Origin of the sequence: Chryseobacterium contaminans (genome assembly GCF_001684955.1) — a bacterium.
Lineage (GTDB): Bacteria > Bacteroidota > Bacteroidia > Flavobacteriales > Weeksellaceae > Chryseobacterium > Chryseobacterium contaminans.
The window spans coordinates 1-44,384 of sequence record NZ_MAYF01000146.1 but is presented as its reverse complement, the minus strand read 5'-3'; the positions used below and the strand labels follow the sequence as shown (position 1 = coordinate 44,384).

At 36.1% G+C, this 44,384-nt stretch carries 39 protein-coding genes; 18 read left to right on the top strand and 21 right to left on the bottom strand.

Going from position 1 to position 44,384, the window contains the following annotated elements; all coding sequences use genetic code 11:
* Positions 1-187 precede the first annotated feature (187 nt).
* The 3 genes from BBH99_RS10060 (at position 188) to BBH99_RS10050 (ending at position 1,803) form a co-directional block, all read left to right on the top strand.
* Positions 188-685, top strand: coding sequence for a DUF421 domain-containing protein (locus tag BBH99_RS10060; RefSeq protein ID WP_066695152.1), 498 nt, complete (start codon positions 188-190; stop codon positions 683-685).
* 189 nt (positions 686-874) lie between these two features.
* Positions 875-1,165 (top strand): hypothetical protein, encoded by a 291-nt coding sequence (locus BBH99_RS10055; protein ID WP_123873109.1) that lies wholly within the window; start codon positions 875-877, stop codon positions 1,163-1,165.
* Positions 1,166-1,212: 47 nt separating this feature from the next.
* The gene (locus tag BBH99_RS10050; protein WP_066695148.1) at positions 1,213-1,803 is read left to right on the top strand and encodes a YciE/YciF ferroxidase family protein; all 591 of its coding nucleotides are present in this window, start codon (positions 1,213-1,215) and stop codon (positions 1,801-1,803) included.
* Between the two features lie 661 nt (positions 1,804-2,464).
* Here BBH99_RS10050 and BBH99_RS10045 read toward each other — a convergent pair.
* From BBH99_RS10045 to BBH99_RS10025, 4 genes are all read right to left on the bottom strand, one after another.
* On the bottom strand, positions 2,465-2,887 hold the full coding sequence (locus tag BBH99_RS10045) for a low affinity iron permease family protein (protein ID WP_066695144.1): 423 nt from the start codon (positions 2,885-2,887) through the stop codon (positions 2,465-2,467).
* Positions 2,888-3,203: 316 nt separating this feature from the next.
* A complete protein-coding gene (locus BBH99_RS10040) occupies positions 3,204-3,803 on the bottom strand; it encodes an alpha-ketoglutarate-dependent dioxygenase AlkB family protein (protein WP_066695142.1) in 600 nt (199 codons plus the stop codon).
* A gap of 455 nt (positions 3,804-4,258) precedes the next feature.
* On the bottom strand, positions 4,259-4,855 hold the full coding sequence (locus tag BBH99_RS10030) for a Crp/Fnr family transcriptional regulator (protein ID WP_066695139.1): 597 nt from the start codon (positions 4,853-4,855) through the stop codon (positions 4,259-4,261).
* A 670-nt stretch (positions 4,856-5,525) separates the two neighbouring features.
* The gene (locus BBH99_RS10025) at positions 5,526-9,134 is read right to left on the bottom strand and encodes an RCC1 domain-containing protein (protein ID WP_066695138.1); all 3,609 of its coding nucleotides are present in this window, start codon (positions 9,132-9,134) and stop codon (positions 5,526-5,528) included.
* 781 nt (positions 9,135-9,915) lie between these two features.
* Here BBH99_RS10025 and BBH99_RS10020 point away from each other — a divergent pair.
* Complete coding sequence (locus BBH99_RS10020) at positions 9,916-11,133, top strand: hypothetical protein (protein WP_066695131.1); 1,218 nt, start codon at positions 9,916-9,918, stop codon at positions 11,131-11,133.
* 213 nt (positions 11,134-11,346) lie between these two features.
* Here BBH99_RS10020 and BBH99_RS10015 read toward each other — a convergent pair whose 3' ends face one another.
* From BBH99_RS10015 to BBH99_RS09990, 5 genes are all read right to left on the bottom strand, one after another.
* On the bottom strand, positions 11,347-11,865 hold the full coding sequence (locus tag BBH99_RS10015) for a DUF2911 domain-containing protein (protein WP_066695127.1): 519 nt from the start codon (positions 11,863-11,865) through the stop codon (positions 11,347-11,349).
* A gap of 44 nt (positions 11,866-11,909) precedes the next feature.
* Positions 11,910-13,589, bottom strand: coding sequence for a sodium:solute symporter (locus tag BBH99_RS10010; protein WP_066695126.1), 1,680 nt, complete (start codon positions 13,587-13,589; stop codon positions 11,910-11,912).
* A gap of 100 nt (positions 13,590-13,689) precedes the next feature.
* The gene (locus BBH99_RS10005; RefSeq protein WP_066695125.1) at positions 13,690-16,194 is read right to left on the bottom strand and encodes a PIG-L family deacetylase; all 2,505 of its coding nucleotides are present in this window, start codon (positions 16,192-16,194) and stop codon (positions 13,690-13,692) included.
* A 340-nt stretch (positions 16,195-16,534) separates the two neighbouring features.
* A complete protein-coding gene (locus tag BBH99_RS10000; protein ID WP_228390782.1) occupies positions 16,535-17,152 on the bottom strand; it encodes a hypothetical protein in 618 nt (205 codons plus the stop codon).
* Between the two features lie 407 nt (positions 17,153-17,559).
* Positions 17,560-18,102: a hypothetical protein gene (locus BBH99_RS09990; protein WP_165601909.1), complete on the bottom strand. Its 543-nt coding sequence runs from the start codon at positions 18,100-18,102 to the stop codon at positions 17,560-17,562.
* 156 nt (positions 18,103-18,258) lie between these two features.
* Here BBH99_RS09990 and BBH99_RS09985 point away from each other — a divergent pair, with 156 nt between their 5' ends.
* The 5 genes from BBH99_RS09985 (at position 18,259) to BBH99_RS09970 (ending at position 21,481) form a co-directional block, all read left to right on the top strand.
* On the top strand, positions 18,259-18,492 hold the full coding sequence (locus tag BBH99_RS09985; protein WP_066695117.1) for a helix-turn-helix domain-containing protein: 234 nt from the start codon (positions 18,259-18,261) through the stop codon (positions 18,490-18,492).
* 176 nt (positions 18,493-18,668) lie between these two features.
* Positions 18,669-18,800 carry a hypothetical protein gene (locus BBH99_RS22925; RefSeq protein WP_262487197.1) on the top strand — a complete coding sequence of 44 codons (132 nt, stop codon included), beginning with the start codon at positions 18,669-18,671 and terminating at the stop codon, positions 18,798-18,800.
* Between the two features lie 158 nt (positions 18,801-18,958).
* The gene (locus BBH99_RS09980) at positions 18,959-19,294 is read left to right on the top strand and encodes a hypothetical protein (RefSeq protein WP_066695115.1); all 336 of its coding nucleotides are present in this window, start codon (positions 18,959-18,961) and stop codon (positions 19,292-19,294) included.
* A 73-nt stretch (positions 19,295-19,367) separates the two neighbouring features.
* Complete coding sequence (locus tag BBH99_RS09975) at positions 19,368-19,859, top strand: hypothetical protein (protein WP_066695113.1); 492 nt, start codon at positions 19,368-19,370, stop codon at positions 19,857-19,859.
* A gap of 86 nt (positions 19,860-19,945) precedes the next feature.
* On the top strand, positions 19,946-21,481 hold the full coding sequence (locus tag BBH99_RS09970; protein ID WP_066695111.1) for a hypothetical protein: 1,536 nt from the start codon (positions 19,946-19,948) through the stop codon (positions 21,479-21,481).
* Positions 21,482-21,904: 423 nt separating this feature from the next.
* Here BBH99_RS09970 and BBH99_RS09965 read toward each other — a convergent pair whose 3' ends face one another.
* The gene (locus BBH99_RS09965) at positions 21,905-22,489 is read right to left on the bottom strand and encodes a Crp/Fnr family transcriptional regulator (protein WP_066695109.1); all 585 of its coding nucleotides are present in this window, start codon (positions 22,487-22,489) and stop codon (positions 21,905-21,907) included.
* Positions 22,490-22,767: 278 nt separating this feature from the next.
* Here BBH99_RS09965 and BBH99_RS09960 point away from each other — a divergent pair, with 278 nt between their 5' ends.
* On the top strand, positions 22,768-23,589 hold the full coding sequence (locus BBH99_RS09960) for an alpha/beta fold hydrolase (protein ID WP_066695107.1): 822 nt from the start codon (positions 22,768-22,770) through the stop codon (positions 23,587-23,589).
* Positions 23,590-23,663: 74 nt separating this feature from the next.
* On the opposite strand, the gene BBH99_RS09955 is transcribed toward BBH99_RS09960, so the two are convergent.
* The 6 genes from BBH99_RS09955 to BBH99_RS09930 all read right to left on the bottom strand — a co-directional run bounded on the left by BBH99_RS09955 (position 23,664) and on the right by BBH99_RS09930 (position 29,739).
* Entirely contained in the window at positions 23,664-24,578 is a 915-nt protein-coding gene (locus BBH99_RS09955; RefSeq protein ID WP_123873104.1) for a hypothetical protein, read from the bottom strand.
* Positions 24,579-24,607: 29 nt separating this feature from the next.
* Positions 24,608-25,615: an OmpA family protein gene (locus BBH99_RS09950; RefSeq protein WP_066695103.1), complete on the bottom strand. Its 1,008-nt coding sequence runs from the start codon at positions 25,613-25,615 to the stop codon at positions 24,608-24,610.
* 365 nt (positions 25,616-25,980) lie between these two features.
* Positions 25,981-26,565 carry a DEAD/DEAH box helicase gene (locus BBH99_RS09945; RefSeq protein WP_394333774.1) on the bottom strand — a complete coding sequence of 195 codons (585 nt, stop codon included), beginning with the start codon at positions 26,563-26,565 and terminating at the stop codon, positions 25,981-25,983.
* 489 nt (positions 26,566-27,054) lie between these two features.
* Positions 27,055-27,960, bottom strand: a complete 906-nt coding sequence (locus tag BBH99_RS09940) for a hypothetical protein (RefSeq protein WP_228390781.1) — start codon at positions 27,958-27,960, stop codon at positions 27,055-27,057.
* Positions 27,961-27,971: 11 nt separating this feature from the next.
* Complete coding sequence (locus BBH99_RS09935) at positions 27,972-28,820, bottom strand: complement C1q domain-containing protein (protein WP_066695154.1); 849 nt, start codon at positions 28,818-28,820, stop codon at positions 27,972-27,974.
* A gap of 13 nt (positions 28,821-28,833) precedes the next feature.
* Positions 28,834-29,739, bottom strand: a complete 906-nt coding sequence (locus BBH99_RS09930; RefSeq protein WP_066695099.1) for a hypothetical protein — start codon at positions 29,737-29,739, stop codon at positions 28,834-28,836.
* A 485-nt stretch (positions 29,740-30,224) separates the two neighbouring features.
* Here BBH99_RS09930 and BBH99_RS09925 point away from each other — a divergent pair, with 485 nt between their 5' ends.
* The 6 genes from BBH99_RS09925 to BBH99_RS09900 all read left to right on the top strand — a co-directional run bounded on the left by BBH99_RS09925 (position 30,225) and on the right by BBH99_RS09900 (position 36,697).
* Complete coding sequence (locus BBH99_RS09925) at positions 30,225-30,758, top strand: hypothetical protein (protein ID WP_066695098.1); 534 nt, start codon at positions 30,225-30,227, stop codon at positions 30,756-30,758.
* A gap of 26 nt (positions 30,759-30,784) precedes the next feature.
* Positions 30,785-31,573, top strand: coding sequence for a PhzF family phenazine biosynthesis protein (locus BBH99_RS09920; protein ID WP_066695097.1), 789 nt, complete (start codon positions 30,785-30,787; stop codon positions 31,571-31,573).
* A gap of 235 nt (positions 31,574-31,808) precedes the next feature.
* The gene (locus BBH99_RS09915; protein ID WP_066695094.1) at positions 31,809-32,402 is read left to right on the top strand and encodes a TetR/AcrR family transcriptional regulator; all 594 of its coding nucleotides are present in this window, start codon (positions 31,809-31,811) and stop codon (positions 32,400-32,402) included.
* 93 nt (positions 32,403-32,495) lie between these two features.
* The gene (locus BBH99_RS09910) at positions 32,496-33,239 is read left to right on the top strand and encodes an HD domain-containing protein (RefSeq protein ID WP_066695093.1); all 744 of its coding nucleotides are present in this window, start codon (positions 32,496-32,498) and stop codon (positions 33,237-33,239) included.
* A 256-nt stretch (positions 33,240-33,495) separates the two neighbouring features.
* Positions 33,496-35,892, top strand: a complete 2,397-nt coding sequence (locus BBH99_RS09905) for a hypothetical protein (RefSeq protein WP_066695092.1) — start codon at positions 33,496-33,498, stop codon at positions 35,890-35,892.
* Between the two features lie 334 nt (positions 35,893-36,226).
* Positions 36,227-36,697: a hypothetical protein gene (locus BBH99_RS09900; RefSeq protein ID WP_066695090.1), complete on the top strand. Its 471-nt coding sequence runs from the start codon at positions 36,227-36,229 to the stop codon at positions 36,695-36,697.
* A gap of 613 nt (positions 36,698-37,310) precedes the next feature.
* On the opposite strand, the gene BBH99_RS09895 is transcribed toward BBH99_RS09900, so the two are convergent.
* Complete coding sequence (locus BBH99_RS09895; RefSeq protein WP_123873102.1) at positions 37,311-38,561, bottom strand: hypothetical protein; 1,251 nt, start codon at positions 38,559-38,561, stop codon at positions 37,311-37,313.
* A gap of 217 nt (positions 38,562-38,778) precedes the next feature.
* Between BBH99_RS09895 and BBH99_RS09890 the strand changes: the two genes are divergently transcribed.
* A complete protein-coding gene (locus tag BBH99_RS09890) occupies positions 38,779-39,255 on the top strand; it encodes a GNAT family N-acetyltransferase (protein ID WP_066695088.1) in 477 nt (158 codons plus the stop codon).
* A gap of 481 nt (positions 39,256-39,736) precedes the next feature.
* Here the strand turns inward: BBH99_RS09890 and BBH99_RS22380 are convergent, their stop codons facing one another.
* Complete coding sequence (locus BBH99_RS22380) at positions 39,737-39,907, bottom strand: hypothetical protein (protein WP_165601908.1); 171 nt, start codon at positions 39,905-39,907, stop codon at positions 39,737-39,739.
* A gap of 45 nt (positions 39,908-39,952) precedes the next feature.
* Between BBH99_RS22380 and BBH99_RS09880 the strand changes: the two genes are divergently transcribed.
* Positions 39,953-40,441 (top strand): hypothetical protein, encoded by a 489-nt coding sequence (locus BBH99_RS09880; RefSeq protein WP_066695084.1) that lies wholly within the window; start codon positions 39,953-39,955, stop codon positions 40,439-40,441.
* Positions 40,442-40,619: 178 nt separating this feature from the next.
* Here BBH99_RS09880 and BBH99_RS09875 read toward each other — a convergent pair whose 3' ends face one another.
* From BBH99_RS09875 to BBH99_RS09865, 3 genes are all read right to left on the bottom strand, one after another.
* Positions 40,620-41,030: a 5-fold beta-flower protein gene (locus tag BBH99_RS09875; RefSeq protein WP_066695082.1), complete on the bottom strand. Its 411-nt coding sequence runs from the start codon at positions 41,028-41,030 to the stop codon at positions 40,620-40,622.
* Between the two features lie 51 nt (positions 41,031-41,081).
* Positions 41,082-41,543 carry a hypothetical protein gene (locus BBH99_RS09870; RefSeq protein ID WP_066695077.1) on the bottom strand — a complete coding sequence of 154 codons (462 nt, stop codon included), beginning with the start codon at positions 41,541-41,543 and terminating at the stop codon, positions 41,082-41,084.
* Between the two features lie 146 nt (positions 41,544-41,689).
* A partial coding sequence (locus BBH99_RS09865; RefSeq protein ID WP_066695075.1) for a T9SS type A sorting domain-containing protein occupies positions 41,690-44,384 on the bottom strand: 2,695 nt, incomplete at its 5' end.

The following is a 44,384-nucleotide window of genomic DNA, read 5'->3' as shown; positions in this document are numbered from 1 at the left end:
CAAATCTTCTTACCAAAAGTTTGAGAACCTGGAGGAAATGTATTAAATTCTCACTAACTACAATCATTCCGGACATTGAAATTAATGTCCGGAATTGTTATTATGTATACTGTACAAAAGATATTTCGGGGAAACATTTGAAATTTCCTGCGGTATTATTTTTGTTGTCTCTACTAAAAGTTCAATTATGCATATTCTGGAAAACATTTGGGGTGTGGGAACTTCGTTAAACAGTATTCAGATGGGAGTTCGCGGGATTACGGTCTTTCTCTCAGCATTGATATTAATCCGTATTTCAGGCCGCCGGTCATTTGGCATAGGTTCTCCATCAGACAATATCATTGTGATATTACTGGGTGCTGTTTTAAGCCGTGCTGTAGTGGGAGCTTCTCCATTCATACCGGTGCTCAGCACATGTCTTATCATCGTACTTCTCCATCGTATCATAAGCTGGCTGAAAAGTAAGCATAAGTCTTTTAATCAAATAGTGGACGGAAAAAAGATCCTGGTTTTCAAAGAGGGCAAATTTCTACAGCCCAATATGGACAAAGCCCTTATCTGTAAAGAAGATGTTCTGCAGGGCATCAGAAAATCAGCTTTAACTGATGATTTAAACATAATTAAGTATGTTTATATTGAATATACCGGAGAAATTACTGTGGTAAAAAACAATGACATTCCATAAAGCAAGTTTCAATGCCAACTTCCATGTTTTAAACAGTTTCACCTTCAAACCGAATTACTTTTTACCTCATCAGAATTTTTAAACTTCTTTGCAGGGCATTATGACTGCACTCATATAATTTCAGGAAAGGAACTGTTAATTTTGAAAGTCTACAGCAAATGCAACACTAACTCACAATTCAAACAACCTATGAAAAATCTATTTTTATCTTTCATAGCCATTAGCTTTATTGCTTTGGCCTGTAAGAAGAATGAAACGGAAAGAAATACTACAGAATCCGTCAATGTACAAAACAGTCCGCCTGATACGGCATCTTCAACATCTCAGAATCCGAAAGACAGCACAGCAAAACAGGATAGCATCAACACAAAAACCCACATAGGCGGAAGAAAAACAAGCAATAACAATACGGGCAATGCCAGTGGTAATATCAACGCTGCTGTATCAGACAGTTTACAGCCCGCAAGGCAAAAAAGATAAGAGAATTACTTAGATTCTATTTAACCAACCACAACATATTATTTATTATGGAAACAAAGAACGCATCCAGGAAAAGAACTGCTACAGCCAAAGCAAAATCAGAAAGAAGACCATCCATTAAAAAAACTGCCAAGACAGCAGCAAAAAAGGATGCAGCCAAAGACCTTCAGGACCTTTTTGAAGATTCATTAAAAGATATTTACTGGGCAGAAAAAGCACTTGTAAAAGCACTTCCTTTAATGATGAAAAATGCCACGGATAAAAAGCTTATCAATGCTATAGAAAAGCATCTTACTGAAACAAAAGTTCACGTTGAAAGACTTGAAGATTGTTTTAAGGCATTAGGAAAAAAAGCACAAGCCAAAAAGTGTGATGCCATGCAAGGGATTCTTGAGGAGGGAAAAAGTATCATTAAAGAAACCAAACCCGGAGCGGTAAGGGATGCCGGCATTATTGCAGCGGCTCAAAAAGTGGAACATTACGAAATAGCGACCTATGGAACATTAGCAGCCTTTGCAAAGGTACTGAAAGAGAAAAAGTGTCTCAAAAATTTCATAGATACCTTGGGTGAAGAAAAAAAATGCGACCAGCTACTGTCTAAGATTGCAGATACGGCACTTAACAGTAAGGCTGAATAATATTATAAAGGGGACTCATCAGTAGTTCCCTTTGCTCATTGCCTTTTATCCACATGAAGATTATTTATTTGAGGTATTATTCAAACCGATATCAATCTTACAATTCCAAATAAGGATATAGAACTTGAAAATAAATCTTTAAAGATTGAAAGTTATGGTTATTTCTAAGTCAAAGATTTTTCCGCTATTTCAACTGCTTTATTATTTTGCAACCTCCTTATGGCCATTAGTTCATATAAAAAGCTTCTTGATTATTACCGGCGATAAAACTGACATTTGGTTGGTAAAAACCGTTAGTATTCTGCTTTTACCTTATTGTCTGCTCTTATTTTATTTTATATTGAACCCAAAAAGAAATACGATTATTGCTCTTGCATGATCACTGTGTTGTATGGGATTTATAGGAATAGATTTATATTATTATTTCAATAATATTATAAAATATGTTTATCTTATTGATGCTTCAGTTCAAATTATATTTTTAATGTACTGGCTCTATTATATCATTAAAGGAAATATATATCAGTTTTCAAAGTGAGGCTGGTATATTGCTCTTTTGATAAATAGTTTCTCCAGCTTCTGTTTATCAGCTTTCCAATACTTCGTTTCTATTTCAGAAGCCATCACTTCATAAATAATAATTTTATTATTTGCTACCTTATCAATGCATTGCATTTGATTTATTCTCCTGAATTTCATTCGAATGATGCCCATTTTGTTGTTTTTTAAGGAAATACTCGGATTTCTCATACGATTTGTGCAATTTATCCAGCTCCGCCTCAGTAAGATCTTCGATGTCAACCAAACGGTCATTGGCTTTTTCATGGGAAGAAATAAGCTCATTGAGTTTAATCTGAATAGCCTTAGAATCCTTGTTCTGAGCTTTCTGTATCAAAAATACCATGAGGAAAGTTACAATGGTTGTTCCGGTATTGATGACAAGCTGCCACGTTTCGGAAAAATTGAAAAGCGGACCTGTAACTGCCCAAATGATTACAAATGCACAGGCAATAAGAAAAGCCGATGGGCTTCCTGTAAAACAGACAACACGGTCTGAAAAACGTTCAAAAAAATTCTTGTTCATAGTATAATGGTTTATCTGCTTCTAATCAGTTAATAACTGTTTCACTACCCAATTTACCCATAATACGCTGTTAATTTTATGATTGAAATCAAGTCTGTCAATGAAAGAACCGCTTCTTTCCTAGTTAAAATTCATTCGATATATAAGAGAAGAGTACACAGAATTTTATAGTTGTAATTATTCTCCATTATGATTGCACTCATAGAAAATCAAGAGATATCAGCATATCTTTACCTACGAATCTTATTTCATTTGTTTATCTACTTAATAAACCTCCAGATGGAGGTTTATTTATGTTCAGCAGACCAATATTCTATTAAACAATTAATCTGAAGGTGAGATTTATCCTTGGCTTCATAGTATGTGTTGATTTAGCAATTCTATGCTCCCATTCCTCCTGTAATTTACCTTTCATGAAAAGTAATGATCCATGACTAAGAGAGATGGAGTATTTTTTTGAATGATTAAGTACATTCCGGAAATCAAAATTCCTTAACTGCCCAAGGCTTAAAGAAGCAATCACTGGCCTGTTTCCTAATTCGCTTTCCCGATCACGGTGCCAGGCGACAGAATCATTATGATCTCTATATAGATTAAGAAGAACTGAATTAAAGCGATATCCGAACTGTTTTTCTATACGGTTTCTCAGTTCTGACAGTTCAGGAGACCATGGGTTTGCATCTATAGTCTTATTCCCAAGTTTATATGCTTTATGATCCCCATACCAAGCCGTTAATCTCGGTGTGAGAACAGTTTTATCATACATCACCTGACTGGTCTGCTGCCATGGTGTTTTCTCCATCAGCAAATTCAAAAGGTGATCTGCTTCACCACGGGATAAATATTCTTCATGAAATTCCACTAATTCTTCAGGAAAATCATATCCTTCATTTGGAAATAAACTGAGCTGATCCATATTGGTTTTTAATGGTAGTACTTTCTATCAATTATGACTGAAATCATAATTCACATCCATGTATAAATCATAAATTCGACATCTAGCTAATTGAAAACATCATACTTGCATCCAGATAAGCTTTCTCATTCATGGGAAAGCTTATCTTATTTATTGCTCATGTGTAAGGCAAGTTTCAGCTTTCGTCTTTGGTGTTCTTTACTAAGCTTATGCCTGAAAAAAAGAATAATAAACCGATAATTCCTACCACAATAAGGGTCATATTGGCGACCCCTTTATTAATAAGGCCATTCCCGACATAGATTAAACCTGCGATGCCCAAAATGGTCAAAACCGTACCAAATATTCGTTTTATGTTCATAATAAAAATATTACAAGGGTTAAATAATTGCGATCACTCTTCTTATAGATGTATGAAGTGATTTCGTCTTTATCTTTACAATGCTTAATAATGCTTAATAAAGAATCTGCCTTCTCTCAAGTTTCAGTACTTTTTCTTTTTCCATCTTCTTTACGGTACGGATAACAGTTTCGACTCTGAGACCGGTAAGGTTGGCAATCTGCTGCCTTGTTAACGGAATCTGGTAGGAATAAGGAGCCTTACATAATGAACTCTCCTTATAATAATCCATTAATGACTTGATTTTGGACACAGGTTCAGTTGCTGAATTGTTGAACAGCATCACATATTTATAGAAAAGCCTGTCAGAAAGGCAATTAAAGAGACGGAACATGACCTCCCGGTTTTCCGAGATCATCGAAAGAAAATTGGTTTTCGACATTTTCAGTATCTTGCAGTCTGTCTTAGCTATGGCATTCATAGGATACTTATTATTCCCAAACAACAGAGATTCTCCTATACTTTGTCCTTCAGAAAGAATATTCAGGGTAAATTCCTTACCATCTTCATGATAATTGTTCAGTTCCACTGTACCACGCGCAATCTGGAAATAAAAATGTGGAGTATCACCCATTTGGTAGATTACTTCCTTTGCGGGATAGTCTTCATAAACAGCTCCATTTTCGAGCAAAAGATTCTCATCGATGATCATATTTTTATTTTTTTGATATGGTTTCGCAATGAAAATTCTTAGTAAAAAATTGGTTCAATATCGACAGCAAAGTCTAGGCCAGCAAAGACATCCGTGGTATCTAAAAAGAAGAAAGTTGGTAATACGATCAGCTAATCTATTTTACCATCGAGGAAGCAAAGCTCTTATATAAACAGCTAAAAACATCTAAATGTTTTGATTTTTAAAAATATTCTGTTATCAATATCCCTAAAATAATGTGATGTACATGAAAAGTATTCAAACAAAAACAAATCACCAATAACAACATAAATATCAAACACATACACCCAAAATATTTTCCAAATCTGCAAAAAATTGGTTCGATGTTCCCACCAGCGTCACTTAAGGAGACAACTATTTGATAGTTGTCTCTCTTTTTATCTACAAATATCTACCTATCAAATATCTACCTATCAAATTTTTACAATCTAATTTTTTGTGTTCGACATTTCTAAACGTAAAATACTTAATCTGTTTGAAATAAACAGTATGAAAGAGCAATTGCTTGTTACACTTAGAAATTCTTCAATGTAATATGTACTAGATATAACTTTATAATTTAAATAAAAACAGCGTACACATATAAATGTGCACGCTGAATTTTATTCAATTTTAGTCAATCTACTTTAGTAGAAATTATTTGTATTATCTATTTCTTAATAAATTTAACTGATTTTACTATATTGCCAGCCTCAACCACTTTAATCATGTAAACTCCTGATTGTAAGTCAGAAAAATTCAAAATCCCTTTAAAATCATTAATTTCCTGAGTTAATATAAGCTGACCTGAAATAGTAAAAACCGTTACGGAGATAATTTTTTTATCTGATGAAACAGTCAAGTAATCTTGTACAGGATTTGGGTATACCTTCAGATTACTTGAGACTGGTGATATTTCCTGAGATTGTAAACTTCCAGTGACACAAGAGATTGGAAGTAAGATTGTTCTTCCAGCATCGGTAGTACCGTTACCTAATTGCCCTTCCAAATTCCACCCTGTTACAGATAAAATTCCATCATTTGATATAGTATATGTATTATAATCGCTTAGCGATACGCTCTGCCTATCAGTAGATGTTCCTATCTGCACAGGATTTCTTCTACGTATTAACGTTCCATCTCCTAACGTTCCATCTCCGTTTGCTCCCCAAGTCCACAATGTACCATCATTTTTAATGGCTGCTGATGAAAAACTTGCTGTTTCAACAAGTTTCCAGTCTGTGGCTGTCCCCACCGGATAAGGGCTGGCACTTGAACCTAATCCTGTTCCCAATGATGAACCTGAAGTTCCCTCTGTTCCTAATTGTGAATGAATATTGCTTCCCCATCCATAAAGGGTTCCATCTGTTTTTATTGCCAATGAATGGCTACCTTTGGCAGCAATACTTTTCCAAGTTGTCCCTGTGAGTATCTGTACAGGAGTAGTTCTATTCGTCGTAGAACCAATTCCTAACTGCCCACTGTAATTTTCACCCCAAGCCCAAATCGTTCCATCTGTTTTTAAAGCTAAAACATGATTATCTCCTGCGGTGACAGTTTTCCAATTTGTTAGGGTTCCAATCTGTGTAGGAACATTCTTATCATAAGTAGTTCCATTTCCAAACTGGCCATAGGTATTATGACCCCAAGCCCATAATGTTCCATTGGCCTTTACAGCTATAGTAAAATATGAGCCTACGGCAACACTTACCCAGTCTGTAGCCATTCCTATTTTTACCGGGATTGTCGTGTCAACAGTATTACCAGTTCCAAGTTGTCCAAAATTGTTACGTCCCCAGACCCAAAGTGTTCCATCTGTTTTAATCGCTGCAACATGTTGATCTCCGGCAGACATTTTCCAGATGTTTGAAATTCCAACTTGCACTGGAGCTGTTCTATTTACTGTAGTTCCGTCTCCCAATTGCCCAAATTCATTTTTACCCCAAGACCATGTTGTACCATCCGACTTCATAGCTATTGCATAGGTAGAACCGCCAGCAACGATACTCCAGCAACCGGAATCGGCAAGTGTAGTAAATGTTCCTCCATAAACCCAACGGCTTTGGCTGGAACCACAATGAGATGCCACCCAATAGTAGTAAGTAGTATTCGGTGCTAAGTTTGTTAAATTAACCGTATTTGATAAAGTAGTACCATTTATACCTCCAACAATCTGATTTGTACTGTAAGCATACATATAACCGTTAGCAGGTGCCGTTGTAGTCCCTGCCCAATTAATGGTTGCAGTTGTAGAAGTGATATTTGCAACAGAAAGTTGAGTTGGAACATTACAACTTGACGGACAAACAATAGCAGTGAAAGTATTTTTTTGAACAAGTGTATTGTCTCCTAATTGGCCACTACTGTTCAGCCCTGAAGTTCTTAAAGAACCTTCAAAATTTACTTCAAGACTGTGATAACTTCCAGCGGACACCAATAAACTGTTTGTAGAAGTACCTACTTGAGTAGGAATATTTACCGTATTGCCGCTTGTACCGTTACCGAGCTGTCCATAATTATTGTATCCCCATGACCAAAGAGTTCCGTTTGTTTTAATTCCTAATGCGTGACTTGATCCCGCACTAACGATATTCCAATTTGTAGCTGTTCCAATTTGTACTGGTGAATTACTATTACTCAAAGTTCCATTTCCTAATTGCCCTGATTGATTCGATCCCCAACCCCATAGAGTACCATTAGATTTTACAGCTAGTGTGTAGTAAGATCCTGCAGAAATTTTAAGCCAGTTTGTATCTGTTCCCACCTGCTTTGGCGAAACATCATATATCGTTTTGACATTTGTTCCATTACCCAACTGCCCAGATGTATTGCCGCCCCACGTCCAAAGAGTTCCATCAGCTTTTATACCTACAGAGTGCTCGCTACCAGCAGCAATTTTTACCCAATTTGTTGCTGTTCCTACTTTAAAGGGAATAGCTCTTAGAATATATGACCCATCTCCCAGCTGTCCATAATCATTATTTCCCCAAGTCCAAAGAGTACCATCTGTTCTAAGTGCTAATGAGTGATCGGATCCTGCACTCACGTCTTTCCAGGTAGTAGCCGTACCGATTTGTATCGGAACAATCCTGTTGGCGTTAGTATAATCTCCTAATTTACTACTTGAGTTACTTCCCCAAGCCCAAAGGGTTCCATTGTTTTTAATAGCCAATACATGACTACTTCCCGCGCTCACGGTCTTCCAATTGCTTTCTGTACCTATTTGAACTGCAGCATTTCTTGCAATTACTCCCCCATCTCCTAACTGGCTGTTGTTATCATTTCCCCAAGCCCATAAAGTTCCGTCTGTTTTTATTCCTACAGAATAAGAAGATCCGGTACTGATAACGTCCCAGCAACCTCCCATGTTTTGTGGCGTTGCTTTTACTAATCCATTTTGAGAATAACCTATCCAAACAGTACTTTTATTTTGGGTTTTAAGTGTAGTTAAAATATTACTTGGAAGGTTTGAGTTTGCAGCAGTATAAATTATACAATCGCTAAAATTCTGCAATCCACTTCCTCCCAGTGCAATCCACTCTCTACCATCGTTGTCAACATCAAGAGCATTTAAAGTGCTTCCTCCGAGACAAGAATTACTTTGAGTGTAATTACCAAGTAAAGTTCCAGAATTTGTATACGTCAACAAACCATCAATACCTTCAGCATATACTTTCGTACCTGAGCAATTTAATAGTTTTTTCACATTCTGCCCAATAAATGTAAAGTCAGTTCCATTGAATTTATACAATGTATTGTTATTTGTAACCCAGACTCCGTTGTTGCTATCAACCTTTAAAGAATTTATGTTTGGAAGTGAAGAATAGGTAGTCCAAGTAGTACCGTTAAATTTAGTAAGTCCTCCTGATGTGATCACCCATAAAGTATTGGTACCATCTACTGCGATACCCTTAATTGCATTATTGGGTAGTCCTGAGTTTGAGGCAGTATAATTACTCCAGGTGGTTCCGTTCAATACAATAATCCCGTTGTTTTGCGATGCCATCCATTTTCTTTGTAAACCATCGATTTCTATTTCCAGGATAGCATTGGACATAATCCCTGAATTGCTTGTGTTGTAATTTGTAAATGCAGTTCCGTTGAATGTTGAAACACCATTGTTTGTTGATAACCATAACACGCCGTTATTATCAATTTCAATGTCCCTGACATTATTGCTGCCTATTCCTGAATTTGAGGTATTATAAACCTCAGATGAGTATTGCCCAAAGGCAGTTACAGAAAGGAAAATAAGCAACATTAAGTAAATTTTTCTCATGTTGAATTTATTTTAAAAAGTTTTAAATGTTTAATTGATAGCAACTGCTAAAAATTGTAAGTAGATGCTTTCTTAGAGTAAAAAAGCAAAATTTTATTGCAGAAAAAGAAAGAATTATTTCAATGCAGTTGTTTTAATTTAATAAAATTTAATAAGTATTTCATGGGTATTAGTTTAGTACTGTGAATGAATAATGGTTATATTATGAAAATAGTTTTTTTACTGTCTGCAAAAATATGCTTTTTGCTCAAACTATCAAAGACTTAAAGTAATCTATTAAAACAAAATGAATTTTGTAATTCTTGTTTAATCTGTCCCAAACGTACCAAATCATCTATAAAAGTGTTGAAGATACGCTCGTCTTAGTCACAAAAACCAAATGTCGCCAACCTCCAGGATTATATCACAGAAATCCAACTCATGTATTTTAGACTTGGAACAATTTATTATATTCACTTATAATCATTTATATTTCATTATAATATAAACAGTTATCTATTCAGGATATTAGAACAGATTTGAAATAAGATAATGAGTGTAAACATCTATATTTAAAAAAAATCAACTTATTTTAAAGAAAAATAAAATTTGATAAAATTTGACATAAACAATTTAAGTAAAATACAAACGATTGTTTTTCAATACATTAAAAGCGAATTAAAAACCATTCAACTTTAATAGAATATTACGAATTAATTAATTTTTTCCAATTATAAAGGCGTTTTTTTTATTTCTTCATTCAAAAAAAGTTATATTTGGCTTACCAAAATAACACCTTAACATGAAAACAAAATTTACACTATTCAGTGCTATTTTTATTACTGGATTCTCTTGTGCCCAAGTAGGCTTTAATACAACTTTACCTAAAACCACAATGGATGTATCTGCTAAAAGAGATGATTCAGGAGTGATTACGGATAACACACAAACATTCGGATTACAGGCTCCGAGGCTTACAAGAGCTGAGCTTACAGCCAATACTGCCACGTATGGCAGCGATCAGAGAGGAGCATTAATTTATATTACGGATGTTACAGGTGGAGATGCCACGGGACAGCGTATCCTTGTTAATGCTATAGGCTATTACTATTTTGACGGATCAGTATGGCAGAGACTTACACAAGCAACCAATGCCGTCTCTCCGGCGGTTTCTGCATTACAATGTACCACAGCCTATTTAAATCCTTCTACTTATACTCCCGGTACTCCTTTCAACGGAAACCTGAGAGTTACCTATAACCAGGGAAACGGAGGCTCATATAATGCAGGAGCTCCTTTTACAGTGAACGGATTAACCTTCCAGCTTAGACCCGGAACTTTAGAGTTTGGTGATGGAGAATTGGTATTTTCAGTAACCGGAACTCCCACCACTGCTAATGATATGACTCTTGCTCTGAACAGCTCTGCAATTCCTTTCTTAACAGCCGCACAAAGCTGTACCGCTACAGTGGGAAATACCAGCCGCGCAGATATTTCACCTGTCGCTGCGATGGGATATCCTACCCTAACAACCGATTCTAACGGAAAACAAGCCTATACTTTTCCTCTTACTACCCCAGATGGCAAGTATTCCATCAGGGTAATATTTGATACCACAAGTGGCACCACTGCTGCAGTTCCTAATGTACAATTATATAATAATACAGGCTCTACCGTTAATCTGTATTGGAATTATAATACCGAATATGGCGGTTATATTGGCGCAGCGGTAACAACAAACAATATTACTTCAGGAGTATGGGGCGGTATGGGAGATGCTTCAGCAACATGGTATCCTCAAGGCACAGGAGCTGTAGGAAACGCTTACTGGGGGAACGTAGGGATTATAGATGGAGCCAGTGGCGGGCCTGAACACAGAAGATATACCTGGATAGACAGTAATCCTTCTTCAAAAACGGCTTATACCGCAACCATTATGGCAGGAGCACCTACTTCAGGCAGTGCCCAGCCTAACCTTTCTAAAATATACATCAAGATAGAGCAAGTAAAAGCACAATAATATAATGCCTCTTTTTAGAGTACTCCCAAAAGTTTAGAAAAAATTAAATAATCTTATCATTATAAAAAAGCAATCAGTCTTGGCGGAACCAATGGTAATGCCGAAAAAATGATAGAGAAAATTGAGAAAGAAATAAAAAAGTAAAATTTTCAAATCAAAATTCTACAAAAAAAATCCCGGATTAGCCGGGATTTTGGTTTTTTATATTCAAGCTTATTTTATTTCTACAGGCACTGAGATTTTATCCCAATCCATTGTGAATCCACTATTGTTTATTTTATATACCAAAGTTTCCTGTGTTGCCGGTAAAGCTTTTGTTTTTACATCAACACGTAAAGCATCTTTAGCTTGTTCGTATTTATAAGCTCCCCATTGTTTTGGTTCTTTATTAAAAATCGCAGTCCAGGTTCCGGATTCTTTAGGAATTAAGAAAAAGCTGTATTTACCTGCAGCTAGTTTTTTGCCCTGAACCGTAATATCTTTATCTGTTTCAAAAGTTGTTGCTTCATTGGCTCCTGCACGCCAAACTTTGTCGTAAGCTTCCAAACCACCCCAGATGGTACGCCCTTTAACAGACGGACTGCTATAGTTTATTGTAATGGTTGCATCTTTAATTTTTCCCGTTGCAGTAGCCGGAGGGCTGGCAGGCTTTTTAGTTTCCTGTGCAAAAGCGTTCATGGAGATTGTCATTGTCGCAACAAGAACGGTTGCAGATTTAATGATGGTTTTCATACTATTTTTATTTGTTTGTTTTTTATTATTGTTTGTTTACGAATTTACTTCTTTCTACTTATAAAACAGCCGATTGCCGAAAATATTATTACCACCGCTGCTCCAATTACGTTAAGCCAAAGGAAAGAAACGATATCAAACTGATAAACGGCAATAACCACAATTTCTGATAAAATGGCAGCCGTAAATACGTTTGAACCTGTGATTTTTTTATAGTAAAATGCGACCAGAAAAATCCCCAATATCGGCCCGTAGAAAAGAGAACCCAATACATTAACAGCTTCAATAAGAGAACCCATTTGAGTGGCAAACATGGCTACACCAATCGAGAAAATTCCCCAGGCTAAAGTATGCAGACGGCTATATTTCAATTCGGTTTTCTCATCAGGAATATCTTTTTTAAATATCAGATGAACATCTTTTAATGAGCAGGCGGCAAGGGAATTCAATGCTGCCGAAATTGAGCCCCAACTGGCCAGGAAAATGACGGCAAACAGCAAACCGATCATCCCTACAGGCAGGGTATTTTTTACGAAATACAGGAAGATGTAATTGGTATCCGTTTTCTCAGCATTATAATTTGAACTATTGATTGCTTCCTCTACCCTTCCGTGCAGTGCTTTTACTTCAGTTTGTGTATTTTTAAAATCCTGAATTGTTTTATTAAGTTGGGGAGAATTATTCTCTTTCAACTTTAAAATTTCTTTGGATTCTGCATTAAATTTTATTTGTAAATCCTGATGTTCTTTTTCAAAAACGGCAGCCTGTTCGGGTTTTGTTTCCTTTAAATACTGATAAGAACGTTCGTTAAAATAAATAGGAGCCGGTTTTAGAGAGAAGAAAGCAAAAAGCAAAGCTCCAATCAGCAGAATGGCAAACTGCATCGGAATTTTAACCAGTCCGTTCAACAGCAGACCCATTTTTGCATTGGTATTGTCTTTTGCCGTAATATACCGCCCAACCTGGCTCTGGTCCGTACCAAAGTAAGAAAGCGCCAGGAAAAAGCCACCAATTAAGCCGCTCCAAATATTGTATTTATCTTTCCAATCGAATTCTGTGGTGATTACATTGAGCTTTCCTGATTTCCCCGCCAGATACAGCGCATCATTAAAACCAATTCCATTCGGCATATTCTGAATAAGTAAGTACCCTGCAAAAGCCATGGTTCCCAGAATAATGAGAAACTGTAACTTCTGGGTGTGCGCAATCGCCTTTGCACCACCAACATAGGTATAAATCAGCAGAATACCACCTGTTAAAACATTGGTTAAATAAATATTCCAATTTAAAACGCTTGATAAAATGATACTCGGAGCGTAAATGCTGATTCCCGTTGATAAACCTCTGGAAAAAAGAAAAAGCAGTGAAGTGAGAACCCTTGTTTTTTTATCAAAACGGTTTTCTAAATACTCATAAGCCGTATAAACATTTAAGCGTTGAAAAATCGGGATGAAAGTAATACAGATCACAATCATCGCTAAGGGCAAGCCAAAATAATACTGAACGAAACGCATCCCGTCTGTATAAGCCTGACCCGGCGCTGACAAAAATGTAATGGCACTTGCCTGTGTAGCCATAATCCCTATCAGCACAATATACCAGGGCATTTTATTATCTGCTTTCAGGTAGGATTCATTGCTTTTTTGGCCACGACCAATGAATACGCCGTAAACCACCACTGCAACAAGTGTAACAATAAGAACTGTCCAATCTATAGTACTCATGCCCAGAATTTAGTGAACCAATAATAAAATGCGATCTGCAATACCAATGCAACAGCTAATAGTATGTACCAGATATTCCAATTTTTAAGTTGTTTGCTCATCAGTTTTTTTGTGCAGATAAAAAGTTAAAAAATAAACGTGCCGCACCCACATTTCCCGCAGGAAGCTGTCTGAAAAACGCCAATGGGGTGTAAATAAAATTACCCTTTCCATATTGGGCATATAAAGTTGATCCTTTCAATGGCTCTTCCCCTGTATCGTGCATTTCAAAAATCGGTTCATACGCAGCATCCCATTGAGCAGGAAAATAGGCTCCACGCTCCTGTACCCAGCCTTTAAAATCATCCGCAGTAATTTTATTTGGGAAGTTCAGTAGTTTATGATTGGGATTTAAAAATGTAACCGCTGCATTTTCTTCGGTAACACGCTTATTTGCAATACTGAAATTATACATTCCCAATTGGTCAACGGTTGTATCCTGGTTCGTGTTATACTGCATCACCAGATTACCTCCGGCTTTTACATAAGACCATAAGAAAGGCATCCAGCGCCCAAGCTTTTTCTCTGTATTGTTTGCACGAACACCCAATACGATGGCATCATATTGTGACAGCTTATTTGGGCTACCGTTTCCAGCAGACTCATCTATATTGCCATAAAAATCTTCGTCTTTCAAAACATCAACCTGAATACCAGCAATGCGTAGGAAATCAGGAATGAAATCGCCTGCACCTTCTACATACCCAACTTTTTTAATCTTCGCCTGAATATCGCCTTTCATAACGGTTGCTGTGGCAGGTGTAAAATATTGCAAGGAAGGTAAATGCGGATATTGAATTAATAGTTGCTTTTTATTATAAGTAACTCCATCTGCGACAACATTAGCATCCAATTGCAAACGGGATGAATTGATTGTGGCAAGTTTAGTTTTTGGAATCACATAATCAATGGTAAAGTCTTTTCCCTTAACCGAATTTAAAGTAGTTCCCCCTAGTCGTTCTCCGTTATACATCAGGTTGAGAATACCTTTATTGTACGGTTTATTAGAATTAACCTTAACATTTAAACTCAAATGTAAATCTTCATTTTCTTTAGCTACATAAAGGGGTTGTGTAAATTTCAGTTCCAATGCAGGAACAATGCGCAACGCTTCAACGACATCGCCACGCACCGGATCTAATTTTTTGAAAGATAAAGGAAGTTTAACCTGAAAATTTTCTGAATCGATTTTTAAACCAACCCAAACATTCAGTGGTGATTCTGCTTCTGGCAACCCAACTAAAGTATCATTTGGAACAGAGAAAGTTGCCGAATTCACAGGAGGTTTTGCCAACCAGTAAGGTTCTGTGAGTGCTGCATCCGCAGGAATCTGAATGTCATGCTGAATGGTAATCAAAGAATCTTTGGATAGTTTTCTGTTGAAGCTTTCTGATTGATTTAACCATTTTACATTTTCTAAAACAACAGGGTTTGCAGCTCTTGAAATCAGATTTAACCTGAAATTATAATGATCCCCGGCAACAGCTTCAGCCTGATTGGTAACCACCTCACCCATAAATCCGGCACAGCTTAAAATGATATGATCAAGAGATTTAATTTTATCCTTTTTCAGATCTGCATCTTTTAGCACCATGACCTTTTTTCGCAAAGCAAGCAAAGCAGGTAAACTAAGATCAGGATTATTGAAATTGAATGCAGAAATAATTTGATCTAATGACTGGTCAATATCACCGTTTCCTTGTGAAGTCCAGGTTTTAGTTACTCCGTCAAAAAGCGTTGTTTTTGCAGGTTCGCCAATAACGTGGGCAAAATATTCAGTTCTGATGCCGGCTATAGACTGTGTTCCTGCACCCTGGCTTTTATGTAAACTTCTGCTTAACCCTGCCAATTCTCCGTAACCCATTCCCAGTTGTGCATCATATTGCCCAACGGTAACTTTCAGTTGATTTTCATCGGTTGTATTGACTCCACCAAAGCGGAAAGTATTCCACAACACGCGTTTTGGCTGCCATACATTCACATATTTCAGTTGATCCGGGAAAGCGGTTTTATCCCCTGCCAGCTCAAAAGCTTTTTCTGCAACCACTGCTGAAGCCGCATGCTGTCCGTGACCTGCCGCAGCAGTAGGAGGAAAACGACAAATGATAACATCCGGACGGAATTTACGGATTACCCAGACTACATCCGCTGTAATGCTGTTTGCATTCCATTGTTTAAAAGTATCTGTAGTGTTTTTAGAGAATCCGAAATCAATCGCACGGGTAAAAAACTGTTGGGCACCGTCTAGCTTTCTAGCCTCTAAAAGCTCATGCGTTCTGATTAAACCCAATGCAGCCCCCTGCTCTGTACCTAATAAATTCTGGCCACCATCTCCTCTGGTTAAAGACAGATAGCCCGTTTCTACATTTTGGTCATTGATTAACCATGACAGCAATCCCGTATTTTCATCATCGGGATGGGCCGCAAGGTATAAAACTTTAGGCAACTGTTTAAGGGTTTTGATTTCTCGGTAAATTTCAGATGATTTGGAGGGCCGGACCTGCTGGGCCGAACAAAAAACCGTATACAATCCAAGGATGCATACAGTGCTTACTTTTTTGAACATTTAATTTTACTTTGCAGAACAAATATAAGTAAATCATCTTTCTTTCAACAGTAAAAGAAGTAAACTGTGAATTTCATAGAAAAACTGCTTATTTTTTATTAAACCACAAAAGGCACAAAGATTTTATTTTTTAAACACTTTAGTACACTTTAGAAAGTTTAAGGAAAATACTGCATAGTTAAGTTCACAAAGATGAAAATCTTTGATTTTCAACAAACTTTAGTGTACTTCTTATACACAAAGTATATAACTTAAGTGTTTATAAAGCTTTTGTGACTTTTGTAGTTAAGTTTAAACAGACTTTATGGATGAATCAGCGTTCAAAGAAAATGAAAACGCCTTACGTTTTTCGCGCTATATTCTGTGTAAGATAGATGTAATTGAACATACAAAATGTTGCAATTGCCCCGAAAGTATGCCATAAAAAGTGAGTCCCAAAACTGAACCATCCCCATTTATCAACGATACGGCAAGTGAGCGCAAGAACAAAAGACAATAAAGCAAAGCCTACCCATTTGCCGGCCTTCCATTGAGTATAGACCAAATAACTTAACACCGAAAAAAGCACAAATGAAGCCATGATGCCATAATTGACGTTGATAAAGAGAGAGGTGTTATCTATCAAAACCCAATTTCTTAAACCCAACATGAGTATTATGTATGCGAGAACCATCGAAACAGCATAGTACCATCTGATGCTCTGCGCTAAAAAATAAAATCCGGCAGACAAACAGAGCAGCATAATAGGCATCCAATCCATCATGATAAATACCGGCCATTGTCTGAATGAATGGTAAACAGTTCCCCCGATGGCACCAATATATAATAAGACTAAGCAGTAGGTTAAAAAAGGATATTCTTTAAAATTACCTTTCATTTTAACGGTCCAAAAAATAGCTATGGCTAAAAATAACAGAGCAGTGATTGCATTTAATGGCTCAGGGAAAAACTGAGTCATATCTGTTTCTTTATATAACATGCCTCCATCCGGAGGTATTGAGTGTATTGGCATTATCTTTTTTATACTTCTTCTAAATATAGAAAAAATTATGGCATGATATTCCCGGATGTGTGCGATTGTATTTTACAAAAATGTTAATTCTACGCTCACTACTCAATACATCATGTTTTAAATTACTTTTTTGATTAAAAAGATGAATGCAAAGATCTATTATGAATGAGGGCAGAAAACCTAACAGGTCTCAAAAGACTTGTTAGGTTTAAAAAAATCCGCGTCATCTGCATAATCCGCGAGAGAAAAATATATGGAAACCAATCATATGAGCAAATTTGTCAGGTATTATTTTTAATTAACGCAAAGGCTTTTATTTTGATACTGCTGATTTCAGGAGGCCGAAAGCAGAATCAACTTTGTTGACTCGATGAAGCGGGTGTTTTAGAAGTACATTTAACCACCAACGAAGTTGCAGTGTTTTGCTCACTTTGCTCAATCTTCTTTTCTCTCCTTCTTTGAAGAATAAGGTGTGCGGCATCCAGCATTTTAACCGTATGGATGTAAGGCATCACAATATTCCTTTCAGGTAGATTTTCATAGACGCCCATTGAGAAATAAACGATGCCGGACATAAAATAATCAAATTCTTTGAGGGTGTATTCCCTGAATGCTTTTTTAAAAACCAGCAGTGGATTCCGGTATTCCTTCTCCGAAAGCAGGCCAAGCACCCATGGGGAAATCTTTTCCTGCTGGGTATCGATAGCCCATTTCCTGTCCTTCAGCATGATGAGATAGCCTGCCCGGATGAACGACCGCATCGATTGATGAAACTGGAAAATGACTGCCGGATCTTCATTGATCCAGCTATTTCTCTTTACTGCATAATTCATAATGTTGCTGAGCCTTTCTTTGGAAACATCCAGCTCATTGAACTGAAAGAAAGTTTCTATCAACTGTAACCCAGAGCACTTCTTACCTGCCCGAAACCGGAATCGAAATCTGTTTTTATCTTTTTCATGGGTTTGTATTTTTTTATAAATGTAAGAAAAGAAATTCAATTACGGCCGATCGACCGTAATTTTTTATTATTTAATTATTTCATTTGTTCTATGACAGATATAAACGAAAAAATTTGTTCATACATTACAAAAAAATGGTTGATACCTTGGCTTCAAGAAGGCAAGTCTCAAAATTCTTTTGCCAAAAATCATGGAGTGGAAGAAAGTACCATTAGAAAAATTAAAAGTGAAGAAGCCTACAGAATACCAGTTGAAACACTTTTCAAAATATGCGAAGCAAGAAAAATTAGTTTATCTGATTTCTTTAAACTTATAAATGAATAATCCTGACGAGAGTTGGGATTATTTTTTGACAAAATTTTCGAAATCATTTAGAAATTCCGTGAAAATACTGATTGAAAATTTTTAGAGGGTTTTTATTTTTGGTTTACGGAAAGCCGTAAGACAATATAAATATTCATTTATAAATTTGACTTAGTTAACAATAAAACTTTAATATTATGGCACTTAAACCAGGACCAAAAAGGATAGCAGAATCCACTGGCAAACCAGATAAACGCCAGCGTGATAATAAGGAGACACCAGGAAATACACCTTCTTTAAAACCACCTAAGAAACAGCAAGGTAAATAAATTATATCTTGTACCAAATCCCAGCTTTTGTTGGGATTTTTTATTACAAGAAATTATTCTTCTAATTTTTAAACATATATTATTACGCAAAAAGAATGCGCAGTCTTTTACTTACTTTGCAACTAAACTTTTAATGCAAATAATAAAATAACTTAATAATGGATATAAAACAAGACATTTACTCAATTGATTTTGCCAAAACCAAAGTTATTTGGTTCGCAGATACTCCATTAATTGTTCCTGAAACTTTCACTTTCGAGCAGGAAAAATATGTAAAAGCTGCTTTAAGAACTCTATTTTATGGGAATACCTCTGTGGATAATATTCTAAAAAGTAGTTATTTTAAAAATAACGTTGAAATTATGCTTGCAAATAAAAGAGGTTATGAAAATAGTGAACTTAAAGAGTATGATGATTTGAGAAATATGTTCTTTCAATTTCAAGAAAAAATTTATCTTAAATATAAACAAGTATTAGATAATATAGATTTTTGAAAAGAAAGGTACTGCTTATTTTCATTGTGGCTTAATTTATAAAAAACTTGATAGTAATTTTAGTGCATTAAGAATGTTGATAAAATATGATTATATTTACGAATGTTATGCAATAACCCGACAGATAACAGAACAAATTGCATTTGCATACGATACACAATTCAGAAATGAAATTGAAGATTTCCAATCACCTACAAAATCAATTTCCAAGTTAAAAGAGTTCTATCCAAGTACTGGTATTCTTTATGGAGAGCTTAGTTCAAAAACACACATTGACTCTTCACAATTTCCAAATCATTACTATGTAAATCTTAAAAATAAAGAAGACTCTGGAGTTATTCTTAGGTCTAGAGAAAAAACATTTTTAATATGTCATCGAGCTTTAATTATGCTTGATTTGTATGCATGTGTTTTCGAACATATATTCTATAACGATATTGAAAATTTTTCATGTATAAAAAAAAACAAAACTCTTTTGAAAAAGAGAGAAACAAGAAATTACATCAATTTCTTTGGAAAAAATTATAGCAGGCTAATCAAAAAGTTTTTCCCAAAAGACGACTAACTTTGGAGCAAGTCTAAAATTTACTAACTCAAAGCCATCTGTTAAAATAACAACCTATTATATAATTAAAACTCTACAAATTAAAAATGATTGATAAAAATTTATTCACACATAAAATTCTGGAAAAAAAGAAAAAAGCAATATTGGATAATTTCCCTGAATTAAAGGTATGTAAACATGATAATTTTTATTCATTAAGCGAATATATTTATGAATCTCCAAGCAAATTTTATGATAAAAAAATTTATAGAGAATTAAATTTTTTCTTAGATAACTTAATTGATGATCCAAATGATTTTTTAGCCTTTTTAAAAATATTAAATGATCTTACTTTTGAATTTAATCATGCAGTCAAGACAATGAATGAATTGAATTTAAAAGATATTCATGAAAATTTATTACCGGATAATGATGCAGAATTAATGTATTTTTTCAGTGAAAAAATCGTTTATGAATATTTAAAAATAACTGATGTTGTCTTATTAGGGTTTTTAAAACCTATCGCTTATTATCTTAGAATAAAAAATAATAAAGGAATTGATAATCTTGATATATATAATTGTATTGATACTCTAAGAAAATATAACATATTCAATGACCTAACAAATAAATACAACAATACAATTCGTAATGCGATTGCTCATGGGGGAGTTACTTTTGAATCTTCTACAATCAAATTTAAGGATAAGAAAGACACTAAATCATTTTATGCTTCGCAATTTATTAAAGAATTCGATGATCTTATTAATTGTACAAATGCATTGATTTTAGCATATAAAAAAATCCTTTTCCAATATTTAGATGTTTTACTAAATCATAATATAGCTATACCAGCATCCATTATGGAAATTGAACTAAGACATAAAGCAAATCATCAAGATTGGAATATAATTCATAGCTATGACAGCGAAATACCTAAAGGTAAACAATACAATCTATTAGTTGAAACAAATTTAAATAGCAGAAAATTCATGAATTTTTCTGCAGTATATACAGCAATCACGCTAGAAAATTTACTCCCAAAAAAGTATGATAATTTTTTCATTCAAATTAAAACTAAATATCAACTATCATGTTGGCAAGTCATTGATTTAGAAAAACTAAGAGAACATTTTGCAGGAAAAAAAGTAATAATTACTGATGGAACATATTTTTTTGAAGAAAAATATTTAGCAGAAAAAAAAGATTCTATAAAAATTTATAAAACAGTTCTATTTCAAAAAAATATAGATAGGAATAAGGTAATTGATGTAAGATACATTAAACATCACAGTAAAAAAAATTATAATGTAATTGAAAATGCCGGAGTATTTTTAAATATTACAGATGACCAGATTGAAAATTTTATTCGAAATAAAATACGGGAAATTGTATCTCTTGTAAAATCAGAAAAAAGAAAAAAATACTCAAACAATTTTAAAGAATATTTTTTTCCTGACAAATATTTACAAATACATATATATCAAGGTGATTTAAGAAAAAGATCATTTCATTATGGTAGACAAAATAAGAACTTAATAGCAACTCTTCATATTAATAAAACAAAACGAATTAAGAACATCGTTCCTGCATGGGGAATCAAAGAGGAAAATAAGGATTGTCTTATAGTTTGGAACAAATAGATGCCTCTATGTATAATCTTACTTATTTAAGAGGTCAAAAACTTAAGGTAAATATATTTTATTTTGTTCTTTTCATAAAATAAAATATATTTGTAAGCGTAAACAAGTCATGTGATTTAAGAGTTATTAACATTAATAATTAAATCCACTATTATGACACATTGTTTACGTTGCGCTGGTTGGAAACCAGTGTTTGTGAGAGCCTATACAAGAATGCGCTTAGGCCGTTTAGAAAATGTTATCCAACACTGCAGGTCTAGACCTGGTCAGCACTATTTTAAGCAAGGTTTTTAACCTTGCTTTTCAATTTTATATATTTTTTAAGTAAAACAGCCTAAACTCCTCTATTATTGTAGGAGTTTCCTGCTAAAAAAATTCCGGATAAGAAAAATATCCGACATTTTATAATATTCAACTATTAATCTATTTTGCCTTATTCGCTAATCGTTTCCTGATGGTACTTACAAACTCCTTTGAAACGCCAAGATACGATGCAATATAATACTGCGCCACACGCTGCGGAATGGTAGGATACACCCGGATAAATTCCAGATAACGGTCTGTAGCAGGTTGAGAAATGGTGTTAACCAGTCGGTTTTGAAGCGTCACCACATACCGCTGCATCATCAGCCGGAATGCTCTTTCAAACTTCGGAACCTTCTGCATTAGTTCCTCTTTGGTTTCCGGATTCAACATATAAATTTCGGTGTCTTCCAGGGCTTCAATAAAAAGCTTCGAGGGCGTTCTATTATTAAAAGAATCAATATCGGTAATCCACCAATCTTCAACCGCAAACAGAAGGGTTACTTCAAAACCGTTTTCATCCAGATAATAGGTTCTTACACATCCTTCTTTTATAAACCCTTCAAACTGGCAAACCTCTCCTGCGCGCAGAAGATGTGTTTTCTTCGGGAACTTCTGAAGCGTTAGCAAACCTTCATATATATTTTCTTCTTCCGGAGTCAGGATCACAAACCGTGAGATGTTTTTGATAATATTTTGAAACATACATTTATTTTATGGCCGCAAATTAGAAAAAAGCGTGTAAACTTCATTGTTCAGAAACTATTTGACAATTCCAAAATGCTAAGATTTAATGATGGTCTGAAGAAAAAATTGAGACCATAAAGCAGATGAAACGGCCCAAACAAAAAAAATGTTGTCAATAGGTACGAAATTAAACTAGATTAATTTCAGTGAAAGCAAACTGTACTACATTTGCTAAAGAATCAAGACAACAACAAATTATAAAATAAAAAATTCATTAACATTAAAAATTCAAAACTATGAGCACACTTACATTAAAAGACGGAACAGAGATTTTTTATAAAGACCAGGGAGCAGGACCTGTATTAATGTTTCACCACGGATGGCCATTATCATCAGATGATTGGGATGCACAGGTGATCTTTTTCTTACAGAGAGGCTACCGGGTAATTTCCCATGACAGAAGAGGCCACGGCCGTTCAAGCCAAAATATCTACAATCATACCATCGAGCAATATGCTTCTGACGCCGCAGAACTTGTAGAATTCCTTGATTTGAAAGATGTGGTACACATAGGACACTCTACAGGAGGTGGTGAAGTGATCCGATATGTACATAAATATGCCAACGGCAGAGCAAAAAAAGCAGTTTTAATAAGTGCTGTTCCACCGGTAATGGTAAAAAGTGAAAACAATCCTGACGGGGTTCCAATGGAAGTTTTTGATGGGATCAGAGAACAGACTTTGAATAACAGAAACCAGTTTTATTTTGATCTCACTTTCCCGTTCTACGGATACAACAGAGAAGGTGCCAATGTAAAAGACGGCGTACAAAGAAACTGGTGGAGACAAGGAATGATGGGTGGTATTGTAGCTCATTATGACGGAATCAAAGCATTTTCTGAAACAGATTTCACTGAAGACCTGAAAGCGGTGGATATTCCGGTTTTGGTGCTTCACGGGGAAGATGACCAGATTGTACCTATCGAAAATTCTGCTATAAAATCTGCAAAACTATTGAAAAACGGAAAATTGATTACGTATCCCGGTTTTCCTCACGGAATGCCCACTACGGAACACGAAACAATTAATAAAGATCTTTTAGAGTTTATTGAAGCTTAATAACGAACAATATAAAAAAGAGATGAATCAAACCGATTCACCTCTTTTTTTATATTACATCTAATATCGCAGCTTTATGCCTTCATATGCTTTAATATCCAGTTTAAACATTCTTTAGAATCCATGATACTCCATGAATGAGGATGTCTTGTACCGTCCGGACGAATTCCCCGATCATTGGTGATGACAAGATCAGCATTTTTGTGACCTTTAAATCGCAAAAGGTTAATCATAGCCGTAATATCTGCCACATTAAGATCATAAATATCCCTTCCTCTGTTTTCCATCTGCCATATAATTCCCGGTTCTGTATATATCAGAATAGGGATATTCAGAAGGTATTTTGCATTCCCCCCATCTTTTTCACGATAAGAAAACATAGATTCTCTTAGATAATTGGCTCTGTTTTTATCCGGTGTGCCAATGGCAGCAACCATTTCAGCAGTTAAATATTTAGCTTCATTAGTTCCAATATCAGAATAGTCTCTTTCTATCTCTCTCTGCAACCTGTAATACATATTCTCGTAATCTAACGGTGCATCAAGAGCGAATACAGAATTGGGGATAAAATAGGTATTTTTGTCCCTAACAGCTCTTTCAGCATAGGTAAAAGCCAGCATACCTCCACCAGAAAGTCCTCCAATTGATATTTTATCTTTAGGAACTTTATGTTTTTCTACTGTATCTTTTACCATTCTATCTAAAAACTTCTGTTCAATATGAAATCCAAAATCCCCATCTTCCCAAGTTGGGAGCAATACAATAAGATTTTTTTCCAATGCAAGATTATCCAGATTAATCTGATTCATTACTTTTTCGCCATTTTCGCCTCCACCGGGTAAAATAACAAGTATTCCTTCTGCTTTATCCTTCGGAACTAATTTCAAATAGTGGTTCCGGGTATCTTTAAAAGTGATCTTTTCAGAAGCCTGTGCAAAAAGGTTAGCACAAACCATTCCCAATAAAAGGGTAAAACATCTGACTATCATTGTTATATAATTTTATTACAGCGTTAACATTATTTTTTCACCAGCTCTACTCTACGGTTTTGCGCCTTCCCTTCTTCAGAACTATTATCTGCAATCGGGTTTTTGCTGCCGAAGCCCTCTGCTGAAAGTCTTGTTTTATCGATACCTGAAGCGGTGATCGCATTCAATACTGCTGTAGCACGGTCTTTTGAGAGTTGAATATTATGGGCGTCATTTCCGCTGTTATCTGTATATCCGTTAATGGCAAGTTTTAGACTGCTGTCGGTTTTCAGGACTGTTGTGATTTCATCTACAGCTGTTTTGCCATCGGGTTTTAAGGTCGCTTTGTCTGTATCAAAATTAATATGCAATACAGCCTTACCTTTTGTATCTAGTTCTTTTTTTATTTCATCAGATTTTAATATCGAAATTGTCTGCTCAAACGGGGCTTTCTGTAAAATCTGTATGGCTCCGGTCGCTGTATTTCCATAGAGCTGAATATAAATATCATCGCCATTTGGTCTTCTTATAGCATATACTTTTACGGGTTCGTTCCAATAATCTATGGAGCCTTCTTCTCCAAAGTATTTGGCATCTTCTTTTATTCTGTCAAGCTCCTGCTGGGAAACTTTACCATCAAATATTTTTACGCCACCCACTTTTGTAATAGCATCATCATAGCTTTTCAAAAAATAGGGCAACGACCAGTCTTCTGTATTGCTTTTCTCATTAACTACGTATGTTTTCCACACTTTTCCTTCTATCGGTGTCATTACGCCTTTAAGGGGAAAAAACAGCATATCATAACTTCTCTGTACAGGTTTGTTTTGAGATTCCAGTCCTTTAGGAAAACTGAAGAAAGGTAACTCACCCAATTCTGCATTGGAAACCGGTATGGAACTGATATCAAATTGAGCGGTTTCTCCCGGAGATTTTTCCGTAGCTGCGGTATTTTCTACTGTGGCAGTATCCTGTGCAGCATCTGTTTTCTGTTCAGCCTTTTTGTTACAGGCAGCAAGTAAAGCGCCTATTGACAGAATAATCAGCGTTTTTTTCATTTCAATAAATTTAGGTTTTGGTGTATACAATTCTTTTAAATCATAGAGAAATAATACAGCATGAGTCTTTCTCCATCAACATCCGGGTATCTTTTTACACCGTACTGTTTTTGCAACACTAACTTACAAATAAAATACGAATATAACCCATTGGCTCTTAGTATTTTTTAATTAAAAAGATCATGTACTACAACCTCTTTTCTGATGCAAAGCTTTCATTTTTGAGACTACAGATTGTAAGAGAACAAAGATAAAACCAACAAAGCAGATTCGCCGAAGCGTATGGTTTTCTGTCCCTAAAAAGTCTAAACTGCTTCAACAGGAATCTGATACCTTAACGGGCATTTCTTCCCTAAAAAAACCTCTTACAAAAAAGTAAGGGGCCAATGAACATTATGGAAATAAAAAATAGTGTATTTATAGTAATGAATTAAGGTTAAAACCTTTTTAACATCATTTACAAATCCTAAATCAAGCATTCTGTCTGCTTCGTCTAAAACCAATATTTCAATCTTAGAAAGATCTATATGTCTTTGATTTACCAGATCCAGTAACCTTCCGGGAGTTGCCACAAGAATGTCAACTCTTTTTCTCAGGGCAGCAAGCTGGTCACCTATTGAAACACCTCCAAAAATAGAAAGTTGGGATAAAGGCAGGTATTTGCTGTATACCCCTAAATTTTCTTCTATCTGTATTGCCAATTCGCGGGTTGAAGTGAGAATTAAAGTGCGTATTTCCTGATGTTCAGGGTTATGTCTTTTCAGTAATTGCAGTATAGGCATAGCAAAGGCAGCCGTTTTACCGGTCTCCGTTTGTGCACATCCTATAATATCTCTTCCTGCAAGAATATGGGGAATTGCAGTACGCTGTATTTCCGTAGGTCTGGAATATCCTGATTCTGTTACAGCACGAACAATTGGATTGATTAAATTTAAGTTTTTAAAGCTCATTATAAATTCCGGTCATCCGGCAGTTGGTAAGCAAATCTGTTTATCAGAATTTGAGTTGGTGTAAGGATAAACAAATAAAGAATACTTTTCCGGTTTATCATTTTGCTTGCTTTATCACATTACCATTTCATATTGTTTAGTGACCAGCAATAACATATCGCTCCTATTGATAGTAAGACTTTTATAACCTTCAATTATTCACCCATCAAGATTATAATTGGTAGCTGAAAAAGCAAAACTGGAAAAGAAAATTGTGATTTTAAACTATTACAGAATAGCAAAGGCAGTGACCTGTTTTATAAATGTTTTGCAAACCTACAATAAAAAAAACAAATAAAACTATATTTAATGAATTGATTATCAAAAACTTATTTATACCTTCCGCACGTTAGCCGAATTTCTTTCAGAATATAAAGTAACGGCTGGAAATATTTTCCAGCCGTTTGTTTATCCTTTTGCAAAAATGGTATATAATTAAAGATTGGTTTTCTACTGCTCTACAATGGTTAATGAATTGTATACTCCGCTGCCTGAAACATCAAACTGACTTACCGTACCATCAAATGCTACCGTAATCCAGGTGAATGGTCTTAATTTATCTCCTTTATTCAAATAAACGCTTACAGTACAGGCAGATCCTACAGGTACTGCGTTAGGGCTTGCCCCGGTATCGGATGCGTATCCGTTGTTCGTTTTTATCCTTTGGGTAATTGTTCCGGCAGGATTTCTCACTTCCCATATAGCTTCCGTCTGATTATTTCCGCCGGTATTTACCTGGCTTGATTGTAATGCAAAAGTAAAGGTTGCAAAATATACTCCGGTTCTGGGAGCAATGAACTCCCCTGTAGATGGATTGAAATTATCGGTAGGGACACCAGAATCGGAATCCAGTTTTTCAGTCCAATTGGTTAAATATGAGGATCGTCTTTGTACAATTCCGGACTTGGTTCCTATTTCTGAGGGTGTTCCACTTTCAAACACATAAGTATCCTGAGTCACCTTATTTGCCATAACTACGATGCGGGGTTTACCTTTTGGGAAAAAACTTACCCAATTTGTGCCATCAGAAAACTCCAGATATCCTTTTACCCCAATGGCTGGACTTGCCACATAACGTAAAGCACCGGCACCAGCCTGTACCGCTGTTTTATCTGTGTTCCCTATTGCAACCGTTCCATTGATTCCACTACGTAAATCTATTGCTACTTTCGGATTGGCTACCAGGACTCCTATCTTACCTGAATTATCAATTATCACTTTGCCGGCATCCGTTTTTACTTCAACAGGATTTGTCGGGTTATCTACTCCCATCCCAATTTGGGCATTAGCCTGAACCCAAAAAAGCAGAGGAACAAAAGCAGCTGCCAGGATCTTTATTTTATTATATTGTATCATGATTGTGTTTTTTATAATTCACTAATGCTGAGATTGTTTAATTTCCCGTCATTCAGGGTATTTCTCGCAGAACCTATATTGTGCTTAACACTAAACTTAATGGTATTTCCTGCTTTAAGATTAAAGATCGCATTGCAGTTTCCACTTATAAAATTACTGACTGCCCCAGCCTGAAATGCAGGATAAGAATTGACTGTTTTAAAAGTCTGAATATTCTCGGTATTGCGGTCGCTTTCTATTGCGGTCTCTATAAAAGTATTTTTCGGAATAGTGCCATTCGCTAAAGTGATGTTGAAAGATACCAGGTAAAAACCATCACGAGGAGCCGTAAATATACCGGTTGAAGAATTAAAATCTCCGTTGGGAGTTGTTCCCAGGTCTACAGTTTCGGTCCAGTCTGATATATAAACCGTAGTACCGCTTCCGATACTCTGAGCCGTACTCTTACTGGCATTTACAAGGGCTTTGGTAGGTGCTGTAAGAGGTAAAGCAATCCATTGTTCACCATCAGAATATTCTAAAAAGCCATTTACATTATAGCGTATTGCGCCGCCACCAGCCTCAGCAGGTGTTTGTGTACCGGTTCCTAAACCAATAAGTCCTTTATTATCCGGTGAACGGAGATCTACTTTGGTTACAGGATTTAAAACCCCTACGCCAAGGTTCCCGTTTGAATCTACCACTACATCATTAGACAATTTTAAAGCATCTGGGGTAGAGCCATTATCCTTTGCAGCATCAATCTGCAGTGGTTTCACAGGTTTGTCTGTAAAAAAGCCTACCTGGGCTGATATCTTAGCCGAAGAAAAAAATAGAATACAGGTCATTACCTGATAAGCAAAACGAATTTTCAATTTCATAATCATCTATTTTTTAATGTTCTATAATGGTTAAATTGTTAAATCCATCATCAGGATTCGTAGGATCTGCAGGGTTAGTAGTCACTCTGAGTGCTACAGAACCACTTGATACCAGATTATGCCAAAGCCTGGTTGCGACCTTTTTTCCTGCTGTTAAAGTAAGAGTCACAGTACTTGATCCTCCGGCCTGGGTAGAACGAGTGGAATTGGCATCATCGGCAGTACCGGTCATAGATTGTCCGAAAGTTTTGTAAACAGATGCCAGTACTGTGTTCGTTGTAGTATCGTAAAATTGTGATTCTACTCTGGATCCGTCATTAATTACGGCTCCATTAAAGTTAAATGTTAATAGAAAGGTATAGGTACCATCACGGGGAGCGGTAAAAATACCTGAAGAAGCATCAAAGCTGTTACTCATGTCCCGCACCACATTCCAATTGTTGATATTGGTAGCTGAATTTTGTATGATGGATTGAGTGGCTATTTTACGGGCTACTACTACAGCTTTTTGAGGAGCTATATAAGCTTTATGCCAAACCACTCCATCTGAAACTTCAATTTTGGGCCCTACAGGGATATTGGCAACATCATACCTCACTGCTCCTGCACCGGCATCCACAGCAGTCATTGTAGTAGTGCTGAGACCTAAGGCATTTTCGGTTCCTGCAGATCTCATATCCAATTTTACCTGAGGATTAAAGACTCCCACACCAACAAAGCCTGTTGTTTTGTTAATAATAACATCATTGGCAACCTGTGCTGCGGTTGGATTTCCCGTAGCGGCATTGTCTTTAGCACCATCTACATGTAAAGCCCCCTGAGGATTTTTTAATCCTATCCCTACTTGGGAAAATAATGGATTAACAGAAGAATAAAACACTCCACAGGAGAGTATCAGAAAACGTATTCTTTCTTTCATTTGTTTGTTTTTTTAAAGGTTGAATTATGGTAAAGCCTTGATAATACTAAAATCAGTTATCTGATACAGTCTCAATCGAGAATAAATTCCCAAATAAAACCGGTATTTCGCAGGTTACAATATTTTCGGTGAACTTAAAATGCCTGACAAACTATTATAAAATAGTTTTTTTGGTGCATTTTAAGCTTCATATCTCAATTTTGTGTTTTTCATATTTCAGTAGGGCCAAAATTATCATATACACCTCATATATAACGCCTTAACCCAATAGATATAATTCGAAAACAAATTAGATGTAACTCTAGATATCCATAATGGATCTTATTAAATGAATTGCTCCCGCAAGCAGATTTTTTATCTATAAACAGGCTTTTCTATAAGCCCTGAGAAATATCAGAGCAGATATTCCTATAAACTTTCGTATTTTTATGGATTAGAATACATTTTCTGCCAGCTCAATGCAGCAAAACCCAACACGATTATTCATGAAAAAATTAAATCCAGGTTATTTCGAATTCTTCTTTTTCAGGTATGGATTCATTGTTATCTTTATTCAAATAGTTTCAATATCGCTTTATTTTTTTACCGAAGAAAAAGATCCTTTCAATTTGGCCTGTTCAGCTATTCTATGTTTGCTGTTTCTTGTTTTTGTATGTTCATCAGATTATTGGATCCTGAAAAAAAACCTTTCTCTTGCCAATGTTTTTCTAACTGATAATGGTCTCATCATTAATGAAACCCCTTATCCTGCTGAACAGATAAAAGAAGTAGCCTTTATGCCTGTACGACATGCTTTGAATAAATTTCCAGCCTATTTCATTGAAATTACAACCCATGATGGCGCTGTTTTTTATTTTCTTGAAAAAAGTATGGGCTGGGACTTTGAATCACCTACCCTAAAATTATTGAATAAACATCCTTTATTTTCTTCAAAAACAAAAGAAAAAAGTGAGTCTTCAGAAGGTTTTTCAGCGTTTAAAAAACAAAAGCAATCATCCCAAAAGCTAACCGAAAAATAAATATTATATACTAAAAATTCTCAATTATGAAGCTAGAATTATTTCAAATAGATACCTTTACAGAAAATATTTTCCAGGGAAATTCTGCCTGTGTTGTTCCGTTGAAGACCTGGTTACCAGACGAGGTTCTCTTAAAAATAGCCCGTGAAAATGCTGTAGCAGAAACTGCTTTCTTTATTGATAATGGCAATACGATTCATCTGAGATGGTTTACTCCTGAAATAGAAATGGATTTATGCGGACACGCTACCCTTGCCACAGCTTATTGCTTAAGTTCCATTTTAAATTATCCGAACAGCAAATTCGTTTTTGAAACCTTGAGTGGCGAGCTTACAGTGGATGTAAAAGACGGGCTTTATTATATGGATTTACCTTCAAGAATGCCTGAACCATCTACTCTTCCGGATACAATCATTAAAGCTCTTAGTATACAGCCTAAAGAAGTTTTCAAATCCAGAGATTATGTACTGGTTTATGAGTCTGAGGAAGATATTAAAAGGATCACCGTTGATAAATCTATTCTTGATCTTATCAATCTTGATCCCGGAGGTGTTGTGGTAACAGCGGCAGGTACAGACAGTGATTTTGTTTCAAGGTATTTTACACCGCAATCGTCTATTCTTGAAGATCCGGTAACAGGTTCTTCCCATTGTTCTCTTATTCCGTTCTGGTCTTTAAGGCTTGGAAAGGATAAGCTTTTTGCCCGCCAGCTGTCAGAAAGAGGCGGCCAGCTTTATTGTGAAAACAAAAATGAAAGGGTGATTGTAGCAGGAAAAGCCAGAACCTATTCCATGGGACATCTTTGGATAGAATAATATTCTGTGTCTCAATAATTGTCAATTCATTCATATATAAATAGCACCATGATTATTGGTGCTATCTTTATTTTCTACACTGCCCGTTCACTTTTGTAGAAACTGTGCTTTGCCTTTTTACGATCAAAAACATTGACCATAGATTTTCAACAGCCGGATCATTTATGCTGCTCTTTTAGTTTGTAAATCCAAAAAAATGTAGTTAATTTGCAAAAGATACTAACTAGTATGTTTTATGAAAAAAGCTGAACTTACACGATTAAATATACTACAGAAAGCCTATGAGCTTATTTATACAAAGGGATATCAGGCTACGAGCATTGATGAGATTATTGCTACAACAAAGGTAACCAAAGGGGCTTTTTACTATCATTTCAAGAATAAAGATGAAATGGGTATTGCCGTTGTTAATGAAGTATTGAGATCGGCATCTATAGGATCTGATTTCAGATTGTCTGAAATCATAAACCTGGATCCTGTAGAAACAATATACAATATGATGTATAAGCTGCTTATGGAGAATAAATTTATGAAAGTGGAATATGGATGTCCTATCTCCAATCTGGTACAGGAAATGACGCCATGGCATGAAAATTTCAGGCAAGCTTTAAAAAAAGAAGCTGATGAATGGGAGCACCGTCTCATCACAATATTGGAAAACGGAAAAAAGCATTCTTTCATACGAGAGGATGTTAATACAAAGCAGGCTACATTTTTTATTCTTTCCGGTTATTGGGGGATACGCAACTTTGGTAAGCTCCAAAACGATCAGTCAGTTTATATATATTATCTGAATGAATTAAAAATTTTCCTGAAAAATTTAAGATAATTTTTTTCAATCAAAAGCATACTAAATAGTATGTTTTGAAATTTAATTAATACATTATCAAATAATTACAAACATAAATCAAATTACTTTTCAATGGAAATTATTTTACCGGCATCCGGCATTTTAAGCAAAAGTGAAATCAAAAAGTTCAAACTCATGCTTATACAATCTAAATTACAGGAAAACATTAATACAATATTGCTTTCTGTTGGCTTAAAAAAATATGCAAACACTGATATTAAAGATATTGTCATACCAGATTCCTCGCTTGCAAAAAAAGCTGTGAAAGAGGCTCAGGAGCACTGTAATCCTGCCCTGTTCTACCATTCATACAGAACCTATTTCTGGAGCTGCGGGTTTGCTATATCCGAAAATCTGAAAGTAGATACTGAATTGCTGTTTGTTTCATCTCTCCTGCATGATATAGGATTAACGGATAATCACAATCATATATGTTCAAAACAATGCTTTGCAAATTACGGTGGCGAGTTCAGCCAGCAATTTTGCTTAAAACACAGTCAGGATAAAAAGAAAGCATCTGCAGTGAAACAAGCTATTGATATGCATCTGAATCCTATTATAAATAAATCTAAATATGGAAATGAAGCTTACAGCCTTTCTAAAGGAGCGGCTATGGATGTTATTGGAGCCAACAGATTCCAGTTGGGAAAAAAATATATCGACGATGTAAACAGGCAGTATTCCAGACAGGGCTTTAAGGAAGATATTTTAAATACCATGGAAAATTTCCACCACAAAGAAGGTACAAGAGCCAATATCCTATACCATATGGGGTTTGCAAAAATGGCCAATAAAAATCCAATGAATAAGGAATAAATCTCAAATCTTTGTAAAATATACAAATCTCTCTCATTGGGAATATGCTTTTTGTAAACAACAAAACATTTTTCTATCAGAGAGATATTTTTTAGCATGAACAGATCCTTAACCAGTATCCCTTTTTAAAAATAGATAAAGTGATCCTCAAGGTACTATCAACATTATTTTTTCTTTTGAAATAACAGACGAAATATCAATTTTCAAATCTTTAAATGACTAAATTAGCACTGAATTAAAATGCGTTAAGATTTCTATGAAAAATATATTCGGGATGTTGCTTCTTTCCATGGTGCAACCTATACTGGCCCAAACGAAACTGGAAAAAGCAATCACAAGTCTTGAAGATCATTACGAACAGGAAAAAGTATATGTACTTACCGACAAATCACAATATGCCGCAGGGGACAAAATCTGGTTCAAAAGCTTTGTATTTGATGGATATAACCGTTCTGCCTTATCTACTACCCTATTTGTAGAATTGTACAGTTCTGATAAAAAATTAATAGACTGGAAAACGGTGCTTCTCACTAATGGAGAAGGCAGCGGAGATTTTCAACTGAAAGAAGACCTCCCGGAACAGGTTTATTTTGTAAGAGCTTACACACCTTATATGACCAACTTTAGTGAGGATTTCCAGATCGTTAAATCTTTTCCAGTGTACAATCCTAACTCTACAGAGTCATTGGTAGTTTCCAAAAGCTCTGACTGGTCTGCAAAAGCTTTTCCGGAAGGCGGCAATTTCATTAACGGTATGCCTACGAAATTTGCCGTAAGATTAAGTAGCAATACTACATTACCGGAAAACTGGTCCGGAAAAATAGTAGATGCACAAAACCCTAATGTTTCTATCACTACCTTTAAATCTTTTGATAAAAATGTGGCTTCTTTTACCCTAACTCCTGCTTCGGGAAAAAAATACCAGGCCATTATTCAGGATAATATAGGGAAAAGCAAAACAATAGATCTTCCGCAGGTTGCAGACAGTGGTATCCATTTAGAAGTTAACAGCTCAAAAGAGGGAATTAAATATACCTTAAAAGGAGTTAACCTAAAACAGCAGCTTCAAAATTATAAAATTGTAGGAACCATCAATAATCATCTTGCCTACAAGGCTACTATTAAGCAGTTGAACAATGAAGCTTCAAGTCTTATACCTACCAAAGTGAGTAATGGTGCTAACGGGGTTTTTCAATTAGCTATTTTTGACGATCAGGATAATCTGGTTGCTCAAAGGCTGTGTTTCATAAAGCCTAATGATTTAAAGATTGCAAAAGCTGAAATTATAGGTCAGAGCATCAAACAAACTCCAAGATCTTTCAATAGTATTGATCTTTCCCCGGAATCCTATTTTAAAAATTACACCGTACTCGTAAGTGAGGATGATGGAACCCAAAAGCCTGAAGAAGACAATATTTTAAGTGGACTGTGGCTAACAGGGGACTTTACAACAAAAATAGACAGCCCGGCCCAATATTTTTCTAAAAATGCAAACAGTGAAGCCTTAGATGCTCTTCTTATTTCTGAAAAATGGAAAAGATTCGACTGGAATTCTGTGTTGAGCGGAACTGTACCAGCTATTAAAACCCAATCTCAGAAATTTCTTTCCTACAAGGTAAAACCTGTTAAGAATAGTTCCCTGATGCCTAATTCCAGTGTGATGTTATTATTGAAATCAGGTAAGAGTGAACCCATTATCAGCCCGTTTCAAACTGATCAAAGTGGATATATTTATTTAAATAATATTAGCAATGATGAACCTTTAACGGTTTCCTTATTTGCCAATTCAGAGAATGGGAAAGAATCAAATGCTGATAATTTATTTGTAACAGCTGAACCATTGGTAAATCCTACACAGTTTACCGGCAATTTCCCGGAAACAAAATATAAGCTGGTAAAAGCCAATGGAAACAAGACGCTTCCAACAGCCATTTCCAAAGCTATCAATACCCAGAGGAACAATAAAAAAATTGAGGGTGCCGAAGTACAGGAGATTAAGGAAGTTGCATTAACAGGGAAAAAGAAAGACCCGAAAGAAGAACTGGACAAGCAGCTTTCCACCGGAATGTTCAGCTCTATGAACTCTACGATCTTTGATTTTGTGAATGAAGATCAGCAAACCAACGGGGCGATCAATATATTAGACTGGCTACAGGGAAGAGCTGCCGGCTTAACCTTTCAAAAAAATAATTCAGGGATAAGTGTCCCTTATATCCGTGGGCAGCAGGCTAAGCTTTATCTGGATGAAATCCAGACAGATCCTACCATGATCTCTACCCTGCCTATCAATAATATTGCTATGGTAAAAATTATGAAAGGAGCAGGATTAATAGGCGATGCAGTAGCTATCTATACCATGAAAGGCAATATGAAATCTAAAAACAACGGAAAAGAAGCTCCCAAGAATAATTCAGCGGTGATAAAAGGCTATGATAAACCTTCAGAATTTCTTGTTGAAATGATAGATGAGGATGCCAAAATTGAAAATGACACCCGCGAAACTCTTTACTGGAATCCTAATTTATTTGACAGCGATTATGTTCCGCCAAGGATTAAATTCTTCAATAATGACAGTGCAAAACAGTATAAAGTAACCATTATAAGTTTTGATGAAGATGATAACCTTCTTTATGACCAGCAAATCTTTAAATAACAGAAAAGCCTTCCAATGATCCTGGAAGGCTTTTTGGTCTTGAAGCTGGATGCAGGGAAAAGGAAGTTATGACAGCTATATTGAATAGATATTTGTCTGCTTTACTCTTCACTTCTGACTTTGGGGAATTTTGGCGAAACTGTTTTTTGAAACGTAAAGGATAATGATTCTTCTGTTTTATATTAACCGAGCGAAGATGAGTGACAAAGTCGCTGATGCAACGATATGGATATGTTCACTTAGAAAAATCAATGAAGTTGATTTCCTATTCCAAAAAAACAGGTTTTTTCAAAAGAAAACATCAAATATTCCGTTTAATTCTTAAATTTAAACAATGCAAAAGAATCTTTATCTCATCGTCATATTATTTTCTCTTACCAGCTGCTATACTTACCAGGTAAAAAAGCAAGCGAATACATCAACTGGCAATAAGCAGGACCTTAAAAAGACTTCAGCTTCCGCCAATATGGCTTCTTCACCAATGAAAAATACAGCCGCTGAAATTCAAAATATGAGTTCTCAGCAAGCTCCCGTACCCATCAATATCCAGGAGAAACTGTCTCCCAATAAGAATGTTAAAATTGACGTTGACGGCAAGAGTTATAAAGTTATCGTTGACAGATGGGAAGGTGACAGCCTGGTAGTACATCCTACTCATAATGCTAAAAAAACACTGAAGTTCCATAAGAACCAGATCAATGGTGACAAAATTGCGGAAAAACGTTTTTCACAACCCATCGCTGATATTATTACCGTTCTTGCTTATGCCGGAATTGCTGCCGGAATATATTTTCTTGTGCGCTAATTTTAAAGTTAAAATTTCCTGGTTTTACAGTGCATTTATGGCTTTTTTGTATTGGCTCAAAGTCAGGAAACTTTGCATAGTTTTTTGAAACGCAAAGAATGAGTGATTCTACTGTTTTATCTTAAGGAAGCAAAGGTGAGCGACAATGTCGCGGATGAAGCAATATGGCTATATGTACGCTTAGAAAGAATCAATGAAAGTTGATTCCATCTTTGTTCCCTTAAAATATTACAATTATGTTATAAAATCTTTGCGTTATTAAAGCAATTTGTTTTTGTTATGGCTATCCAATTATTATAACTTAAAATAATTTCCAGCCTCATTCTTCCAACCCCCAACCTCTAAACCTTCTCCCCTCTTCTTTCCAGGATAAGATGTGCTGCATCCAGCATTTTTATCAGATGGATATATGGATTGATGATATTCTTTTCTGGCAAGTTCTCATCAACACCCAAAAAATCTTTTCATGGAGTTGGAGGGAAACGTCTCCTCATCAAATCTTGCAGAAAGTAAGGAACTGTCCCTACTTAAGAACACCTGTTCCAAGCAATAAAAATAAAAAGCATCATTGTTGTAATGATGCTTTTTATTTTTAACCCTATTCTACAAACCTCTACTCATACTTGGAAAAATCCACGGCAAAAATACATCGATTCACCTGGCTTCCGTTCTGCGCTCCTGCATTGGGTTCATATTCCGTAAGACTCCACAAATAGTTGTATTGGGATTCGTAATAAAGGGATTCTGCGCCATAAGGCCATCGGTAGCGCACGGTATCATCGGCTCCGTCCGTATATCTTGCCAACCTTGCATTGGAACCATAAGAATTGCTTGGAGATCCGGTGCAGGAAAGCCATGTTCTGTTTCCTTTTCGGAACACGCCCTGAATGCCATGGGCATGATTATCAGTAAAAAGACTGTTTTTGGGAGTTACACTTACAATTCCTGAGTTTTGAAGTGTTCCACCAGCATCAATAGGGAAACCAAAGACTTTAGGAACAATAGAAGCATCGGCACTGCCTGCATAGTATTGACCAGTCCAGAGCTGGGTTCCTTCATCATTCACCTGTATAGTAGAGAAAGGGCTGGCATTATTGATCTTCTGATATCCTGTCTGGGGTAATATATACCGATAGTTGAAGGCAAATAAATTACCATTGGCATCTTTACCGCATTTATCATTGGTAGTGTCTCCTGTACTGACCTCGATAATTTTATCCAGATCAAATACACGAACGCCAAGGCTGGTGCTGCTGAGATATACTTTCCCTTTAAAATAGGCAATACCGCCGGCATGTACTTTGAGTGGAGCATAAGAACCATATTGAGTATAATTGGTGATGTTAGTTGGAATATCAGGCTGTACCAGCAGAATATGACGATATGTGAGGTAAGTACTTGAACTTGGGCTGATGTCTATCAGTGTAATGCGGGAACCTTTATACTCAGCGTCATCTTTCGCATACCAGCTCACCAACAGATACCGAACGCCATCTTTGGTAAATCCAGCAATGCCCTGTGGACGCCAGATGGAAGTAGTTTCATCATCAGTATTCCAACGGATTCCTCTTACCCTGTTTTCTTCCGGAATATTGAAGCCATAGACTTCTGTGTACGCATTTCCACCAATGGCCTGACGGTTTTTGTTAACCTGAGCCGGATTTAAAAAGCTAAAGCCAGAATTGATATAAGCACTTGTGTCTACAAAAGGATTCACACTTACCTCTGCAGCTGCTGTTCTGTTCTTATTCCCTGGAGACAGAAGTTCTTCTTCCATGGAAGCTGAAGTTAGCTGATTATCCTGGCATCCTATCCCTGTTACTGCCAGCATAAGCATCCACCCTAATATTTGTTTTTGAATCATGGTTTAAATTTTAGAAATAATACCCTTACTCATTGTTTATAAATCGCATACTAAACTACCGGATTCTGTTTTCATGGGAATTACCTCAGCATTAAATGTGTATTACATTTTATGGTTTCTCCATGCTATTCCCTTTCTGATAAATGCGACATACAATCCTTCTTTTCGGAGCATATTATTTAATTATATTTGAAGATCAAATTACAAATCACTCAAAATGAAAGATATAACCCTAAGACCTACTGTAGTAACAGATTTAGAAACTCTTTTTCAAATTCAGCTTGATGATGAAGCGGGCTACCAGGCAGCATTTACATCAAAGGATTCTCAGAACAAAGAAGCCTATCTGACCAAATATACAAGACTACTCAATGACCCCACTGTAAACAACCAAACTATTATTGTTGATGATGTTATTGCAGGAAGCATCGCCAAGTTTGTAATGGAAGGTGATGCAGAAATCACCTATTGGATTGATAAAAAATTCTGGGGACAAGGAGTTGCCACCACCGCATTAAAAGCTCTTCTTACTCTTGAAAAGGCCAGACCTATTTTTGGGCGTGTTGCCTTTGATAATCTGGGTTCACAAAAGGTTCTGGAAAACTGTGGCTTTATCAGAATTGGTACAGATAAAGGTTTTGCCAATGCCAGACAAGCGGAAATTGAGGAATATATTTATAGACTGGATATCTAATTTGGATAAAACTATGGTGCTAAAATCCAAACCTCTATTTCAGATAAATTTCCAGCTCTCCGAAGTCTCCTGACTTTGGAGTCTTTTTTGAAACGCAAAGAATGAATGATTCTACCGTTTTATTTTAGGAAGCAAAGAGAAGCGACTGTGTCGCCGATGAAGCATTGTGGTTATCAGTACGTTTAGAATATGATATATTAGTAATAAAGCTTTGTGTTTTTAAGACAATTTGTTTTTTGTGGTGACCTTCTGCTATTATAACTTAAAAACAACTTCCAGCATCCCTCTTCCTGCTTCCAGCCTTTCTATTTTCCAGTCTTTATTTTCTAAAATTCCTCTGTTCTCCGAAATTTCCTGACTTTAGAGTCTTTTTGAAACGCAAAGAATGAATGATTCTACTGTTTTATCTTAGGAAGCAAAGAGAAGCGACTGTGTCGCGGATGAAGCATTGTGGCTATCAGTACGTTTAGAATATTATATATTAATAATAAAGCTTTGTGTTTTTAAGACAATTTGTTTTTTGTGGTGAACTTCTGCTATTATAACTTAAAACAACTTCCAGCATCCCTCTTCCAGCTTCCAGCCTTTCTATTTTCCAGTCTTTATTTTCTAAAACTCTATTGCCCTTCTTTGAGCTGAATGTTTCAAGCATAATCTTTTTTTGCTTATTTTTACATAAAATAAATAAAAATAACATATGAAAAGAGTCGTATTAACCGGGCTGATAACTATGGGAGGATTTCTAACGACAAAAGCACAATGCAAAACTGAATCTACCATCATAGAAAATTTTGATACATGGAAGGATATCAATAAATGCTGGACTGCACAGGCAGGTGGAAAGACTATGCTTTATGCTAGTGATAAAAAGATTATATTTTATTCTATGAACAGCCCGAGGGAAAATATGTATTTGGTGACTCCAAAAATTAAAGAAGGAAACTACAGTCTTACTCTTGACGTTTCGGATAACGGAGGAGAAACCACTTTGGAAATTTTTTCAGTAGGTAATACTTCCGATCAAAAATCATATGTTTCAATCGCTAAGCCATCCAAAATAACGGGAGATAAAAAAACATTTAATATTTCTATAAAAAAAGAGACTCATTTAGGTCTGAAAGTTTTATTGAACGGGATCCATCAGGCTGTTTATCTGGACAATTTTTCTTTGACAGCAAAAAAGTAAATGACTAAAGCCGGAAAGGCTTATATTCATCTATGAAAAGATTGTTAAGGATTCTCTCCTACACTCCGAAGTTCAATGGCTTCGGAGATTTTGTTTCAAGCAAACAAAATAACAATTACAACAACAACTTAACGAGGATGTTTATTCAACGGAATTGTTTCTTCTTCACTCAGCTCAATCAATCGAACTTAAAAAAGAAATATACTACCGCTGCCCATTCTTTTTTAATACCTTTTGCATAACCAATGGTACTTCTGCTACTGTTTTCTACAGTTCCATCATCTTTAATATAACCAAGGGTTGAACGGCTGCTGTTTTCCACCGTACCATCTTTTTTAACGTATCCTACTGTGGAGCGATTTTGGTTTTCTATGGTTCCATCACTTTTGATATATCCTATGGTTGAGCGGTTTTTATTTTCAATCGTTCCGTCTTGCTTAATATACCCTACTGTAGAACGGTTGCTGCTTTCTATGGTTCCATCTGATTTGATATAACCTGTGGTGCTGCGGTTTGCTGATTCTATAGTCTGTGCATTTATAGTGAAAATACTGAATAGAAGAAGGCCAATGAATAATGTTTTTTTCATGATTTTAAAATTGTAATAATTTGTTATACAGTAATTTACAAAGCTACCACTCTATTCAAAATCCCATTCTTTACTGAACATTTGGGTATCCTGATTGATGACTTCAAATAGATCATCCAGTTTTTCTTTGCCGTGAATATTTTCTAATTCCAGCCATTCTGCTTTTGATAATGGTAAAAAGGCTAAAGTATCGGATCCGTCGCTTCCCTTACAGAATCTGATTTCATAGTCCGGCTGTAATACTCTATTTAAGAAAATGAGTGTAGGATCCCGATCCATAACTTTTTCAGTGAAGACTTGGTCTTTGTATTTGATGGTAAGGAGAAGCTCATCTCCGCTATAGCCCATTTCAGCATTCAGAGTGCCTGTATTAATGCATTTCTCGCAGTATTCAACTATGGCATCATCTTCTTCCCGCCAATCTACCCAGAAGATCAGCTGGCTATTAAGTGCACTCAGTTCTTCAAAACTTTCTGTTTCAATATATTTTTTCAGGGTATCAGCTTTGTTCATTCTGTGATTTTAAAGATTAAATATACAATTTATATAAATCTACAACTCTATAAAAAAATAGCGCCACTTAAAATAAGTGACGCTATCTATTGAGAAAAGACTAAGATTACCAATGTTTTAACCCTCAATATCGGTAACCATTGAATTTATCGTTTGATAACTTTTACTGTTTTTACAAAGTCATTAACAGCATTTATTTTAACCAGATAAATGCCAGATACGAACCCGGAAGCATCAATGGTTCCTTTTGTATCATTAATTGCTTTAGTAAGAATCAGCTGTCCTGCCGCATTGTAAACCGTTACAAAAAGAATCTTCTGATCGTATGAGACCGTAAGGATATCCTGTACCGGGTTAGGATAGACTTTCAGCTTATCTTCTGTCTTTCCTGAAACTTCTGCAACCGCTAAATTACTTGTAGGGCAACCAACAGGTACAAAAATAGATTTTGAAATAGTAGTACCATCTCCCAGCTGCCCGTATTCATTACTTCCGGTAGCTGATAAAAATCCATCATTATTTATAGCGAATGTAGTATATGGCCCTGCTGAAACTATTTTTCTATCAGTGACGGTTCCAATTTGTGTTGGAACAAGTCTGTCTGCTCTAGTTCCATCACCTAACTGTCCTAAGGTATTTCTGCCCCATGCCCATAGTGTTCCATTGGTTTTGATTCCTACAGAAGAATTAAAATGGTTAGTCGCTACACTTTTCCAGTCCGTTGCGGTTCCTATTTGTATAGGAATACTTCTAAGAGTTTTGGTTCCATCACCTAATTGTCCTTCGAAATTATCTCCCCAGGCCCAAAGCGTTCCATCTGTTTTTAGAGCTATAGAATGATAGTTTCCTGCACTCACGCTTTTCCAATCCGCAGCAGTTCCTATTTGAGTGGGAATTGATATTGTAGTTGAGGTTACAGTTGAATTTCCATCACCTAAGCGTCCATAAGCGTTGCTTCCCCAGCCCCATAGTGTTCCGTTTGTTTTAATGGCAAGAGTATGTCCGTAGCCAGCTGTTACTATTTTCCAATCATTTGCTGTTCCAACTTGTACAGGTACAGTTTTAAGGATAGTGGTACCATCTCCTAACTGACCAGTTCCGTTATATCCCCAAGCCCATAATGTTCCGTCTGATTTTATTCCTAATGTATAATAATCCCCAGTAGAAACGCTTACCCAGTTTGTTTCTGTTCCTACTTGTTCTGGAGTAATTCTCTTAATTTTAGTTCCATTACCTAATTGTCCATTTTGATTATCTCCCCATGTCCATAGTGTTCCATCTGTTTTAATGGCAGCAGTATGACTATCTCCTGCAGATACCTTCAGCCAATTATTGTCGGTTCCAATTTGTGTTGGAGTATTTTTTGAAACTGTTGTTCCATCTCCTAATTGTCCCGCTAAATTCTCTCCCCAGGCCCAAAGTGTTCCATCTGTTTTTATTCCTAAAACAAAGAAAGAACCCGAACTCACAGTTTCCCAGCAACCTGTTGCAGTGGTGGTAAGCGTTGTAAAAGATCCACCCGATACCCAATCACCCTGACTGCTTCCACAATTAGATGCTACCCACCAGTAATAAACAGTGTTAGGTAATAAATTGGTCAAATTTGCTGTTTTAGAGGAGGTCGTTCCCTGTATACCTCCAATAAATGGACTTGTACTATATAAGTAATAGTACCCCGCATTAGGAGTTGGGTTAGATCCTGTCCAGTTAATAGTAGCTGTTGCAGAAGTTATATTAGTTGTTAAAAACTGTGTAGGAGGAAGACAATTTAAAGGGCAACTCAAAGAGACGAAAGTACTTTTCGGATTATTTGTTCCGTCTCCTAACTGTCCATAACTATTATCTCCACACACTTTTAAAACTCCATCGATGTTTTTTACAAGAGTATAATACATCCCGGAAGACATCAATATATTATCTGAAGAAGAACCCACTTGTGTAGGAAATAGTACTGATCCACTTGTTATATTACCTAATTGACCAGATTCATTGGCTCCCCACGACCAAAGTGTTCCATCAGTTTTGTTAGCAAAACTAAAATTATTACCAGCACTGATACTTTGCCAATTGTTTCCTATTCCTATTTGGGTTGGAATATTTTTACCAACAGTAGATCCATTACCTAACTGCCCATTGGCATTAGCACCCCAGGTCCATAATGTTCCATCCAGTTTTACTCCCAGGGAATGAGATGCTCCGACATCAATATTTCTCCAATTTGCAGCTGTTCCGATTTGGGTAGGAACATTCCTTGCTGTTGTTGTTCCGTCTCCAAGCTGCCCGCTGTAATTAGATCCCCATGCCCACAGTGTTCCATCTGTTTTGATGGCAAGATTATGTTGATAACCTGCGGCAATACTTTGCCAGTTTGCTGCTGTTCCGATTTGGATAGGAGTAATTTTTTCAGCAACCGTTCCATCACCTAATTGTCCGGAGGCATTATATCCCCAGCTCCATAATGTTCCATCTGTTTTTAACCCTATAGAATGATAGCTTCCTGCACTTACGCTTTTCCAACCCGCAGTAGTTCCTATTTGAGTTGGACTCAATTTATCCGCTTTAGTACCGTCTCCCAGCTGTCCATAATCATTATTTCCCCAAGCCCATAACGTTCCATCTGTCTTGATGGCAAGAGTATAAGTATCTCCGGCTGCTATTCTCAGCCAATTATTGTCTGTTCCTATTTGAATAGGAGCATTTCTGTCAATTGTAGTTCCGTCTCCGAGTTGACCATTGGAATTACGTCCCCATGCCCATAATGTTCCGTCCGCTTTTAAACCTACCGAATGGAAATTACCTGCACTAAGGCTTTCCCAGCAGCCTGAAGACACCGCAGTTTGT

Bases quoted from the DNA above. Each gene is read 5' to 3' on its own strand.
- BBH99_RS10060 (WP_066695152.1), top strand. From the start codon at position 188: ATGCATATTCTGGAAAACATTTGGGGTGTGGGAACTTCGTTAAACAGT.
- BBH99_RS10055 (WP_123873109.1), top strand. From the start codon at position 875: ATGAAAAATCTATTTTTATCTTTCATAGCCATTAGCTTTATTGCTTTG.
- BBH99_RS10050 (WP_066695148.1), top strand. From the start codon at position 1,213: ATGGAAACAAAGAACGCATCCAGGAAAAGAACTGCTACAGCCAAAGCA.
- BBH99_RS10045 (WP_066695144.1), bottom strand. From the start codon at position 2,887: ATGAACAAGAATTTTTTTGAACGTTTTTCAGACCGTGTTGTCTGTTTT.
- BBH99_RS10040 (WP_066695142.1), bottom strand. From the start codon at position 3,803: ATGGATCAGCTCAGTTTATTTCCAAATGAAGGATATGATTTTCCTGAA.
- BBH99_RS10030 (WP_066695139.1), bottom strand. From the start codon at position 4,855: ATGATCATCGATGAGAATCTTTTGCTCGAAAATGGAGCTGTTTATGAA.
- BBH99_RS10025 (WP_066695138.1), bottom strand. From the start codon at position 9,134: ATGAGAAAAATTTACTTAATGTTGCTTATTTTCCTTTCTGTAACTGCC.
- BBH99_RS10020 (WP_066695131.1), top strand. From the start codon at position 9,916: ATGAAAACAAAATTTACACTATTCAGTGCTATTTTTATTACTGGATTC.
- BBH99_RS10015 (WP_066695127.1), bottom strand. From the start codon at position 11,865: ATGAAAACCATCATTAAATCTGCAACCGTTCTTGTTGCGACAATGACA.
- BBH99_RS10010 (WP_066695126.1), bottom strand. From the start codon at position 13,589: ATGAGTACTATAGATTGGACAGTTCTTATTGTTACACTTGTTGCAGTG.
- BBH99_RS10005 (WP_066695125.1), bottom strand. From the start codon at position 16,194: ATGTTCAAAAAAGTAAGCACTGTATGCATCCTTGGATTGTATACGGTT.
- BBH99_RS10000 (WP_228390782.1), bottom strand. From the start codon at position 17,152: ATGACTCAGTTTTTCCCTGAGCCATTAAATGCAATCACTGCTCTGTTA.
- BBH99_RS09985 (WP_066695117.1), top strand. From the start codon at position 18,259: ATGACAGATATAAACGAAAAAATTTGTTCATACATTACAAAAAAATGG.
- BBH99_RS22925 (WP_262487197.1), top strand. From the start codon at position 18,669: ATGGCACTTAAACCAGGACCAAAAAGGATAGCAGAATCCACTGGCAAA.
- BBH99_RS09980 (WP_066695115.1), top strand. From the start codon at position 18,959: ATGGATATAAAACAAGACATTTACTCAATTGATTTTGCCAAAACCAAA.
- BBH99_RS09975 (WP_066695113.1), top strand. From the start codon at position 19,368: ATGTTGATAAAATATGATTATATTTACGAATGTTATGCAATAACCCGA.
- BBH99_RS09970 (WP_066695111.1), top strand. From the start codon at position 19,946: ATGATTGATAAAAATTTATTCACACATAAAATTCTGGAAAAAAAGAAA.
- BBH99_RS09965 (WP_066695109.1), bottom strand. From the start codon at position 22,489: ATGTTTCAAAATATTATCAAAAACATCTCACGGTTTGTGATCCTGACT.
- BBH99_RS09960 (WP_066695107.1), top strand. From the start codon at position 22,768: ATGAGCACACTTACATTAAAAGACGGAACAGAGATTTTTTATAAAGAC.
- BBH99_RS09955 (WP_123873104.1), bottom strand. From the start codon at position 24,578: ATGATAGTCAGATGTTTTACCCTTTTATTGGGAATGGTTTGTGCTAAC.
- BBH99_RS09950 (WP_066695103.1), bottom strand. From the start codon at position 25,615: ATGAAAAAAACGCTGATTATTCTGTCAATAGGCGCTTTACTTGCTGCC.
- BBH99_RS09945 (WP_394333774.1), bottom strand. From the start codon at position 26,565: ATGAGCTTTAAAAACTTAAATTTAATCAATCCAATTGTTCGTGCTGTA.
- BBH99_RS09940 (WP_228390781.1), bottom strand. From the start codon at position 27,960: ATGATACAATATAATAAAATAAAGATCCTGGCAGCTGCTTTTGTTCCT.
- BBH99_RS09935 (WP_066695154.1), bottom strand. From the start codon at position 28,820: ATGAAATTGAAAATTCGTTTTGCTTATCAGGTAATGACCTGTATTCTA.
- BBH99_RS09930 (WP_066695099.1), bottom strand. From the start codon at position 29,739: ATGAAAGAAAGAATACGTTTTCTGATACTCTCCTGTGGAGTGTTTTAT.
- BBH99_RS09925 (WP_066695098.1), top strand. From the start codon at position 30,225: ATGAAAAAATTAAATCCAGGTTATTTCGAATTCTTCTTTTTCAGGTAT.
- BBH99_RS09920 (WP_066695097.1), top strand. From the start codon at position 30,785: ATGAAGCTAGAATTATTTCAAATAGATACCTTTACAGAAAATATTTTC.
- BBH99_RS09915 (WP_066695094.1), top strand. From the start codon at position 31,809: ATGAAAAAAGCTGAACTTACACGATTAAATATACTACAGAAAGCCTAT.
- BBH99_RS09910 (WP_066695093.1), top strand. From the start codon at position 32,496: ATGGAAATTATTTTACCGGCATCCGGCATTTTAAGCAAAAGTGAAATC.
- BBH99_RS09905 (WP_066695092.1), top strand. From the start codon at position 33,496: ATGAAAAATATATTCGGGATGTTGCTTCTTTCCATGGTGCAACCTATA.
- BBH99_RS09900 (WP_066695090.1), top strand. From the start codon at position 36,227: ATGCAAAAGAATCTTTATCTCATCGTCATATTATTTTCTCTTACCAGC.
- BBH99_RS09895 (WP_123873102.1), bottom strand. From the start codon at position 38,561: ATGATTCAAAAACAAATATTAGGGTGGATGCTTATGCTGGCAGTAACA.
- BBH99_RS09890 (WP_066695088.1), top strand. From the start codon at position 38,779: ATGAAAGATATAACCCTAAGACCTACTGTAGTAACAGATTTAGAAACT.
- BBH99_RS22380 (WP_165601908.1), bottom strand. From the start codon at position 39,907: ATGCTTGAAACATTCAGCTCAAAGAAGGGCAATAGAGTTTTAGAAAAT.
- BBH99_RS09880 (WP_066695084.1), top strand. From the start codon at position 39,953: ATGAAAAGAGTCGTATTAACCGGGCTGATAACTATGGGAGGATTTCTA.
- BBH99_RS09875 (WP_066695082.1), bottom strand. From the start codon at position 41,030: ATGAAAAAAACATTATTCATTGGCCTTCTTCTATTCAGTATTTTCACT.
- BBH99_RS09870 (WP_066695077.1), bottom strand. From the start codon at position 41,543: ATGAACAAAGCTGATACCCTGAAAAAATATATTGAAACAGAAAGTTTT.